General features: G+C 46.7%; 41 protein-coding genes and 2 pseudogenes (1 of these 43 running past the window's edge). 7 read left to right on the top strand and 36 right to left on the bottom strand.

Features of this window, described 5'->3' with window-relative positions:
* Nucleotides 1-2,866 carry the 5' portion of a DUF5717 family protein gene (locus tag BUB85_RS06560; protein ID WP_073107172.1) on the bottom strand. 422 nt of this gene lie to the left of the window's left edge, so only the first 2,866 of its 3,288 coding nucleotides appear in the window; its start codon is at nt 2,864-2,866; the stop codon falls past the left edge of the window.
* 126 nt (nt 2,867-2,992) lie between these two features.
* On the opposite strand from BUB85_RS06560, the gene BUB85_RS06555 reads away from it, so the two are divergent.
* The gene (locus tag BUB85_RS06555; protein WP_073107165.1) at nt 2,993-4,084 is read left to right on the top strand and encodes a pyridoxal phosphate-dependent aminotransferase; all 1,092 of its coding nucleotides are present in this window, start codon (nt 2,993-2,995) and stop codon (nt 4,082-4,084) included.
* Nucleotides 4,085-4,291: 207 nt separating this feature from the next.
* On the opposite strand, the gene carB is transcribed toward BUB85_RS06555, so the two are convergent.
* The 12 genes and pseudogenes from carB to BUB85_RS06495 form a co-directional block, all read right to left on the bottom strand.
* The gene (gene carB, locus BUB85_RS06550; protein ID WP_073107158.1) at nt 4,292-7,492 is read right to left on the bottom strand and encodes a carbamoyl-phosphate synthase large subunit; all 3,201 of its coding nucleotides are present in this window, start codon (nt 7,490-7,492) and stop codon (nt 4,292-4,294) included.
* Nucleotides 7,492-8,562, bottom strand: coding sequence for a carbamoyl phosphate synthase small subunit (locus tag BUB85_RS06545; protein WP_073107281.1), 1,071 nt, complete (start codon nt 8,560-8,562; stop codon nt 7,492-7,494). The genes carB and BUB85_RS06545 overlap by 1 nt, the downstream gene beginning before the upstream one ends.
* Nucleotides 8,563-8,755: 193 nt before the next feature.
* Nucleotides 8,756-9,952 carry a transglutaminase domain-containing protein gene (locus BUB85_RS06540; RefSeq protein ID WP_073107154.1) on the bottom strand — a complete coding sequence of 399 codons (1,197 nt, stop codon included), beginning with the start codon at nt 9,950-9,952 and terminating at the stop codon, nt 8,756-8,758.
* A gap of 42 nt (nt 9,953-9,994) precedes the next feature.
* A pseudogene (locus BUB85_RS06535) lies at nt 9,995-10,579 on the bottom strand (peptidoglycan-binding protein); the annotation flags it as partial.
* A 60-nt stretch (nt 10,580-10,639) separates the two neighbouring features.
* Nucleotides 10,640-12,976, bottom strand: a complete 2,337-nt coding sequence (locus BUB85_RS06530; RefSeq protein ID WP_073107148.1) for an EAL domain-containing protein — start codon at nt 12,974-12,976, stop codon at nt 10,640-10,642.
* 262 nt (nt 12,977-13,238) lie between these two features.
* The gene (locus tag BUB85_RS06525) at nt 13,239-14,408 is read right to left on the bottom strand and encodes a phosphopentomutase (RefSeq protein ID WP_073107144.1); all 1,170 of its coding nucleotides are present in this window, start codon (nt 14,406-14,408) and stop codon (nt 13,239-13,241) included.
* 2 nt (nt 14,409-14,410) lie between these two features.
* Nucleotides 14,411-15,214 (bottom strand): energy-coupling factor ABC transporter ATP-binding protein, encoded by an 804-nt coding sequence (locus tag BUB85_RS06520; RefSeq protein WP_073107141.1) that lies wholly within the window; start codon nt 15,212-15,214, stop codon nt 14,411-14,413.
* A complete protein-coding gene (locus tag BUB85_RS06515; protein WP_073107136.1) occupies nt 15,211-16,056 on the bottom strand; it encodes an energy-coupling factor ABC transporter ATP-binding protein in 846 nt (281 codons plus the stop codon). The genes BUB85_RS06520 and BUB85_RS06515 overlap by 4 nt, the downstream gene beginning before the upstream one ends.
* On the bottom strand, nt 16,044-16,820 hold the full coding sequence (locus BUB85_RS06510; RefSeq protein ID WP_073107133.1) for an energy-coupling factor transporter transmembrane component T family protein: 777 nt from the start codon (nt 16,818-16,820) through the stop codon (nt 16,044-16,046). Before BUB85_RS06510 ends, BUB85_RS06515 begins: the two co-directional genes overlap by 13 nt.
* Nucleotides 16,821-16,830: 10 nt before the next feature.
* Nucleotides 16,831-17,445, bottom strand: a complete 615-nt coding sequence (locus tag BUB85_RS06505; protein WP_073107130.1) for an ECF transporter S component — start codon at nt 17,443-17,445, stop codon at nt 16,831-16,833.
* Nucleotides 17,442-18,209 carry a nucleoside phosphorylase gene (locus BUB85_RS06500; RefSeq protein ID WP_073107127.1) on the bottom strand — a complete coding sequence of 256 codons (768 nt, stop codon included), beginning with the start codon at nt 18,207-18,209 and terminating at the stop codon, nt 17,442-17,444. Before BUB85_RS06500 ends, BUB85_RS06505 begins: the two co-directional genes overlap by 4 nt.
* Nucleotides 18,210-18,253: 44 nt before the next feature.
* Entirely contained in the window at nt 18,254-18,928 is a 675-nt protein-coding gene (locus tag BUB85_RS06495; RefSeq protein ID WP_073107123.1) for a Crp/Fnr family transcriptional regulator, read from the bottom strand.
* A gap of 401 nt (nt 18,929-19,329) precedes the next feature.
* Between BUB85_RS06495 and BUB85_RS06490 the strand changes: the two genes are divergently transcribed.
* Nucleotides 19,330-20,421 carry a coiled-coil domain-containing protein gene (locus tag BUB85_RS06490; RefSeq protein ID WP_073107119.1) on the top strand — a complete coding sequence of 364 codons (1,092 nt, stop codon included), beginning with the start codon at nt 19,330-19,332 and terminating at the stop codon, nt 20,419-20,421.
* Nucleotides 20,422-20,450: 29 nt separating this feature from the next.
* Here BUB85_RS06490 and BUB85_RS06485 read toward each other — a convergent pair whose 3' ends face one another.
* From BUB85_RS06485 to BUB85_RS06435, 12 genes and pseudogenes are all read right to left on the bottom strand, one after another.
* Nucleotides 20,451-22,118, bottom strand: coding sequence for a recombinase family protein (locus BUB85_RS06485; RefSeq protein ID WP_242945367.1), 1,668 nt, complete (start codon nt 22,116-22,118; stop codon nt 20,451-20,453).
* A gap of 23 nt (nt 22,119-22,141) precedes the next feature.
* Nucleotides 22,142-22,294 carry a hypothetical protein gene (locus tag BUB85_RS21425; protein ID WP_159434620.1) on the bottom strand — a complete coding sequence of 51 codons (153 nt, stop codon included), beginning with the start codon at nt 22,292-22,294 and terminating at the stop codon, nt 22,142-22,144.
* A gap of 94 nt (nt 22,295-22,388) precedes the next feature.
* Nucleotides 22,389-25,940: a hybrid sensor histidine kinase/response regulator gene (locus tag BUB85_RS06480; RefSeq protein ID WP_073107112.1), complete on the bottom strand. Its 3,552-nt coding sequence runs from the start codon at nt 25,938-25,940 to the stop codon at nt 22,389-22,391.
* A gap of 174 nt (nt 25,941-26,114) precedes the next feature.
* Nucleotides 26,115-26,804: pseudogene (locus tag BUB85_RS06475) on the bottom strand (carboxypeptidase-like regulatory domain-containing protein); the annotation flags it as partial.
* A 104-nt stretch (nt 26,805-26,908) separates the two neighbouring features.
* Nucleotides 26,909-28,072, bottom strand: a complete 1,164-nt coding sequence (locus tag BUB85_RS06470) for a phosphoglycerate dehydrogenase (RefSeq protein WP_073107104.1) — start codon at nt 28,070-28,072, stop codon at nt 26,909-26,911.
* Nucleotide 28,073: 1 nt separating this feature from the next.
* Entirely contained in the window at nt 28,074-29,156 is a 1,083-nt protein-coding gene (gene serC, locus BUB85_RS06465; protein ID WP_073107277.1) for a 3-phosphoserine/phosphohydroxythreonine transaminase, read from the bottom strand.
* Nucleotides 29,157-29,208: 52 nt separating this feature from the next.
* Nucleotides 29,209-30,885 carry a biosynthetic-type acetolactate synthase large subunit gene (gene ilvB, locus BUB85_RS06460; protein WP_073107101.1) on the bottom strand — a complete coding sequence of 559 codons (1,677 nt, stop codon included), beginning with the start codon at nt 30,883-30,885 and terminating at the stop codon, nt 29,209-29,211.
* Nucleotides 30,886-30,901: 16 nt separating this feature from the next.
* Nucleotides 30,902-32,575 (bottom strand): dihydroxy-acid dehydratase, encoded by a 1,674-nt coding sequence (ilvD, locus tag BUB85_RS06455; RefSeq protein ID WP_073107098.1) that lies wholly within the window; start codon nt 32,573-32,575, stop codon nt 30,902-30,904.
* A 139-nt stretch (nt 32,576-32,714) separates the two neighbouring features.
* Entirely contained in the window at nt 32,715-33,800 is a 1,086-nt protein-coding gene (gene leuB, locus BUB85_RS06450; protein ID WP_073107095.1) for a 3-isopropylmalate dehydrogenase, read from the bottom strand.
* 270 nt (nt 33,801-34,070) lie between these two features.
* Nucleotides 34,071-34,376, bottom strand: coding sequence for a preprotein translocase subunit YajC (gene yajC, locus BUB85_RS06445; protein WP_073107091.1), 306 nt, complete (start codon nt 34,374-34,376; stop codon nt 34,071-34,073).
* Nucleotides 34,377-34,508: 132 nt separating this feature from the next.
* Nucleotides 34,509-35,639: a tRNA guanosine(34) transglycosylase Tgt gene (gene tgt / locus BUB85_RS06440; RefSeq protein ID WP_073107087.1), complete on the bottom strand. Its 1,131-nt coding sequence runs from the start codon at nt 35,637-35,639 to the stop codon at nt 34,509-34,511.
* A 171-nt stretch (nt 35,640-35,810) separates the two neighbouring features.
* Nucleotides 35,811-37,772 (bottom strand): L,D-transpeptidase family protein, encoded by a 1,962-nt coding sequence (locus BUB85_RS06435; protein WP_242945366.1) that lies wholly within the window; start codon nt 37,770-37,772, stop codon nt 35,811-35,813.
* Nucleotides 37,773-38,003: 231 nt separating this feature from the next.
* On the opposite strand from BUB85_RS06435, the gene aroC reads away from it, so the two are divergent.
* From aroC to BUB85_RS06415, 4 genes are read left to right on the top strand one after another with little or no spacing between them, the layout of a single operon-like run.
* On the top strand, nt 38,004-39,113 hold the full coding sequence (gene aroC, locus BUB85_RS06430) for a chorismate synthase (RefSeq protein ID WP_073107083.1): 1,110 nt from the start codon (nt 38,004-38,006) through the stop codon (nt 39,111-39,113).
* On the top strand, nt 39,110-40,183 hold the full coding sequence (locus BUB85_RS06425) for an ABC transporter ATP-binding protein (RefSeq protein ID WP_073107078.1): 1,074 nt from the start codon (nt 39,110-39,112) through the stop codon (nt 40,181-40,183). The genes aroC and BUB85_RS06425 overlap by 4 nt, the downstream gene beginning before the upstream one ends.
* Nucleotides 40,173-40,988, top strand: a complete 816-nt coding sequence (locus BUB85_RS06420) for an ABC transporter permease (protein WP_073107073.1) — start codon at nt 40,173-40,175, stop codon at nt 40,986-40,988. The genes BUB85_RS06425 and BUB85_RS06420 overlap by 11 nt, the downstream gene beginning before the upstream one ends.
* Nucleotides 40,985-42,868 carry an extracellular solute-binding protein gene (locus BUB85_RS06415; protein ID WP_073107069.1) on the top strand — a complete coding sequence of 628 codons (1,884 nt, stop codon included), beginning with the start codon at nt 40,985-40,987 and terminating at the stop codon, nt 42,866-42,868. The genes BUB85_RS06420 and BUB85_RS06415 overlap by 4 nt, the downstream gene beginning before the upstream one ends.
* A gap of 246 nt (nt 42,869-43,114) precedes the next feature.
* On the opposite strand, the gene BUB85_RS06410 is transcribed toward BUB85_RS06415, so the two are convergent.
* The 9 genes from BUB85_RS06410 to BUB85_RS06370 all read right to left on the bottom strand — a co-directional run bounded on the left by BUB85_RS06410 (nt 43,115) and on the right by BUB85_RS06370 (nt 53,509).
* Nucleotides 43,115-44,785: a nucleoside kinase gene (locus BUB85_RS06410; RefSeq protein WP_073107064.1), complete on the bottom strand. Its 1,671-nt coding sequence runs from the start codon at nt 44,783-44,785 to the stop codon at nt 43,115-43,117.
* 14 nt (nt 44,786-44,799) lie between these two features.
* Nucleotides 44,800-45,600, bottom strand: a complete 801-nt coding sequence (locus BUB85_RS06405; protein ID WP_073107060.1) for a Nif3-like dinuclear metal center hexameric protein — start codon at nt 45,598-45,600, stop codon at nt 44,800-44,802.
* Between the two features lie 18 nt (nt 45,601-45,618).
* Complete coding sequence (locus BUB85_RS06400; protein ID WP_073107056.1) at nt 45,619-46,326, bottom strand: tRNA (adenine(22)-N(1))-methyltransferase; 708 nt, start codon at nt 46,324-46,326, stop codon at nt 45,619-45,621.
* Between the two features lie 9 nt (nt 46,327-46,335).
* On the bottom strand, nt 46,336-47,451 hold the full coding sequence (gene rpoD / locus BUB85_RS06395) for an RNA polymerase sigma factor RpoD (protein ID WP_084533932.1): 1,116 nt from the start codon (nt 47,449-47,451) through the stop codon (nt 46,336-46,338).
* Between the two features lie 49 nt (nt 47,452-47,500).
* A complete protein-coding gene (dnaG, locus tag BUB85_RS06390) occupies nt 47,501-49,276 on the bottom strand; it encodes a DNA primase (protein WP_073107049.1) in 1,776 nt (591 codons plus the stop codon).
* 67 nt (nt 49,277-49,343) lie between these two features.
* Nucleotides 49,344-50,345 carry a deoxyguanosinetriphosphate triphosphohydrolase gene (locus BUB85_RS06385; protein WP_073107045.1) on the bottom strand — a complete coding sequence of 334 codons (1,002 nt, stop codon included), beginning with the start codon at nt 50,343-50,345 and terminating at the stop codon, nt 49,344-49,346.
* A gap of 204 nt (nt 50,346-50,549) precedes the next feature.
* Complete coding sequence (locus BUB85_RS06380) at nt 50,550-51,485, bottom strand: MOSC domain-containing protein (protein ID WP_073107040.1); 936 nt, start codon at nt 51,483-51,485, stop codon at nt 50,550-50,552.
* Between the two features lie 2 nt (nt 51,486-51,487).
* Nucleotides 51,488-52,462, bottom strand: a complete 975-nt coding sequence (gene moaA, locus BUB85_RS06375; RefSeq protein ID WP_073107037.1) for a GTP 3',8-cyclase MoaA — start codon at nt 52,460-52,462, stop codon at nt 51,488-51,490.
* 156 nt (nt 52,463-52,618) lie between these two features.
* Nucleotides 52,619-53,509, bottom strand: a complete 891-nt coding sequence (locus BUB85_RS06370) for a LysR family transcriptional regulator (RefSeq protein WP_073107033.1) — start codon at nt 53,507-53,509, stop codon at nt 52,619-52,621.
* Nucleotides 53,510-53,630: 121 nt separating this feature from the next.
* On the opposite strand from BUB85_RS06370, the gene BUB85_RS06365 reads away from it, so the two are divergent.
* The gene (locus tag BUB85_RS06365; protein WP_073107029.1) at nt 53,631-54,224 is read left to right on the top strand and encodes a LysE family transporter; all 594 of its coding nucleotides are present in this window, start codon (nt 53,631-53,633) and stop codon (nt 54,222-54,224) included.
* 177 nt (nt 54,225-54,401) lie between these two features.
* On the opposite strand, the gene BUB85_RS21145 is transcribed toward BUB85_RS06365, so the two are convergent.
* Together BUB85_RS21145 and BUB85_RS06355 are read right to left on the bottom strand one after the other, a co-directional pair.
* On the bottom strand, nt 54,402-56,258 hold the full coding sequence (locus tag BUB85_RS21145) for a zinc ribbon domain-containing protein (RefSeq protein ID WP_073107025.1): 1,857 nt from the start codon (nt 56,256-56,258) through the stop codon (nt 54,402-54,404).
* Between the two features lie 23 nt (nt 56,259-56,281).
* The gene (locus BUB85_RS06355; RefSeq protein ID WP_073107023.1) at nt 56,282-57,499 is read right to left on the bottom strand and encodes a zinc ribbon domain-containing protein; all 1,218 of its coding nucleotides are present in this window, start codon (nt 57,497-57,499) and stop codon (nt 56,282-56,284) included.
* Nucleotides 57,500-57,671: the final 172 nt, after the last annotated feature.

The following is a 57,671-nucleotide window of genomic DNA, read 5'->3' as shown; positions in this document are numbered from 1 at the left end:
GGAAATAGATCTGCCTTGTACAAAGATCCTGCATAAAGGCTTTCAGCGTCTTGCGTAAGGAACCGCTAAATTCTCTCGTCGAGTAATATTTCAATACCGCAATCTTGCAGATGTCAAGAATCTGCTCACCCTTCTCAAATTCCTTGCAGATAATGTCAATCACATTGCGGTGAATCTTTCTGCTCTCTACCACATACTCCTTCGAGGCGTAGTTCAGATAAGCCTGCTGCAGGCGGAAATAAGCCCCCTCTGCATAGTATTCCTCAAAAATAGCCTCCTCGCCGAACATCTCCTCCGAGAAAAGCATCTGCGTGATGATTCTCTCAGACAGCGGATGCGTGTGGATCTCATATTCCTTCGCCTCCCCCCAGAGCTGCTTCATCTCCGAGGTCGTTCCACAGAAGAAATTCGTCAGATACGTCAGCGTGACCCGGTCATACTGCTTTTTCTTAAACAGTTCAAAACACACATACGTCAGGAAATCGTCACTCGAATAGTTGGTCTCCCTGATCACCTTGCTGCACAGCGCCAGAAGCTCATCCTCCCCGAAGTTCTCGATGTTCTGCTCCTTCACCGTCTCCAGCGTCAGTTCTTCCTTAATGTTCTCTCTTCCGCCCTGGGAATTCGTATTCATATAGCGCTTACACATATCCATGTAGCGCAGTTCGTAGAATAATCGTTTGCTTTCATACGGAACGGAGTCCGTGTAATGACGTCCTTCTTTTCCCTCCCATACGATCCGGTCCGTCTTAGAATACAGGAACACACGTGCCCCATTCTCCGTATACGGAACCTTCTGTGTAATGGTTCCATCGTCACTGATCACCTGCAGATATTGTATATTCGGTACCTTTGTCGTAATCTCATACGCATGGCAGATATCGTACAAAGCCTTGATCCGCTCTGGATCCATAAGATCCTCCACCAGAAAACGCTTGTAAATAATCCGAAGTCTCTCGTTCACACGGCGCTTCTCAAGCTGCTTCAACGCAAACTCTTCCATGGACTCCCTGTAATGTGCAAAAATCTCACTGCTGTCATCCACATAGGTGATCAGGTTCGAGAACAGGAGTGCACATTTCTCAAAATTCAGTGCATTGCCATGCATAAAATACAGATAGACCGATCTCGGGAGCGGCTTGGAAAAGTGCTCCACTTTGATGGATGCCATATAATACTCATAGAGCTGTGCAATCTTCAGTTCCGATTCCACCGCCTTCTCGTACCACATAAAATACACGTTGTCCGTACAACTGCCCTTGATCAACAGTGTACAGATTGCCGTCAGGATCATGGAATCCTCGTACATCTTATACGCTCCGACCAGTACGCCGTATAGATGCTTGTCGAACTGCTTCTGCTGGCTTGCCAGATTGGCCGTGTACAAAGCCAGTTCCTTCGTCAACAGTTTGTATTTCGTCGCAAACAAAAGCACATGGATCTCGAACGTCCCCAGACGCTTCAATGTCGTGCTCTTTTCGCGGTAGATCTTATACGCCTCCATATAGAACAGAATGCTGTGCGCCCCCTCGAAAAACTGTTGTTCCAGAACGCGGAGCCGCTCGCTGTAAATCTTATACTGCTGATCCACATTGACCAGCATACACAGAACCTTCCAGCTGTCCGGATTCTTCAGGTAAATCTTGGACAATTCCTCGGCAACCTTACGCTGCCCCACATTGTCGTTGCTGAGCAGCGTGGTCAGGTACAGATAATAGGAGCTGATCTCAATATTTTTTCCGATTGCAAACCGGTTGTAGTTGTAGGATTCCAGCACCCGCTTCGCCTCGTCCCTGCGGTTTCCAAGCAGGAAAATATGGGCCTGTACCAGCAAATACATCTCGTTTGTCTTGTCAAGTTCCCGGATTTTTCCAATCCTCTCCAACGCATCGTCCACCCAGGTGTTCAGATCCGTCGTTCCAGCCTCATATGAGATGTAACTCTTGAGGAGATGGGCATACTCAATATCCGCAAGCTGATATTCATCATCCTCGACCACGTCTTTCGCCACAACCACCTCGTAAGTCAAAGTCTCATACGGTGTCTCCAGAATGATCTGACCGAAATTGTTGCCCTTGTGAAGCGCCACATTCCGGATAAAGTATTCCAGTCTGTAGGAACTGCCGATAAATTCATCTGTCGTGATCTTGGTATGCTCCACCATGAGGAAATCGCCTTCCGTACGAACGTCAATCTCCAGATAGCCCCACGTGTTCTTTGTGATCGTCAGCATCTCTTTTCTGGTTTCCGTCACATCCGAAAAAGCCCTGCTGACTTCTTCCATCATCAGGAATATCTTTTCCTTCTGTTTGCAGCCCACCAGAAATTCCTCCAGCGCCTGCTGGTCAAGCTCCCATTTGCGCATGTTGTCGTAAAGCGCTTTGATCCTCTTATCCTCGTATTTTAAAATCTCATAAAAATCCCGGCTTCGGAACAGCTTCTCAGCCTCCGCAAAATCGCGGTAAGACAATTTTTTGAAATCATCCAGACTCTGCACCTTGCCGTAAGCGGTCATAACGAAAGGTTTCTCTATGATCGCGGTAAATGCGACCTCATACTCTCCGCCGTTACATACAATGGTAAATGTTCCGTGTTCCACATGTCCCGGCAGCAAACCGGTTCCGTCATATGTAAAATAGATATTTACCGGATTTCCTTCGAATCCCTGCTCCTCGCACTGCACACGATAAGAGGAAGGATACACCAGTCCCCTGATGTCCCCGTCCAGCTGATTCTGCAGCGAGAAGCTCCCTTTATACATTTCGCCTTCACCGACACGAAGGATCAGTCTCGTCTCCGGAAATATTACATCCGGTTTTTGAATTTGAAAATCTCCTTTTGAAAAACGTTTTATCTTATTCTTCAATATCCGTCACCTACTTAATTATTTGTCACATTGCATTTTTCCATAAACATACTATAATAGATTATAGCATCAATTCAGTGTGACATGCAATGCTGATATAAAAGAATTTCAAAGGAGATTGTATACATGAATACAAAACCAGCTTTTCATGGCAGCGACCTGGAGGCCGTCTCTGCCTATTACCATATTCCCCAGGCTTCTATCCGCAATTTCGGCTCCAACGTCAATCCACTGGGATTGTCTGACGCTGTCCGGACCGCACTTGCTGACAATCTCGATCTGATCAGCACTTACCCTGATCGCGAATACACTTCTCTTCGGAAGTGTATCGGCGACTATTGTTCCATCTCCCCATCCCATGTCATCGTGGGAAACGGCTCCACCGAGCTGATTGCTCTGCTCATAGAGCAGCGTGCGCCGAAGCACGCCCTGATCGTCGGTCCTACCTATTCTGAGTACTCCAGAGAGCTCGACTTTGTTGGTGGTGTTCAGGACTACTATCTGCTTCGCGCAGAACACGATTTCTCTCTGGATCTCGATGACCTGTGCAGTCATCTCACAGCCAACATCGACCTGCTCATTCTCTGCAACCCCAACAATCCGACATCATCGGCCGTCACCCAGGATCAGATCCGGGCCATCCTGGAACACTGCAGGCAGAAGAAGATCTTTGTAATGATCGACGAGACCTATGCCGAATTTGCCCCAGACGTCTCTGCCATCACAGCGATGTCGCTGGTGGCAGACTACGACAATCTGATGATTCTGCGCGGGATCTCCAAGTTTTTTGCGGCTCCGGGACTGCGGTTGGGCTACGGTGCGACAAGCAACCAGACCTTTTTATCCCGCCTGAAGGAGCACCAGAATCCATGGTCTCTAAACAGCCTTGGCGCCTTTGCCGGAGAACAGATGCTCAAAGATCAGGAATACATCGCCAGAACACGCCGGCTGATTTTGTCCGAGCGGGAGCGGCTCCTCCAGAAGCTTCGCAGCTTTCAGGGTGTCCGGGCATATGACGCAGCTGCCAATTTCATCCTGATTCAGATCACAAAAAAAGGACTCACAGCATCTGCGGTGTTCGAACACTGCATCAAAAAGGGGCTCATGATTCGGGACTGCTCTTCTTTCGAGGCATTAAACGGCGAATATGTCCGATTCTGTATTCTGAATCCGGAGGATAATGACCGGCTTCTTGCCGCCCTGCAGGAATTATTTTAACGCAGTCCGGCCGGATTCATTATTCTAGCACAGTCCAACAGCTTGCAGTCCTTATTCCATAGCATAATTGCACTTCTCACACTGACAAGCCGCCCGCCAATATGTTTTTTACATATTGGCGGGCGGCTTTCTTATCTGCATCTTTGATCAGACTTCTTTTTATTATTTTTTCAATATCAGAGCCCTAAAAACAGATTTCCTGCTCCATTACTGTACTTTTGCAATGTCGATCAGCGTCAGCTGGGTGATATCCGTATTCTCCAGGCTGGTTGCCAGTGCTCTCGCCGTGTCCATCGCCGTCAGAACATTGACACCGGTCTCGATGGCATTTCTGCGGATGACAAATCCGTCTTTCGCACGGTCTGCACCCTGCGGAGGCGTATCGATGACAAGATCGATTTCGTGTCCCAGAATCAGATCCAGAAGGTTTGGTGATTCCTGTTCAATCTTCTTCACCGGAATCGCTTTCACGCCTGCCCCGTTCAGAGCCTCGGCGGTTCCCCTTGTAGCAAAGATCCGGTAGCCGATCTTCTCAAAGCGACGTCCGATCTCGATGGCTTCCTCTTTGTCTTCATCGCGCACGGTCATGATCATGTTCTTGTACTTCGGAAGGTTGATTCCGGCTCCGAGGAAGGCTTTGTAGAGTGCCTCGTTAAATGTCTTCGCGATACCAAGGCATTCTCCTGTGGACTTCATCTCCGGTCCAAGGCTGATGTCAGCCCCGCGGATCTTCTCAAAGGAGAATACCGGCATCTTGATGGCGATGTAATCTGCCTCTTTCTGCAGTCCCGGTGTGTAGCCCAGCTCCTTTATCTTCGCGCCGATGATGACCTTGGTCGCCAGCGGTACGATCGGAATGCCGGTCACCTTGCTGATGTAAGGAACCGTACGGCTGGAGCGAGGATTTACCTCGATCACGTACACATCCTCACCGCAGACGATAAACTGAATGTTGATCAGTCCAATTACATGAAGAGACTGAGCCAGTTTCTTTGTATAATCTTCAATCTTAAGTTTTGTCGCCTCTGTCAGGCTCTGTGCCGGATATACGGAGATACTGTCTCCGGAGTGGATTCCCGCACGTTCAATATGCTCCATGATTCCCGGAATCAGAATGTCCTCGCCGTCGCAGACCGCATCCACCTCGATCTCTTTTCCCACAAGATACTTATCGACAAGAATCGGGTGATCCTGCGCGATCCGGTTGATGATTCCGATAAATTCATCGATGTCATGATCGTTGATCGCAATCTGCATGCCCTGTCCGCCAAGTACATAGGAAGGACGTACCAGAACCGGATATCCCAGTCTGGATGCCACCTCTTTTGCCTCCTCCGCTGTATAGACAGTTCCGCCGGATGGTCTTGGGATTCCACATTTCTCCAGAATCTCGTCGAACAGCTCACGGTCCTCCGCCGCATCCACATTCTCTGCGGAGGTTCCGAGGATCGGTACGCCCATCTTCATCAGGGCTTCTGTCAGCTTGATTGCAGTCTGACCGCCAAACTGTACCACAGCCCCGTCCGGTTTTTCCAGATCCACGATGCTCTCTACATCCTCCGGAGTAAGGGGTTCAAAATACAGTTTATCCGCGATATCAAAGTCAGTACTTACCGTCTCAGGGTTGTTGTTGACGATAATTGTCTCATACCCCTCTTTTGCAAATGCCCAGGTACAGTGAACAGAGCAGAAATCAAATTCGATTCCCTGTCCAATTCGGATCGGGCCGGAACCAAGTACAAGCACTTTCTTTTTGGCGTTGGTCTCCTCCACCTCGTTCTCACTGCCAAACACAGAATAGTAATAAGGCGTCGCAGCCGCGAACTCCGCAGCACACGTATCTACCATCTTGTAAGCCGCAACGATTCCGTTCTCATGGCGAAGGTCGTGAATCTCGCGCTCTGTCTTCCCGGACAGCTGTGCGATGACGTTGTCCGGAAATTCCATACGTTTTGCTTCTTTCAGAAGCTCCGGCGTGAGTTTCTGCTGCTTCAGTGCATTCTCCATCTCAACAATAATAGCGATTTTGTCCACAAACCACAGGTCGATCTTTGTGATCTCATGAATCTCTTCATAAGGCACTCCTTTTCGAACCGCCTCCGCGATCAGCCAGATTCGTCTGTCATCGACTACCTGCAGCTGTTCTCTGATCTGATCCGCATCCAAAGCCGTGAAATCATAAGACATCAGGCTGTCCACATGCTGCTCCAGAGAACGGATTGCCTTCATGAGTGCCCCCTCAAAGTTATCACAGATACTCATAACCTCTCCGGTTGCCTTCATCTGGGTTGTCAGCGTTCTCTTGGCGCTGATAAATTTGTCAAACGGAAGTCTCGGAATTTTGACCACACAGTAGTCCAGCATCGGCTCGAAGCTTGCATAGGTCTTGTGCGTGATTGCATTTTTGATCTCATCCAGAGTGTAGCCCAGGGCGATCTTTGCAGCCACCTTCGCGATCGGGTAACCTGTCGCCTTAGAAGCCAGTGCCGAAGAACGGCTCACACGCGGGTTTACCTCGATGACACAATATTCAAATGTAGTAGGGTGCAGCGCGTACTGTACGTTACATCCACCTGTGATATTCAGTTCGCTGATGATGTTCAGCGCGGAGGTACGAAGCATCTGATACTCCTTGTCGCCCAGAGTCTGGGACGGTGCCACCACGATACTGTCACCGGTGTGCACGCCAACCGGATCCAGATTTTCCATATTACATACCGTGATGCAGTTTCCGTTGCTGTCACGCATCACTTCGTACTCAATCTCTTTCCATCCTGCAATGCAGCGCTCCACGAGAACCTGGCCTACACGGGAAAGTCTGAGGCCGTTCTCCAGGATCTCCATCAGTTCTTCCACATTGTGTGCGATTCCACCGCCACTTCCGCCCAGTGTATAGGCCGGACGAAGCACGACCGGATAACCGATTTCCTTCGCAAAAGCAACACCAGCATCCACATCCTCCACGACGAGGGATGCAGCACACGGCTCTCCTATTTTTTCCATAGTCGTCTTAAATTCCAGACGATCCTCCGCCTTCTTGATGGTCTGTGAGGTTGTTCCGATGAGACGGACATCGTTATTTTTCAGGAATCCGTTCTCCTCCAACTCCATGGCAAGGTTCAATGCTGCCTGTCCGCCCAGTGTCGGCAGGACACTGTCCGGCTGTTCTTTTCTGATCAGCTGTTCCACCACTTCCACTGTCAGTGGCTCAATATATACGCGGTCCGCGATATCCTTATCCGTCATGATCGTCGCCGGATTGGAATTAAGCAGCACAACCTCGATCCCTTCTTCCTTCAGGGAACGGCACGCCTGGGTACCCGCATAGTCAAACTCAGCAGCCTGTCCGATCACGATCGGGCCGGAACCGATTACTAATACTTTTTTTATACTATTGTCTCTTGGCATTATTTATTTCCTCCCATCATTTCAATAAATCTGTCAAACAGGTAACCGGAATCCTGCGGACCCGGGCATGCCTCTGGATGGAACTGCACGGTGAAAATATTTTTTCCAACATAAGTCAGTCCCTCGTTCGTGCCATCATTTACATTGGTGAATGCTGGAGCTGCGATATTCTTGTCAATGCTGTCCGTGTCGACCACATATCCGTGGTTCTGTGAGGAAATATAGACTCTGTTGTTGCTCAGGTCCTTCACTGGATGATTGCCTCCGCGATGACCGTATTTCAGCTTGTGCGTGGTAGCCCCCGTCGCAAGTGCCATCAGCTGGTGTCCGAGGCAGATTGCGAAGATTGGGATCTCCGAGTCATATAATTTTTTGATCTCTCTGATAATGTCCTTGCAGTCTGCCGGATCTCCAGGTCCGTTGGACAGCATGATTCCGTCCGGCTTCGATGCGATGATTTCGTCCGCTGATGTGTGTGCCGGATAAATCGTCACCTCACATCCACGCTGATTCAGAGATTTGGCGATGTTATTTTTTGCACCAAAATCCATCAGCGCAACCTTTTTGCCTTCGCCTTCTATAGTATACTTCTCCTCGCAGGTCACTTTGGAAACTACATCCCCAACCGTGTAGGCTGCCAGCTTCGGAATAATCTCATCCAGATCATAATTCTCATTCGTTGTGATCATCCCGTTCATGGTTCCCTTCTCGCGGAGGATCTTCGTGAGTGCTCTGGTATCAATTCCGGCTATTCCCGGAATATCCTGGGCTTTTAAAAAGTCCTGAATGCTACCCTCACAACGGAAGTTGCTCGGCATTCGGGACAATTCTCTAACAATATAGCCATCCGGCCATGCTTTTTTAGATTCCATGTCCGGTGTAATTCCATAATTTCCAATCAGCGGATAAGTCATAACCACGGCCTGTCCTGCATAAGAAGGGTCTGTAAGCACCTCCAAATAACCTGTCATAGAGGTATTAAAGACGATTTCACTAATCATATCTCTTGTGGAGCCAATGCTCGTTCCCGTAAACACAGTTCTGTCTTCTAATATAAGAAACGCTTTCATTTTTTCACCTTTTCCCTTCACTTTGTTTATCGTATTGCATAATAAAGGCACTCTTGGAGTCTTTCTTCCAGAGCGCCCTCTTTCTCAAACTTTCATATGATTATACAACATCTTCTTTTCTTTTTCAACAATATTCTCCCATCTATTTATTATAAATAATTGTAACTATTTAGAACTGTTCCCGGAATCCCGGTTACTGATAGCTCCACATGATCACAATCTTATCCATCTGCGGATCGTCGATGTAAGAAGAATTTGTCTGCATCAGGCCATAATTCTGCAGGAGATTCTGCGCTGCACGCTGCAGAAGATCATTGATTATCATATCATGTGCCTGATGATACACCTCATCATTGGCAAACTTGAAGACCGTCTGCGGTCCGCCGCTGTAGATGGTGTCGTTCATAGCATTCAGACAGATATCGGCATCAAATGTATCGTAGTACATGCCGTTCAGGATATAATAGTTATACGCCATGGATGTGCAGGCCGGAAACACGACTTCTGTATCCACCGTATGGGTCTTGTATATCTCACTGTCCGTGCAGCACAGATAATCGTAATTGATGTTGGATTCCGGCTGAGCCGTATCTTCCTCCTGCTGCAGGAACACCGGATCTCCCCACGTCACATCCACCTGATAGTATCCGCCGTCACAGTTCACAATATTCCATGCATGTGCCTCCATCGTTTCATTGATGACTCCGGTCACATACATACCTTCGATTCCGCATTTTTGCAGCAGATACTGCATCGTCCTGGAATAGCCCGCACACACAGAAACTTTATTAACAAGAACACTGTAGATATTCTGACTGTACTCGGCATTGATATCATAATCCGTCGTATTTACGATGTATTCGTAAATATATTTCACCTTGTCATAGGTTCCCGCATTTGGATCCATTCCAGAAATGCACACATCTGCCGCCTGTTCGATCCCGGCCTTCATCTGCTCTCTCGTCTCACCCGTGCAGGCATAGAGCGGCTGCATCACTGAATAATCATTGTAGGAGGTGGTCGATGCCTCCCCGGTGCACCAGAATAATTCCGGAAAATCATAAATTACACTGGTATACACCGCCCCGACCCGATCCGCCGCTGTGGTGTGCAGATAGATTTCTCCCTGTTCTTCCTGCACACCCTGGAGGATTTCTTTGTACACGATCTTCTCGTCCTCGGACAGCTGCTGATAATAATACTGCGTTGCCACCGCACTTTCCTCGATCGTATTCTCTGTAAACGGAATACTGCTCTTCTCATTCACGATATTCCGTATCTTATCTGTCACTGGTTCCATTTTCCAGTAAATCACTCCCGTCGTCACACAGACAATAACGATAAAAAGAATGATTTTCAAGCCTGTGTTTCTTCTTCGACGTCTGGACATCTGTCTCTTCTCCTGTTACACTCTTTTACCTCTTTCGCGAGGTCATACTAATTCTGCAATCCGTGATACCCCGACATAGATCTCAGATATTTTGTACCATGTCTTATAATCCACCGTTCCGGTCTCGGGAAGGCCAAATACAGACTGAAACACGCGGACTGCATCTGCTGTTTCCTGACCGTACCTGCCGTCCACGGATATCTTCGGGATGGCGGGGTAAGCCCCTGCGATCACATTGAGCTGCTCCTGTATCTGTCTTACTTTTTCCCCCTCTGATCCCACCTCCAGCGTATACCCAGGCCAGGAGCTCGGAACTCCTGATATTTCCTGTGCTATATTGATATACATATCATCGCCGTAATAGTACCGGAGTATTTCAATCGGAGCATATCCCTGATCCCCCAGAGATTTACTCCCCCACTGGGTCATCCAGTCGGGACAACTCACCTGTCTTCCGTCACAATACTGTGTCAGAATCGGCTGTCTGACATTCGGTCTGGACAAATAGTTTGCAAACAGCTCATCGGTTATCGCCGATATTGTATCATAAACATTGCGGTTTGCAATCCATTTGTGATCAAATGCCGTGGACGATGTAATCGTAAAATCATACCCTTTGTTGCGGTACGCCGAGGCACACACAAATTCGTGGCTGCGCTGTCATCGCTGTGCTGCGGATCTTTTGCGTCAGGATGCATCGTTGATCAGCTCAAGCAGATGCCGGGAGGAGCGTTCGATCTTTTTGAGACATTCCTCCACCTGCGCATAATTCTGTGCATCCATTCCGTTCATCGCCAGTGTGGTTTCCTGAATAATCGCGTGCATCGGAGTCCGGATCTCATGATCCGCTCTCGTGAGCAATGCGTCTAAGGAATCCACAGTTCGCTCGTTCTCTTTCAAAGCCCCCGCATCGTATTTCCATTTCTGGAAATTCCGGTACCGCTCACTGATGTCCATGATGCGACCAACTCTCGCGTCCACAATCTCCCAGACCAGCGGTTTGGAGAGGACATCATACGCCCCGCACCGAAACGCTTTTGCCAGATTCTCCGGTCTGTCGTCCGCCGTGAGCATGATCTTCGGAATCAAATGCAGTTCCGGATCATTCTGACAGTAAACAAGGAAATCCAGACCGCTCATTCCCGGCAGCGTATCGTCCGTAAGAATCAGCCTCACCTGCTTCTTATGGTTCTGCAGATAGGTCAGCGCCTCCTCCGCACATTCACACTGGTGGATATGATAACGGCTCGCAAAATGTTCCTCCAGCAATGTCCGGTCAAGTTCAATGTCATCTACCACCAGCACCGTCACGTTGTGAAACGGTGCCTTTTTTTCCTCTGTCTCCACAGTCTTAAAAATATATTTGGATTCAAACTCATCCCGCGGAATGGGTCTTGAATAGTAATACCCCTGAATGTAGTTGCAGCCGACACCGGTCAGAAAGTCCTTCTGCTCCCTGGTCTCAACTCCCTCCACCACGACCTCCATTCCGAGCCAGTTGGCCATCTTAATGACGGATGCCAGAATAATTTCGCCCTTCTCGACTTCATTTCCAACCGGAAGGAACTTCATATCCACCTTCAGGATATCCGCCTCCACATCTTTCAATGTGTTGAGCGATGAATAGCCGCTTCCGAAATCATCCACAAGAATCATAAATCCTTTTTCGCGCAGAGTATGAATCGTCTGCAGCATCAGATCCGGATCCGTCATGTAAGCACTCTCCGTGATTTCCAGCTGAAGTGCCTTGTAGCCGATACCATATTTTTCGACCAGACCGACCAGAAGTTCAATCACCTGCGGATTGTACAGACTCACCCTGGAAATGTTGACCGAGACTGGAATCGTCTGATATCCCGAGTCCATCCAGTCGCGCAGCATCATGCAGGTATGCTCCCACATGTAATAATCCAGTGCTGCAATAAATCCATTCCGCTCAAAGACAGGAATGAACACTCCCGGAGAGACCAGTCCCTTCTGCGGGTGAACCCAACGCACCAGTGCCTCGGCACCACAGGTCTTCTCCGTCGTTATATTCACCTTCGGCTGTAAATAGACCACAAACTGCTCCGTGTCCAATGCATTCTGCATCTCATTGACAATCGTCAGTTCTTCCGTCGTCTTATTCACCGTTCCGATATCATAATAGCCGATATGCTTTCCGTACTGGCTCTTGCATTTCTGCGCACCCATGGACGCACGGAGATAGCACTCCTCCACGCTGAGGGAAGGGTCTTCTATCACATAGATTCCCGCTGAGATCTCCAACAGATAATCCTTCCGGTATTCAGACAACCGTTTCTGTATCTGAAACACCCAGTTTTCCAGCTGTTTTTTATCACCGTCGCAGCTCATGCATACGCCGAACACATCCGAAGTGATTCTTCCGTAGGTGATCAGTTCTTCCCCTTCGATGCTGTCACTCAGTGCGCCCGCAAGATAGCAGAGCAGTGCATCGCCCTCTTCCTCGCCAAAGGCAGAGTTATACAGTGCAAAATGATCAATATCAAGACGCACAAAAACAAACGGTATATCCGGGTGTTCTTTCAGCATCGCCCGGGTATCCGCAAACATTCGTCCCCGATTGTAAAGTCCGGTCAGCGAATCATGCGCCGCCAATTTCTGCAGTCTTTTATAAACAGATACCTGGCTCCGCGCAATCGCATTTTTCAGTCTGCTGAATAACACCTTGGAATTATAAGGCTTTGTGACAAAATCCCAGGCCCCGGCATCCAGCACTTGCTTTTCGGTCTGGACATCGTTGCTACCCGTCATGACAATAATCGGAATGTCTGTCATCTTCTTCTGTCTGATGATATCCAGAAATTCATACCCGTCCATCACCGGCATCATGATGTCCAGAAGCACTGCCGCAAACTTTTCCTGATGACCTTCCAGCAGTGTCAGTGCAGCTGCACCGTTTTCAGCTTCAACCACCTCATACTTGTCTGTCAGCATCTTCCGCAATATTCTTCTGTTGATCGGCTCATCTTCAACTACCAGTATACTTTGTTTTGCTCCCATCGCTCACCGTTTTTCTTCTATCTTGTTCGTTTCAACAATTGATCTTTCATTACATCTTTCATTACATTCTTATTATAATTTTATCACATACCCTCATATTATTCTACACCCAATCAAAGATTTACACTTTCCAGGCAGGTAGTTCAAGTTAACATTCTATATCCGAAATCACTTTGCTTTTATACTATTTATCCCCGGGCCGTGGACTTCTTTTGCACAACCCGGGGACAACAATTTTACGATCTATTTTTCTATCTCTTTTTTATTTTTCTATCTCCGCAAAAAAACTATCTCCGTCTCCCTCATAAGCCACTCCAAGATACTCCATCACTGTCTGTGCAATGTCTGCATAGCTGCTGCGCATACCCAGATTCACATTTTTTTTCAGGCTCTCGCCGTAACAAAGAACCGGGATATACTCTCTGCTGTGATCCGTCCCTTTAAAGCCCGGGTCACATCCGTGGTCTGCAGTGATGATCAGAAGATCCTCCGGAGCCATTTTCTCCATGAACTGACCGAGCTGTACATCCACCTCATTCAGTGCGTTTACATAGCCCGGGATATCATTACGGTGACCATAAAGCATATCAAAATCTACCAGATTCACGAAGCAGAGTCCGTGGAAATCCTTTTCCAGAAGGGAAAGTGTCCGCTCCATATTGATCTTATTTCCCTCATTGGCATAGGTCTCCTGTACGCCCTTTCCGGCAAAGATATCATAGATTTTTCCCACACCGATGGTGTCCAACCCCGCCGCCTTTAGTGTATCTAACATTGTGTCCTTTGGCGGCTCCAGTGAAAAATCATGGCGGTTCACCGTACGGGTATAGTCAGGGTAGGTTCCCACAAACGGTCTTGCTATCACGCGTCCCACTCCATGTTCCCCCTGCAGCATAGCTCTTGTTTTTCTGCAGATATCATACAGTTCTTCCAGTGGAACAACCTCCTCATGTGCCGCGATCTGGAACACACTGTCTGCCGAAGTGTAGACGATCAGACCTCCGGTCTCTACCTGCTCTTTTCCATAATCCCGGATGACATCTGTCCCTGAGTATACCTGATTGCAGAGTGCCTTCCGCCCGGTCATTGCCTCAAACTCTTCGATGACCTCCTTGGGAAATCCATTCGGATAGGTCGGCATTGCCTGGTGGGAAATCATCCCGGCAATCTCCCAGTGTCCGACTGTGGTATCTTTCCCGGCTGACTGCTCCTGCAGCTTTCCGTAACACCCGCTGACATCCTCTTGTTCCTTTCTAAAAGATGTTCCATCAATATTATAAAGTCCCAGTCTGCTCATGTTCGGAACATGAAGCTTTCCGCTTCTTACGCAGGTTCCAAATGTATCACAGCCCACATCACCAAATTGATCCGCATCCGGTGCTTCACCCACTCCGGCACTGTCCAACACAATCAAGAATACTCTTTTTTTCATAATTACTGCCCTTTCTTATATTCCACAAAATCGTCTGTCGTCAAAAATGTTTCTTCGTATCCAAGTGCATGACAGAGCCTGGTCACATTTGGCTGCTCCAGAAACGCTTTTTCCAGAATTTCGGCTCTCGAAAATACCTGTTTCGGATCGCCGTCCAGAAGCACGCCACCCTTCGCAAATACAACGGCGCGGTCAAAATGCTCTGCCACAAAATCCATGTCATGGATAATGGTAAGCACCAGCTTCCCCTGGTTTCTCAGATGCTCCACAATTTCGCCGATACATTTCTTTCCGGCATAATCCTGGGCGATGGTTGGCTCATCAAAGATGATGACTTCCGGATCCATTGCCAGAATAGCTGCAATGGAGATCAGTTTGCGTTCTGATAGTCCAAGATCATACGGATTCACCTTGCATTTTTTCTCCATCCCAACCATCTCAAGTGCATCCATCGCGTGGACTTTCGCCTCTTCCTTCGACATGCCGACCTGCATCGGTCCGAACATAACTTCGTCGATGACTGAATTTTTGAAAATCTGATCATTCGGATTCTGGAATACCATTCCGATATGCTTTGCGATCTGTGCCACTGTCATACTGCTCAAATCAGTTCCATTATACACTATTTTACCGGAAGTGGGTTGTAATAAACCTTTTAACAACTTAACAAATGTAGTTTTTCCTGCACCGTTCTGTCCGATAATCGCTGTAGACTGCTGATCAAGCACCAGATCGATTCCCTTTAATATCTCTTCATTCTCTGTATAAGAGAAATGAAGATCCTTGATTTCTAATCTTCCCATCATACGGCCATTCCCTCCAGCGCTTCTTTTGCTTCATTTAATGTTACCGGATACTCACCTGTTGCCGCATTTTTCCGGCCAAGTCCACGTCCGATTCTCGTAAATGCAGGCGGCAGAACTCCATGCTCCAGCAAATCATCTCTGGAGAAGATTTTCTGTGGTGTATCAAAGTCTATCATTTTTCCTTCATCCAGCAGCATGACTCTGTCACTGTAAGCAGCTATTTTTTCCATTTTATGCTCTACCATGATAATGGTGATTCCTTTTTGACTTAATCTCTGCACTGCTTTGAATACTTCTTCACTTCCCTGTGGGTCGAGCTGTGAGGTCGGCTCGTCCAGAATGATGATTTCCGGGTTCATGGCGATGATACTTGCGATTGCCATTCTCTGCATCTGCCCGCCGGACAGGTCGAACGGATTGCGGTCACGGAACTTTGTAATATCAAGCTGCTCCAGAGCATCATCAATTCTGCGAATCATTTCTTTTCTTGTAAGGCCCAGATTTTCCAGACCAAATGCAATCTCATCGTACACAGTCAGCTTCGATCCCGTGACCTGGTTGAATGGATTCTGAAATACGATGCCGACCTTCTGGCACAGCTCATCCACTTCTACGTCCCGCACATTGATTTCTCCAATCTTCACATTTCCGCCGTAGGCTCCTCTGTAAAAGTTTGGAATCAGCCCTGTAAATGCCTGGCAGAGTGTACTTTTTCCAGATCCGTTTTTCCCGATGATTCCAATAAATTCTCCCGGTTCAATCTGAAAACTGACTCCGTTCAGTGCCAGGTTCTCTGTATGAGGATACCGGTATTTCAGATGATTCACTTCTATCCTAGCCATAATTTTACCCTCCATGCAACAGATGCGAGCACCGCTGCGATCAGCAGCAGATTGATGATTTTATCTGTCGTCGTTACTTTTCTTTCATTTAAGAATGTCTTTTTTGTCTTTGCGTTAAATCCACGCACTTCCAATGCAATTGCACGTTCTTTTGTATCCACCAGCGAGCTCATAACAACAGGTGAAATCAGTGGCAGAAAGGCCTTGATACGGACCAGCAGGCTTCCTTCCGTCTCCATTCCACGGCTTCTCTGTGCATCTGTAATGGTGTTCATCGTCTCCATCATCTGTGGAATGATCTGGAAAATGGAGATAAACACGTAACCAAGTCTTGGAGAAAATCCTTTTTCAATAAAATTCTCCACCATATCCGATGGCTTTGTCGTAAAAATCAGCACACAGATTGCAAGCAGGATATTAAATACGTTCAGGGCAATTCCAAGACTGTAGAGCAGTCCTTCCTTATAGAATGCTGCGGGGCCGAGCTGCAATACCACAGTGGTATTCCCGGCACGGAACATTCCCTGAATGATTACAATAGTCAAAATAACAATTCCTGAAACACTCAGAACCGGAATGGTCTTTCTCAGGACTTTGGAAATGGTCAGCAGGAAAATACTAAGTACAATTACCGCCACATTTGCCCATTTATTTCCAATCAGAGCCGGAACCAGGATTGCTGCCACCATATAGAGCATCTTGCAGCCGGAATCCAGATGATTCAAAGTAGAATTTTTTTCTTCATATAAACTGATACTTTTCATGGTTCTCCTCCTAATCCAGACTCTCGATTTTTCCGTTGCTTTGATACAGTGACTGCAGGCTCTTTGGCATTCCGCGGTACATTCCCATGACAATGATCACCGTCACGATTTTATCTGGAAGGTCCACCACGATCTCATCCAGCAAGGAAGCCAGCCACACCGGAAGGTCCTTTGCCAGCGACAGTGCATACACCGCATCTCCCCAAAGATTTCCGGTTGTTCCGCCCCAGAAAGCAATGTTTAACGGTGTGGAGATGGATACGGCTGCCAGTCCTGCCAGGATACCGGTAGCAACTGCTCCGCCGATCTTATTCATTCGTCCGTAATATGCCATCAGGCCGACCACAATTCCTATTCCCGCCTGCGAAAATGCATAGACCATGGAAATCGGTGACATGGTAAGTCCGTAGATAATGTTGTTAATCGCTCCGCAGATTGCTCCCACGACCGGACCTGCAAGACAGGCCGCAAGACACGTTCCAATGGAATCCATCCATAGTGGCAGCTTTAATACTCCCGCAAATAATTTGCCCAGGTAGTTGATTCCCACCGCTGCCGGAATCAGTACTAAGGCCGCAGTATTGAATTGCAGGGACCAGGGACTGTTATAAGATTTCTTTTTCACGATTTGTCTCCTCCGTTTTCTGACGAATGCTCCATTGCCACAAACGCTTCCAATGCAGTCAGGATTTCTTTTTTCTCGCCATCGCTGACTGCATTTTCCCCGTCAACATATTGATTGATTTCATCCTCAAGGTTTCCTTCATATTCCACAACTGTATTCAGGATTGATGCCGTCTTCACACCGCGCAGTCCTCCGATGACGAACAGTGCGGCGGTCTCCATGTCCGCACCGAGTACGCCGCGTTTTGCCCAGTATGCGTCAATATCATCTTCCCGGTCAGTGTAGAAGCTGTCGTGGCTTCTTCCGATTCCTACATGGTAAGGGAATTTTTGTTCCTTTGCTGCGTCGATTACTTTATTCAGCAGATCTGTGTTCGGAACAGCCGGATAAATATCATCAATATAAGCTTTGGAAGCGCCTTCGTCCCGGACTGCTCCATTTACTATAATCAGGTCTCCCAAGCGGATTCCTGTCTGCAGGGCTCCGCAGCTTCCGATTCGGATCATTGCTTTTACACCAATGTTATGTAGCTCTTCTACGGCGATTCCCGTTGAAGCACCGCCCATACCGGTGGAAACTGCCATGATACGGACTCCCTTGTAATATCCCACAACACTTTTGTGCTCTCTGTTGAATGCGATTTCTCTTGCGTCTGTCAAAAATTCTTTGATTCGTTCCACGCGCTGTGGATCCCCCGGAAGGATTGCGTAGTTTGCCATATCTTCCTCGCTGCATCGAATATGTGGTTGTAAATGATTGCTCATGGTTTTTATCTCCTTACTGTGTTTGCTTTTTTTGTCCCTTATTTTTATCGTTCTTCTAACAGCTGATCGTAGTTCTTTATGGTCACCATTGTCTTATTTATCTCTATCACGTCATCATCTCTTAGCTGTTTCAAAATCCGGTTCACGCTTCTGGGCGTAACTGCCATTCGCTCACTGAGCGTCTCTGTATGAAGCGGTACATGAAAATGTCCTTCATCATCCGTATTGTCGATCAGAAACTGGCAGATTCTCTGTTTCAGTGTGTAGAGAGAATTGTCTCCCATATTCTGGTAGGTCCGATAGGTTCCACGGCACAATGTATGCAAAATGTATTCGCTGAAATTCTGATCGCTCCGAATCCATTTCAGACAATTTTCTCTGCCCACTTCCAGAACAACTACCTCCCCCTTCGACTCAATCCGGCTCATATACGGAACCCGGTCAAAGATTTCCAGTTCTCCGATATACTGACCTTTCTCGTATGTATTGAGATAGTATTTCTTTCCATGCTCGGATTCGACATAGATATCAGCACAGCCCTCTACAATAATGTAAAAAGTGTCATGCACTACTCCCTGTTCCAGGACAAATTTTCCTGCCTTATACCGCTTAAGCTGTATGGTGCGTAAAATCTCATAAGGACAATTTTTAAAAATATCGTAAATCTTCTTATCTCTCTCCAAAGCCTCCAACACATCCATTATATTTGTCTGAATCATAGAGATTCTCCTTTCTATGCCTCATCTTTCATGACATATTAACTATAGTTATCTTTTTTGCGCGCGAGAAATGTGCGTTTTGTATATTTTCTCTTTTGTTCAGCTCCATTTCTTGTATATTATTATATGTTTTTTATCTGCTTCCGTATAGGATTTTTGTCTTTCATATGTCATTATTTTACATATTTTTTACAAATCGTTTTCTTTCTTCGGGACATTTGTCCAAAATATCTAATTAGGAAAGTGGAAAAGGTGGTTTGGGAGAGCATGGAAATTTGACTCAACGCCTGTTGTGAAAAGGTATACAACAGGTGAAAAGCAGCGTCATAAAAAGTTTATTTGTAATTTTCATCAAAATATTGTACAATAACAAGACAGTCTAAAAAGGAGTGATAAAGATTATGAATATAAGATCCAAACGAAGACTACAGATAAATATCGGAATATTTTGTTCCCTTGCTCTTTTGTCCACCTCCGTTCCGGTACTGGCAACAGATACCGGCAACCTGGAGAATCAGTCATCTTCTCTGCAGCAGCAGCTTCAGGGCATCAATGGCGAAATACTGGATATGAGCACCGAAATTGCCAACATTGAGATTCAGGTGGAAGACACCAACAATGCCATCATCAGCACACAGGAGCAGCTCTCCATTATCCAGAACGATGAAGCAAGACAATACCAGGAGATGAAAAGCCGTATCCAGTACATGTACGAGAACGGCAATACCTCTCTTCTGGAAATGCTGTTCTCCTCCAAAAACATTTCTGAATTTCTAAACAGTGCTGATTTCATCGAGAGCATCAGCAGCTATGACAGAGAAAAACTTGTGGAGCTTCAGACAACCTGCTCCACCATCGAGAAACAGCAGGACAACCTGAGCGAGCAGAAAGCTTCCCTTGAAGCCATGCAGAGTGAACTGCAGACCAAACAGGATTCACTGAATCAAAAGGCTGCGGCTACCTCTACAGACATCAATGCAGTGAATGCACAGATCGCACAGATCAAAACTGCACAGCTGCAGGAAAATCAGGCAAAAGAGGCGCAGGCCAGAGCTGCCGCGCAGAGCAATAAGACAGCGCAGGAGACCGCTTCTACTCAGGGTGCTCCGGCACAGGAAACCGTCTCCCAGCAGACACCGGAAGAACCGGCCGCACCGGCTCCGGAGGTGCCTTCTGAGGAAGCTCCATCCGATTCTTCCGGCAACTCCGATTATACAGGCTCTGATGATCCGTTGACCCCCGGAAAGGGCGTTGTTTACTTCAATGGTCACAGGGAGACCTACTATTCAGAGAACGTCCTTCCCGGCACCGGACTTAATATCCCGGGACGCCATGTTGCAGCAGACGGAACCATTCGTGATGCAGACAATTATATCTGCGTAGCCAGCAGCGATTACGAGAAGGGTACGATTGTTGAGACCTCCCTCGGCATGGGAAAGGTATATGATTCCGGCTGTGCGAGCGGAACAATTGATATTTATACCAACTGGTAGGACAAAAACAGATTTCAGATGCAAAACGATCATCCGTCAGGATGGTCGTTTTTTAGATAGTTGAACTCGATATGGATTTCCTGTCTTTTTATGTAGATTCGTTTGACAAGTTTGTTGATCACTACCCGCTGTGTGTCATGATCCGCATTTTCAAAAACATCTTTCCAGGTCAGCCTCGTTCCATACTCTTTTTTCTCGCACGCCTTTTCTCTGCACGCCTTTTCTCTGCACGCCTCTTCCCCGCACGCCTCTTCCCCACATGCTTTTTTCAATGCAGCAATTTCCCGCTTTTTTTCTGCGCACAGTTCCCTCTGCATTCGGATGGCTCCCCCCAGATCCGCTGCTGAAATCGGATACTCCCCCGCCACTGCATCCGGAATATGCGTTTCCATCACTCTAATCTTCTCCTGCATTTTTTCCAGTTCCATTTCCACCCGAAGGGTTCGTTGGATCTGCTCCCTGTCTTTTTCACGGATACACGCCTGTATCTCCTCCATGATTTCGACATCCCGGTTCAGGAATTCCAGGTATGTACCGACGGACTCAAAGACTGCCGCTTCTACCTGGTCCGCTCGAAATACAGAACTGTTTTCGTGCGGACCCCCCTCCCAGGCTCCGGGACATTTGTATGCACCGGATCTGCTTGCCCGCCGCTCCCCCGTCTCTTTGATTGTCCAGTAATTGTACTTCGTTCCATTTGTGAGTTTCCGCCCGCAGCAGCCGCAGTAAGCCACATCAATCAATGCAAGCATTCCGTCATTTTTCCCGATCACATTTGCTGCTGCATTCTCCGGGGTCTTCGCATATTGTTGACTTCGAAGTTTCCGTTTCGTCTGAACCTGCTCCCACTGTTCTTTCGGAATAATCACGAGCTCCAGGATCTGTTTCTCCGAAAAAAAGCGGTCACAGCTGCCTGTGGTGCGATATCTCCCGTCCTTTTTTTCCCGGCGGTTGTAAGACATGTAGCCGCAGTAGACCGGATTGGTCAGAATCCCGGTTACCGTTCCGCTTCTCCAGTCGCTATTCGGCGCCATTGCGTGATAATAAGGATCCAGATTCAGCTCTTTTGCTATTTTGGAGGAACCATACTCTTTCACCATGGATAATCGATAAATGTATCGGACCACTTCAGCCTGCGCCCATATGATCTGTAATTTTTTCAGGGCCCGCCCGTGTCTGCTGATTTCACCAGAGTAAACCAGTTCGTAACCAAACGGTGCTCTCCCCCCCACAAACCGGCCTTCCTGCACAAGCTTTTTTGCCGTATCCTTTACACGCATTCCCGTATCCGAGCTGCTCTTCTGTGCATTTCCATAACGAAGGGCAAGAACCATCTGCCCCATAATATCGTCTGTCTGCGGGGAAATGCAGCCGTCTTTCACTGTGTAAATGTCGACTCCGATTTTCTTCAGCTCCATGACGTATGCGCCGACTTCCCACATGCGTCTTCCCACGCGATCATCTTTGTAACAGACCAGAATATCAAATTCTCCCCCCTCTGCATCTTTTTTTATTTCCTGAAGAATCGCCCTGTCTGTAACAGCATTGTTGTAGCCGCTGTTGCTGCCTTCAAAATATTCTTTTTCGTCCAGAATCCAGTTCCTTTGTTTTTTGATGTATTCCGCCACCAGCTGACGCTGAATTGTGAGGTCCCCGTCTGCATCCAGCTGCTGATTTGAACTCACTCTTAATAGCATGCGTACTCTGAACACAGTGCCGTCTACCCCAGATGAAGCTGTCTTTTCAATTCAAATATCAGGAGCGCACGGATCTCCGACAGAGTTTCCCCATCCGCCCACTCATTGCACGGGTCCTCCTCAAACGATACGGTCACTCTGTATCCGCCCGCTGTATCATCATTATGCATACTCATTGCATCACATCAGAAAATATGTTGTTATAACTACTTTATGCAGCTGCCGGTGTTTTATTGCCTGTTTAACCACAGATTCCGAATGTCCGCTTTATCATCCACCACCCTGCTCCGACATAAACCGAACAATCGTCTCATACATCTTCTGCGGTTTGACCGGCTTTGCCAAATGTGCATTCATCCCAGCCTCCAGTGATTTTCGGACATCCTCGTCGTAAGCGTTGGCCGTCATCGCTATAATAGGTACAGATCCTGCATCCTCTCTGTCAAGTCCCCGGATTGTTTTCGCTGCAGCAATGCCGTCCATTTCAGGCATACGGATATCCATAAGAATCACATCGTATTCGTTCAGATTCGATTTTTTGAAAGCGGCTACACCTTTTGCCCCGTTATTTTCCCACTTTACAACACAGCCTACTCTTTCAAGCAGTTTTCCTGCAATCTGCGCATTCAACGGATGGTCCTCCACAAGCAGAACTTTCCTGCCAACCAGCTTTTCTTCCAATTCAAACTGCGTACTTTGTCTGGCATCCAATTCCTTCTGCGCACTCCCGGCATCCACTCTCCGAAAGTCCAGATAGACAGAGAAAGTCGTTCCGATTTCCAGACTGCTCTCCACCTCTATTCGACCACCCATCAGTTCAACAAGTCTTTTCGCAATCGAAAGCCCCAATCCAGAGCCTGCATAGAATCCAGATACGTCATTGGATTCCTGTGCAAACGGCTCAAACAAATGATTTTCCAAAAATTCTTTGCTCATGCCAATCCCTGTGTCAATGACTTTAATGCAATTTTGAGATATCATCCCATTCCGGCTTAGATTTGTAACCTCCAAAATCACACTCCCGCCTGTTGGAGTAAATTTAATTGCATTGGAAAGAAGATTTATAAAAATTTGTCGAATGCGAACCGGATCGAGATATACATACCAGCCCATATGTGCGTTGTGATTGACCACTTGAAAATCAATTCCTTTCTCCACCACAGCCGGATGTATCATATCCAGAATGTTCATAAACACGGTGTTCGTATACACAATCTGGTTGTTAAGCTTCAGACTGCCGCTCTCAATCCTTTGAAAATCAAGGGTATCGTTGATCAGACTCAGAAGGTACCCCCCCGATTCCCTGATTTTTGCCATATTTTCTTTGATCATCTCTATATCGTTCTCCTGCTCAGACAATTCTGTAAGACCGAGAATCCCATTCATCGGAGTCCGCATGTCGTGGCTCATACGGGAGAAGAACTCTGTTTTGGCATGATTTGCCTGTTCCGCAGCCGAAAGTGCTGCAGATAATTCCTGTTTTTTCTGTTCTTCCTGCTCGTATGCTTCGGTTACATCCTGCGTCGCACACAAAATCGTATCCTTCGTCTCATCCAGATAAGCATATACGACACGATTATGAATGATCTGGTTCCCGGTTTTTACGGAGAACAGACTTTCGTACATAAGTGCCTGTTCCAGCTGCTCTTTCACATAATCCAGCGAATTTTCTGTCACTGCCCTGTCGCGATCTTCTTCCATAGCATATTTCCGGATAAACGAAACCATCCCCTCTTCCATTTTTTCATGGACCTTCTGCAGATTCACCAATTCCCGAATACTTTCCGGAGCATCTTTCTCTCTAAACGGTCTGGCTACGCCAGTTTCTGTATCAATTGTCGAAATGGCCGCATAATCGATCTTCAGGAGCCTGCTCACCACCAGTTCCGCTCGAACAGCCTCTGAAATATCCCAAAGCACTCCTATCGCTTCTACATCACCCGTATACGGATTCGCCATCATATCAAAGCTGGTCAGCATCCAGTGTGTATTTTCACGAAGATGATGTCTGATTTCAACATGTGTTGTTCCGTTCTCAAACTGCTTCAGCAGGGCATTACAGTCTTTCACCGCCTCGAAGCTTTGGTATTCCTCACCTTCCCAGACATTCGAGCGTATCCCCTCCAGCACCTCATCTGCCGTGGCGCAGTCCATGATCCGTGTATAATAGGGATGCCTGCTCTCCGCCTCAAAGATGCGGTTTTTTGTCAGATTATAGCTTGCGATGGCCAGCGCATCCTGTGCCATTCTTTTATTCAGCCTCAGCTGCTCTTCATATGCCTGCTCCTTCTCCTTTTGCTCCGTAATATCCACTGCGGTTCCAATGGCTTCTACGCAGACTCCCTGCTTATCAAATATCGGCGTATAAATCACTCTCTGCCATACATATTTTGATCCATCCGGTATCTTACAGCGAACATCCTTCTCAATCCGTTTTCCGTCACAGCTGTGTTTGAACAGCCAGTCCATCGCCTCTATGCTGTCCTCATGAATCAGCCTCTTCCCCCAGGTATGCAGGAAAGCTTCCGTAATATTCCTGATTACTTTCGGCATATGATACATGATTCCGAAGGTGCCCGAATCTGTTATTGTGCGAAGCGACGCATTATATCTCCAGGCCATGACTTTTGCACTGGAGAGTGCGACATCCAGCATAACCCGGCTGCTCTGCAGTTCCACCTGATGCTCATACTCGGCAGTCTCATCCGTCAGATACAAGATATAAGAATCTATCCCATTCCAGTTCAATGCCATTGCATTGATGAGCAGATGCTTCTTCCCATCGTATACCACGTGAAATTCGCTAAACGCATCCGCTCTCAGGGAACGGATTTCCTCATCACTCAGCAGCTTATATTCTTCTGCTATTTTCTCCGCCTGTTCGATTTTTTTCTGCAGACGCTGATACGGCACGCCAAGTACATTCCCGACTGCCTCATTCACAAAGAGCAGTCTTTGTGTCCTCCGTTCCGCTACCAGAGCCCCGTTCGAAGAGTTCTCGACAATATTCCGGTATAATGCAGCCTCATCGGACGGTTTCATGAACACTGCATAATAGATCAATGCCCCTTCCTCTTCCCGTATCATACAGGCAGATATCTGCAGCCAGGAAAGGGAACCGTCCTTATGCTTTACACGATAAGTGAAATTAATCGGGCCCCGGGCCGAGACTGCCTCGTTAACCACCTGTTCAAATTCCAGGTAATCCTCCTCGAACACAAATGTCTGAAACACATTTCCTGAATTGATCAATGCACGGTATTCATCCACTCTGTGCCCTGTCAGGGCAGGAATCCCATCACTGAAATACTCGGTCTCAATGGTTTCTCCTATACGGTAAATGATAACGCCACCCGGAATTTCATTCAGCAGAGAAGACAGCATAACACTTTGCTGGTGCTCTTCGTTTATGTCAATAATAATTCCAACCGTTCTCGACGGCTCTCCCTCTGCATCTCTGTAGAACATTCCAATCAGGCGGCACCAGTGAAAACTGCCATCCATCATCTTCAGCCGGAGACTTACCTCCGCCTTCTTTTTTCCGGCCTTGCTCTTATCAAAAAACTCCTGCAAAATCAATATATCATCCGGGTGTACCACATCAACGGGACCACAGTTATTCAAAATATCATCGGCGCTGACTTTGCTGAGCGCATAATTCTGGTATGCCGCGGATGAATAGAAAGTTCTGCCTTTCTGATCCCACTCTATGATGGCTGCGTTCAGTTCGTCTACAACCATCTGAAATCTCTGCTGCTCTAATCCAGCCTCTGTTCCTGCCCCATCAGGCAGATTTTCAAATGTTCCTGTCTCATTCTTCATATAATTTATCCCTCTATTCCAAAGATAATTTTCCCGCAATTCAGAAATCAACGCGGATATTTACAGACTACTACACTTCCTGCCCATAATCTCTTAAGAATAGTATAGCAAATAATCAAATAAAATAAAACGGGGAATTCAGATGCCGTCTCCTTCAACCCCTAATTTGTTACTGTTCCGGTACCACTCCGTATAGACCCGATTCAGGGTAAAGGACATGATTGCCAGAATATTTGCACGAATCGTATCCTCCGGCCAGGTCGCATAGATCTCACTCGAGGCAACATTTTTGATGTAATCCTTGTATTTCACATAGTGATTCGTCGCTGTATTGTCTCTGGGAGAACCGTCATGAACCACAATATATTCCGGAACAACTACGCGACTCAAGACAATCTCTCCGCTCTCGTCAATCGGTTTGATTTCTTCCTCTGCGATCTTGGGCGGATAATTTCCAAAGAGCGTGTGTGCCGGGATCACAAACACCTCCTCCCCCTCCTCTGGATTTAAAATCGGGCGGAGACGGATATTCTGGATCGCCTTGACCTGCGCCAGCAGCTCCGCTCCGGCTATCAGCACAGGCTCGTATCCACTGGCCGTTATCCTCAGTGTATATTCCGAATAAGGCTGTGCTTCCACCGCCGGGTTCAGACTGTACTCCAACGGCGGGGTATTCAGTTCCACCGTTTCTGTCTGCCCGGATTCATTGGTGGAGAGTTCTTCCAGTGTACTCTCTGGCACACCGGTATAGGAAATTTCCACACCGGCATCTCTGACCGGGGCCGATGTAATATCCGACACTACATTAACCTGCAGCTGTCCTTTGTCTATATAGTCCTGCATCATCTTCAAATCGCTCATCATTTCTCACATATCACATTCTTTCATTAGTATTCATTATATGAAAAAGGCAGGTACATCTTGCCTGTGCAACATGTACCTGCCCGTTATTTATTATTTTACTGTATTTACGCGAGAACTCTCACCTTCAGAACTCCGTTGATCTTCGCGATTTTTTCCTGTACCTCGTCAGAAACGGCCGTTTCTACGTCAATCATGGTGTATGCATATTCTTTTTTGCTCTTGTTAGACAGCAGTGCGATATTCATATCTGCCTCCGCCAGAAGTGCGGTGAACTGTCCCAGCATGTTCGGAATATTCTTATGGAGAATCGTAATTCTTACATTTCCGGCACGATCACCCATTTCACACGCAGGATAGTTCACAGAATTGCGAATATTACCATTCTCAAGATAGTCCTTGAGCTCTGCAACAGCCATCACTGCACAGTTATCCTCAGATTCCTCCGTAGAAGCTCCCAGATGAGGGATGACAATTGCATTCTTCACGCCTGCGATCTCCGGGGTTGGGAAATCTGTTACATAACGTTTTACGGCGCCAGATACGAGTGCGTCTACCATATCTTCGCCATTCACCAGAACGTCTCTGGCAAAGTTCATAACAACTACGTCCTTCTTCATGATGCTGATTGCGTCTTTATCAATCAGGTTCTTCGTATCCTCTGTAGCAGGAACATGAATTGTAATGAAATCACACTCTTTGTATAATTCATCCACTGAGGTTGCGTGGTGGATGCTGCGGGAAAGTTTCCATGCAGAGTCAACAGAGACGTATGGATCATATCCGTAAACTTCCATTCCGAGATGTGTTGCAACATTGGCAACCAGAACACCGATTGCTCCCAGACCAATCACACCCAACTTCTTTCCTTCAATCTCGTGGCCGGCAAACTGTTTCTTCTGTTTTTCAGCCAATTTTGCAATATTTCCGTCCTCTTCGTACTCCTGTACCCAGTTGATTCCTCCGACAATATCACGGGATGCCAGCAGCATTCCTGCTATGACGAGTTCTTTTACACCGTTGGCATTTGCTCCCGGTGTGTTAAATACAACAATACCCTTTTCTGCACATTTCTCCAGCGGAATATTGTTGACTCCGGCTCCAGCACGGCCGATCGCCTTCAGGTTCTCTGAAAATTCCATATCGTGCATTGCAGCACTTCTCACTAAAATGGCATCTGCCTCTTCCACTTTGGCAGTCTGCGCGTAATCTGTTGTAAAACGGTCCAATCCTACTTCTGCGATTGGATTTAAGCAATGATATTTATACATCTTATAAGTTCTCCTCTTCAAATTTCTTCATGAATGCAACCAGTGCCTCCACGCCCTCTATCGGCATGGCATTGTAGATACTTGCGCGCATTCCGCCTACGGTACGATGTCCTTTCAGATTCTCAAGACCTGCTTCTTTTGCTTCTTTCACAAATTTTGCATCCATCTCTTCATCCCCTGTGACAAACGGAACATTCATAAGAGAACGATCCTTTGCTACAACAGTACCCTTAAACAATTTACTCTGATCAAGGAAATCATATAAAATTTTCGCTTTTTTCTCGTTGCGCTCTTTCATCACCTCAAGACCACCCATAGCTTTCAGCCACTTGAAGACCTTGCCACAGATATAGATTCCATATGCCGGTGGTGTATTGTAAAGTGATTTTGCATCTGCATGTGTCTTATATGTAAGCATCGTCGGTGTTCCCGGAAGTACATCCTCCGTGATCAGATCTTCGCGGATGATCACGATGACCATTCCTGCAGGTCCAACGTTTTTCTGAACGCCGCCATATACAATGCCGTATTTGCTCACGTCAATTGGCTCTGACAGGAAACAGGAAGAAATATCCGCAACCAGTGTCTTGCCCTTTGTGTTCGGAAGTTCTTTGAACTTTGTTCCGTAAATCGTGTTGTTCTCACAGATATAGACATAGTCCGCATCCTCTGAAATCGGGAGATCGGAGCAATCCGGAATATAAGTAAATGTCTTATCCTCTGAGGATGCAATCTTGTTGACCTTACCGTACTTTGACGCTTCCTGATATGCTTTCTTTGCCCACTGTCCTGTCACAATGTAATCTGCGACTTTATTCTTCATGAGATTCATAGGAATCATCGCGAACTGCTGTGAAGCACCGCCTTGTAAAAATAATACCTTATAATTATCCGGAATGTTCATCAGTTCACGGATATCAGCCTCAGCCTCTGTGATGATTTTCTCAAATGCCTTCGAGCGATGACTCATTTCCATAACCGACATTCCAGTCCCATTATAATCCAACATCTCATCCGCTGCCGATTGCAAAACCTCCTCCGGTAAAACTGCTGGTCCTGCTGAAAAATTGTACACTCTACTCATCTTACTTCCTCCATTCATCTGCCCTTTTCGGGTCTTTTCCATATTTATGCGGCTATCTTGCCACATCTCCTTCGTCAAATGCATCACTGATCGGTGCTCCCGGTGCTACCATCGGCCACACTTTTTCATCACTGTCGATCTGACAATCTATAACAACCGGTTTCCCGAGTGTTAACGCTTTTTCAAAAGCTACCCTGAATTCCTGCTGTGTATTTGCACGCAGGCCTGTTGCGCCCATCGCTTCCGCAAGCTTCACAAAATCCACTGCGTCGTTGAGCACGGTCTGGGAATATCGCTTTTCGTAGAACAGGGTCTGCCACTGACGAACCATACCAAGCACATGATTATTGATCACTACCTGAATAATCGGGATATTATGTCTCACCGCTGTTGCGATCTCATTCATGTTCATGCGAAAACATCCATCTCCGGCGATATTGACTACCGTCTTATCCGGGACACCCATCTTGGCTCCCAGGGACGCGCCAAGGCCATACCCCATAGTTCCGAGGCCCCCCGAAGTCAGGAATGTTCTGGGTCTGCTGTATTTATAAAACTGAGCTGCCCACATCTGATGCTGCCCTACCTCTGTTGTAATGATGGCATCTCCCTTTGTCTGTCTGTAAATTTCTTCCACAACAAACGGACCGGACAATACATCCGGATGATAGGACAGTGGATATTTTGCTTTGTATTCTTCAATCTGTTTCACCCACGGTTTGTGCGATTGCTGCGACAGCTTTTCATTCACCTTCTTCAGGACTGTTTTGATATCTCCTGTGACGCCCGCAGTGATCACAATATTCTTATCCATCTCCGCCGGATCTACGTCAAACTGGAGGATTTTTGCGTGATTGGCAAACTTCTTCGCGTTGCCGGTCACGCGATCGCTAAACCTCGCACCTACAACAATCAGAAGGTCGCACTCACTGACCCCGAAATTTGATGTTTTGGTTCCGTGCATCCCAAGCATGCCTGTATACAATTCGTCTGTTCCCGGAAATGCGCCTTTTCCCATCAGGGTATCGCAGACCGGCGCATCCACTCTTTTCACAAATTCGAATAATTCATCACTGGCATCAGAAAGCACTGCTCCTCCGCCCACAAAAATATACGGCTTTTCTGCCGCCTCGATCATCTCCACTGCGGTATTGATTTCTTCATCCGAGACAGAAACTTCATCCGGTCTTACCGGTTCAATCACTTTCTTTTCATATTCCGCGATGACACCAGTCACGTCCTTCGGAATATCAATCAGAACCGGCCCCGGTCTTCCGGTCTGGGCAATCTCAAATGCCCGGCGAATCGTGTCTGCCAGTGAATTAATATCCTTCACAATAAAATTGTGTTTGGTGATTGGAAGTGTGATTCCTGTGATATCCACCTCCTGAAAACTGTCTTTTCCCAGCAGCGGGAGATTTACGTTGCATGTAATTGCCACCACCGGAATGGAATCCATATAAGCGGTCGCGATTCCGGTCACAAGGTTGGTCGCTCCCGGTCCGCTTGTCGCCAGACACACTCCAACCCTGCCGGTTGCTCTGGCATACCCGTCGGCAGCATGCGATGCTCCCTGCTCGTGGGATGTCAGAATATGTGTGATTTCATCACTGTGTTTATATAATGCATCATAAACATTGAGAATTGCTCCGCCCGGATAACCGAAAACGGTATCAACACCCTGTTCTTTTAAACATTCTACAACAATCTCTGATCCTGTTAACTGCATAAAGTTTATCCCCTTTTTACTTTACTTTCGGAACCTCAAGAACAGCACCTCTGTTTCCAGATGTTACCATAGCCGCATATCTTGCAAGATATCCCGTGGTCACCCGCGGCTCTCTCGGCTGCCAGTTTTCTTTTCGTTTTGCCAGCTCTTCATCCGATACATCTACCTGCAATGACAACTCCGGAATGTTGATCTTGATGATGTCGCCTTCTTCGATCAAAGCAATCGGTCCACCCACAGCTGCTTCTGGAGAGACGTGGCCGATGGAGGCTCCTCTGCTCGCACCGCTGAATCGTCCGTCTGTGATCAGCGCGACACTGGATCCAAGTCCCATTCCCGCGATGGCTGATGTGGGATTGAGCATCTCTCTCATACCCGGGCCGCCCTTCGGTCCTTCATAGCGAATCACGACCACATCGCCCTTCACGATCTTTCCACTCTTGATTGCATCGATGGCATCTTCCTCACACTCAAACACTCTGGCCGGGCCTTCGTGTACCAGCATCTCCTCCACAACTGCAGATCGTTTAACTACACTCCCGTCCGGTGCAATATTTCCTTTTAACACAGCGATTCCGCCTGTTTCACTGTATGGATTTTCAATCGGTCTGATGACTTCCGGATTGCGGTTTACACATCCCTTGATATTCTCACCCACAGTCTTTCCTGTCACGGTCATACACTCTGTATGGAGCAGTCCCTTTTTATTCAGTTCGTTCATCACTGCGTAGACGCCGCCTGCCTCATTCAGATCCTCCATGTACGTCGGACCTGCCGGTGCAAGGTGACAGAGATTCGGGGTTTTTGCACTGATTCCGTTGGCGAAATCAATCTCAAAGTCCATGCCGATCTCATGTGCGATTGCCGGAAGATGCAGCATGCTGTTGGTGGAACATCCCAGCGCCATATCTACGGTCAGAGCATTCAGAATTGCTTCTTTTGTAATGATATCCCGTGGTCTGATGTTCTTTTTCAGCATCTCCATGACCTGCATTCCTGCGTGCTTCGCAAGCTTGATTCTCTCGGAATATACAGCCGGAATCGTTCCGTTCCCCTGAAGTCCCATACCAAGTACCTCAGTCAGACAGTTCATGCTGTTCGCTGTGTACATTCCCGAACAGGATCCGCATGTTGGGCAGACCTTGTTCTCAAATTCACAGACATCCTCTTCCGTCATCGTTCCCGCAGCATAGGATCCGACTGCTTCAAACATACTGGAGAGACTTCTCTTCTGTCCTCTCACATGCCCCGCAAGCATCGGTCCTCCGCTGACGAACACCGTCGGAATATTCACGCGGGCCGCTGCCATCAGCAATCCCGGAACATTCTTATCACAGTTTGGAATCATGACCAGCGCGTCAAACTGATGTGCCATTGCCAGCGCTTCTGTCGAATCTGCGATCAGATCTCTCGTAACCAGAGAATACTTCATTCCCACATGGCCCATGGCAATTCCGTCGCACACTGCGATCGCCGGAACCATAATCGGAGTTCCGCCCGCCATCGCAACGCCCATCTTTACTGCCTCTGTAATCTTATCCAGATTCATATGTCCCGGAACGATCTCGTTGTAGGAACTCACAACACCCACCAGTGGTCTTTCCAGTTCTTCTTTGGTATATCCAAGCGCATTGAACAGAGACCTGTGTGGTGCCTGCTGCATTCCTTTTGTTACTGTATCACTTCTCATCTGCTTTTCCGTCCTCTCCCGACATGATTGAACAAACTATTGTTTTGTTCCATTCTTTGTTGTTCTATGTTCTTAATAAACTATTGTATCAAAAAGAGGTGGCCTTTTGCAACCCCCTTTTCTTTCTGATATATGTAATCTATGCAATATTCACACAAATCAAATCACCGATCTGCGTCGTACCTACTTTTGTTTTTCCATCGGACATGATATCGCCGGTTCTGTAGCCTTCTTTCAGAACCTGATCCACCGCTGCCTCGATTGCATCCGCCTCTTTGTCGAGGTCGAAGCTGAAACGCAGCATCATAGATGCGGATAAAATGGTTGCGATCGGATTGGCAATGCCCTGTCCCGCGATATCCGGTGCAGAACCGCCGCTCGGCTCATAGAGACCAAATTTTGTCTCATTCAGGCTTGCAGATGCCAGCATGCCGATGGATCCGGTAACCATACTTGCTTCATCCGAGAGAATATCTCCAAACATATTTTCTGTCAAAATCACATCAAATTGTTTCGGATCACGCACCAGCTGCATCGCACAGTTGTCAACCAGCATATTTTCCAGTGTAACCTCCGGATAATCCGCCGCAACTTCCTCCACGACCTTTCTCCACAATCTTGAAGAATCCAATACGTTTGCCTTGTCCACACTGGTCACTTTTTTGCGACGCTTCATCGCGATATCGAAACCGCGCTTTGCGATGCGGCGAATTTCGTTCTCATTGTATGTCAGAGAATCATGGGCCGTCATCACTCCATTCTCCTCAACTGTCCTGCGCTCTCCAAAGTAAAGACCTCCTGTGAGTTCACGCATGATCATCATATCGAAACCACCTTCTGTAATCTCTTCTTTCAGTGGGCAGGCTCCCTTTAACTCGTCATAGAGCACCGCCGGTCTGAGATTGGCAAAAAGATTCAGTTCCTTTCGGATTCTCAAAAGTCCCGCCTCCGGTCTCTTCGACGGTTCCAGCTTATACCACGGAGAAACCTTTGCATCTCCACCTATAGATCCCATCAGCACTGCGTCACATTCCTTTGCCTTCGCAATGGTCTCATCTGTCAGCGGAACTCCATTCACATCAATCGATGCTCCGCCCATCAGAAGCTGGGTATACTCACAGGTATGGCCATAGACCTCCCCAACCCTATCCAATACTTTCATTGCCTCGGTCACGATCTCCGGACCGATTCCATCACCCTTGATAACTCCAATTTTCAACTGCATTTCTCTTCTTCCTTCCATAAATTATACTTATGAATACTGTTTAATATAATACCGCATTTTTCTACACATTTCAACCCTTTACTTCGCTAAATTGCCCCCAAGTCTCCGGCAGCTGAGAAGTGTACGTTTTTCCATGCCCTCCTCTGCACACCTCCAAAAATGTATCTGCCTCAAAAGAGCAGTACTCCGCCCCGAAAGCAAAAAGAGAGACAGATGAAACTCCGTCTCTCTTTTACATATTCTCTTATCATTCAGGCTAGCCGGCATATCCTACTCTGCAGATGGCTTCTCTACCTGCGCAATTGCCGCTTTCTGCATTGGGATACGACAGTTCTTGTTGCTGCCAAATTCCACAATAACATCTTCGTCCGTAATGTCAATGACCACACCATAAAAACCACAAGATGTCAGCACGGTATCTCCAACTTCCATTGTAGCGATCATTGCCTGAACTCTCTTCTGTTCTTTTTTCTGTGGACGCATCAGGAAAAACCACATTGCTCCGATAAGCACTGCATAAATCACAATAATTCCGCCACCGCTCAAAAGATTGCTCGTTGCTAATAAACCATTCATTCTAAAATTCCTCCTATTTTACATTGCACTAGGCATATCATACACAAAATAACACAATACTTCAAGTTCTTTTTACTTTTTCATACAACTTTAATAAATATATTGCTATTTGCATCATGCACAGTAACGTGATTATTCGCCCTGCTCCATACCTTCCAGCTTGTTCGCTTTATACTTTTGGAATGTCCCGGTCTCTATTGCTGCCCGGATTTCTTCCATCATATTGTTATAGAAATAAAGATTATGCAGCACACACAGTCTCATCCCCAGCATCTCTTTTGCTTTCAGCAGATGACGGATATATGCCCTGCTGTATTTCTGGCAGGCTGGACACTGGCATCCTTCCTCGATGGGGTTGTCATCCAGCTCAAATTTTGCATTAAAGAGATTCATTTTGCCATGATTTGTGTAGACATGACCGTGACGGCCATTCCTGCTCGGATACACACAATCAAAAAAATCCACGCCCCGCTCCACTCCTTCCAGAATGTTCGCAGGTGTCCCGACTCCCATGAGATACGTGGGCTTCTCAACCGGCAGATACGGCACCACCGCATCAAGAATCCGGTACATCTCCGCATGAGTTTCTCCCACTGCAAGACCGCCGACCGCATAGCCATCCAGATCCAGTTCCCGAATCTGTTTTGCATGCTCTACACGGATGTCCGCGTAGACGCCGCCCTGATTGATTCCAAACAGCATTTGCTGCCTGTTGATCGTATCCTCCTGATCGTTTAATCTGGCCATCTCTTTTTTACAGCGTTCCAGCCATCTGGTTGTTCTGGCAACAGAATTTCTCATGTAGGTCTCATCCGCCACACTGGACGGACATTCGTCGAAAGCCATTGCGATGGTCGATGCCAGATTCGACTGGATCTGCATGCTCTCCTCCGGTCCCATAAAAATCTTGCGTCCATCAATGTGAGAATGGAAATATACCCCTTCCTCCTTGATCCTGCGAAGCTCAGCGAGTGAAAAAACCTGAAATCCGCCAGAATCCGTCAGAATCGGTTTGTCCCACACCATGAACTTATGAAGTCCGCCCAGCTTTTTGATTACTTTATCGCCTGGCCGCACATGCAGATGGTAGGTATTCGACAACTCCACCTGCGTCTTGATCTGCTGTAAATCTTCTGTGGACACCGCTCCCTTTATCGCAGCCGCTGTACCCACATTCATAAATACAGGGGTCTCAATGACCCCATGTACTGTATGGAGCCTGCCTCTTTTGGCAGCTCCGTCCTTTGCAATTAACTGATACATATTTCCCTCATTTTCATTATATGATAAGGGTCAAAAGGTATTTTGACCCTTGATACCTACGGATTATTCCGCACTTCGTGCTTCCATAATCCTAAAAACATTCGAAATCCGATTTGACGTTTTCCTGTAGTGGCGTATCACTTTCTGTTGGCACACCAGGTTTAAACGTCCTTAATTATAAACAATAACAGGAAGTCCAATATTGATCATGCTGTATAATGTCTGTGCATCGTTGTAAGACATATTGAGACATCCGTGAGATCCGTTCACCGTGAAATTATCTCCGCCAAACCATGACTGCCATGTCGCATCATGGAATCCGATTCCTGACCAGGTGATTCTCATCCAGAACGTCACCTCTGTCTCGTATTCGCGCTCACCGTTCTGCTGTATCTCACCCTTAAGAATAGACGGTGATTCCTTTTCCAGAATCTGATATACTCCTGTAGGTGTCGCTTTTTCCGGAGTTGGAAGGCCTGAAACGATATCCGCCTCAAAATTCACCACACCATCCACAACATACCACATATGCTGAGAGCTCAGATTCACTTCTATATAAGTGTTTCCCCAATCGACCGCATCGTGGGATGCCGCTGTCTGCTCGTACGCCGGCTCTCTCGTAGCGACTTCACCGGCCTCGATGCTCGCGATCAGATTCTGTGTTTCCGTCGCTTCATCGATGGACCATCCATAGGTTCCTCCGGATACGCTGGCTGCCGCACCGCTAATCGATGTGAAATTACGTGTTGTCTTTACTGTATCATATTTCTGTCCCAGCTCTGCCATATAGCCTGCCACAGCATCATGGTTGAAGGTAACATTCATGTTCTCATCACAGGTTACCCATGCTGATATCAATGTGGCGTCCACCACTTCTGTATTTGGTGACATATTATATGTAATGCTTGCCTTGCAGTAACTGTTCATCTTATCACAGGCTGCCTGTACCTCCGGAGACTCCGATGTATATTTCGGCATCACATAGCATCCGTCTTCCTCCATGTTCAGTTCTGTCTTGAAGCTGGACACATACTTGTTTGCTTCTTCTGTAAAGCGATCCATATCTACCTTCGTACCAGGCACTTCCGGCTCAACAGCAAATGCTCCGTTCGCAAACTTGGGATACGCACTGACCGGATCAACCTGCTCCACCTCACTGATACATTTGAGCTGCTGCAGTGCGGCCGAAAGCTTTTCTTTATCGTAAGACACATCGATTGTAACCTTTGCACTGTTCTTTGAAAAAAATGCTTTTGGCCACAGGAATGAAACCTGCGCATCCAGTGCTTTCTTGATATCGTTGTTTTCCACATAAGAAAGGCCGATGTCCTCCCCGCTGATGGTCTCTTTTACGTTGTTTTTTTCATCGATGACCAGCTGATAGTCTTTCACCTGCTCTTTTACATATTTCTCGACGTCCGCCACTGTTTTTGTCGAAAAATCAATTCCGTTGATTTTTGTATTAAAATAGAAGTGACTCATAAAAAATACCGAGATTCCGATGTAAGCCACTGCCAATATCCCCACGATGCTGGCCAGCGTAATCATTGCTATCTTGAATCCCTTTCTATCTGGTTCAGGGTCGTCAGCACCAAATAGGTCATCAGCGTCATCATAAGACTCAGGATCCGAAACTGCTTCAGCAGCCTGAATATGCTGGTCCTCAATATTTTTTTTCTTTTTTCTGCGTTTTTTCTGAATTGCGTTATCCTCCTGCTGGTCTTCTGTTTCATACTGACCTTCTGCCGACTGTTTTTCCGGCTTGGATTGTTCTTTGTCAGACCGGTTTTCTGCGCCGGACGATTCTCCGACAAGCTTATTTTCTGCCGCGGACTGCTCTCTGACCTGTTGTTTTCCAGCCTTTGGCTGTTCGTCTGCCGACTGAGCTTTTGGCTTGGACTGTTCATCTGCAGGACGTCTCTTTTTTCTTGGTCTTCCATCATTGGAACGGTTTTTCGGCTGATCCTGCCCAGCTGCAGACCGATTTTTTTTCCTTGGTTTTCCTTCTGCTGACTGTTTTTCCTGCCCGGATTCTCCATCCGCTGGCTGGCTTTTCGGCTTAGATCCTCCATGTGATCCGCTCTCCATTCCTTCTTGACTTGTTCTATTTTCTTCCTTATTAAATTCACTCATTTAGTAAACTCCCTTTTATTTATCCATATACGATTTTCATTATAATACGAAACATTATAAAAGTACAGTGAAAAAACAGTGAAACGCCGCAAAATAAAGATTGATACTTGATTTATGTTCTTATATAATGATGTAGGGGTTAAAAGGATATCATACACCGTTTTCCCCCGATATCAAGGGCACAGGATACATTTTGCCCCCACATTACAATATGAAAGGAGTAACAACATCATGAGTGGATCAACACTTGGAAATTCATTTCGCATCATGACCTGGGGTGAATCCCACGGAGCCGGTGTCGGTGTCGTCATCGACGGCTGTCCGGCAGGTCTTGCCTTAAGCGAAGCTGATATACAACAATTTTTAAACAGGAGGAAGCCCGGACAGAGCCGGTTTGCCACTCCGAGAAAGGAATCCGACTGCGTGGAGATTCTATCCGGTGTTTTTGAGGGAATCACCACTGGAACACCAATTGCATTGATGGTCAGAAATGAAAACCAGATTTCAAAGCATTACGACGATCTGGCTTCACTTTACCGCCCGGGACATGCGGATTTTACTTTTGACCGGAAGTTCCTTCATCGCGATTACCGCGGCGGCGGACGTTCCTCCGGCCGCGAGACCATCGGACGGGTGGCGGCAGGCGCCATTGCCTCCAAACTCCTTGCGGAGCTCGGAATCGACATCCTGACTTTCACAAAATCCATCGGTCCGGTGGAGGTTCCTGCATCTGCTTACTGTTTTGATGAGATTACAGGCAATCCGCTTTACATGCCAAGTGCCGAGTATGCCCGGAAGGCGGAGGCCTATCTGGATGAACTCCGCATGCAGCAAAATTCGTCAGGCGGAAGCATCGAGTGTATTGTCCGGAACATGCCCATCGGAATCGGGGAACCTGTTTTTGATAAGCTGGACGCCTGCCTCGCAAAAGCACTGATGTCCATCGGTGCCGTTAAGGCGGTAGAAGTCGGGGACGGTGCTGCCGTTTCCACGACAACCGGGATTGAAAATAACGATGCATTTACCACTGCGGACGGGAAAATCGTCAAGAACACCAACCACTCCGGCGGGATTCTCGGTGGAATGAGTGACGGATCAGATCTTCTGCTGAAGGTTGCAGTTAAGCCTACCCCCTCAATCTCCCAGGTTCAGCAGACCGTCACGAAGGACGGGATGCCTGCTGAGCTTTCCATCCACGGAAGACACGATCCGGTCATCGTCCCTCGCGCTGTTGTAGTGGTAGAATCTATGGTGGCGCTCACCCTGATTGACCTGCTCTTCGAGAACATGAGCAGCCGGTTCGATAAAATCAAACAATTCTATTCGGAGGAAACATCATGACTAATAAATTAATCGACATCGTTAAAGTTTCCAAATCCTTTGGTGAAAATCTGGTTCTGGACGAACTGGATCTGTACATCCGTGAGAATGAATTTCTTACCCTCCTCGGGCCAAGTGGATGCGGAAAAACTACTCTTCTGCGTATACTCGGTGGTTTCGAGACTCCTGACAAGGGAGATATTATCTTTGGCGGAAAGAACATCAACGCACTGCCACCAAACAAGCGTCAGTTAAACACCGTGTTTCAAAAGTACGCGCTGTTCTCCCACATGACCATCGCAGAGAATATCGCTTTCGGTCTGAAGATCAAAGGCAAATCCAAAAGCTACATCGATGACAAAATCCGGTATGCGCTGAAGCTGGTGAATCTGGACGGTTTCGAGCAGCGGACTCCTGACTCTCTCAGCGGTGGCCAGCAGCAGCGTATCGCCATCGCCCGTGCCATCGTGAATGAACCCCAGGTATTGCTTCTGGATGAACCACTGGGAGCACTGGATCTCAAGCTGCGTCAGGATATGCAGTATGAATTGATTCGCCTGAAAAATGAGCTGGGAATCACGTTCATCTATGTCACCCACGATCAGGAGGAGGCCCTCACCATGTCTGACACCATCGTCGTCATGAACCAGGGGTATATCCAGCAGATCGGAACTCCGGAGGATATCTACAACGAGCCGCAGAACGCGTTCGTCGCCGATTTCATTGGTGAGAGCAATATTTTTGCCGCTACGATGGTAAAAGATAAAGTCGTGAAAATGCTCGGCGCCATCTGGGAATGCGTCGACGTCGGCTTCGGTGAGAACAAGCCGGTTGATGCCGTTCTGCGCCCGGAGGACATCGACCTTGTCAAGCCAGGCGAAGGCGTCATCAACGGTGTAGTCACCAACTTAATTTTCAAGGGCGTGCACTATGAAATGGAAGTCCTGGCCAACAACTATGAACTGCTGGTACACAGCACTGATATGTTCCCGGTCGGAACCGAAGTGGGAGTTAAAGTGGATCCCTTCGATATCCAGATTATGAAAAAACCGGAGTCCGAGGACGAGGAGGTTTCTAACATTGAAGAATAAGAAGCTTTTGGCCGGTCCCTACCTGTTCTGGGCTGTCTCCTTTATCATCATCCCACTTTTGATGATTGTGTACTACGGAATGACCGATTCCAAGGGGCACTTCACCTGGAGCAATCTGGCACAGATCACGACACCGGAAAACCTGAAAGCGCTGGGATTATCCATCCTTCTGTCGCTGGTCAGCACGCTGTTCTGTCTGCTTCTTGCGTATCCTCTGGCAATGATTCTATCTGAGCTGAGCATGAATCAGACCAGCTTTATTGTGCTGATTTTTATTCTTCCCATGTGGATGAACTTTTTGCTGCGCACAATGGCATGGCAGAATCTTCTGGAGAAAAACGGAGTCATCAACATCGTTCTCTCGTTCTTTCATCTCCCGGAGCTCACAATCATCAACACACCTTACGCCATCGTGCTCGGTATGGTTTACAATTTCCTGCCCTTTATGGTGCTCCCGATTTACAATGTCCTTGTCAAAATTGACAAAGACGTCATTTCCGCCGCCGCGGATCTGGGGGCAAACTACTGGCAGACTTTCTTTTATATCACACTCCCGCTGACGGTTCCAGGAATCATCAGTGGAATCACGATGGTTTTTGTACCTTCGCTGACCACATTCGTCATCTCTGATCTGCTGGGCGGCAGCAAGATTCTGCTGATTGGCAATGTGATCGAACAGGAATTTAAACAGGGCAGCAACTGGAACGTCGGTTCCGGTCTCTCGCTGATTCTGATGATCTTTATCATCGCCAGCATGGCTCTGATCAACAAATACGATAAAGATGGGGAGGGAACTGCATTTTGATAAAAGAATCGCTTAAAAAAATATACTTGTTTCTGATCATGGTGCTGCTCTACGCTCCCATCCTCACGCTGGTTGTCCTTTCCTTTAACAGTTCGAAGTCCCGCTCCAAGTGGGGGCACTTCACGCTTGACTGGTATCGCGCGCTGTTTCAGAATCAGGACATCATGAACGCCCTGTATACGACCCTGATCATCGCACTGGTGTCCGCACTGATCGCAACGCTGCTCGGAACGGCTGCAGCACTCGGGATTCAGGGCATGCGCCGCAGATTCCGCACCCTGATGATGGGCATCACGAACATTCCGATGCTGAATGCTGATATCGTAACCGGTATCTCCCTGATGCTTCTGTTCATCGCTTTCCGGTTTTCATTGGGATTTTCAACGATCCTGCTGGCGCATATTACATTTAACATTCCATATGTTATTCTCAGCGTCATGCCAAAGCTGAAGCAGACGAACCGCTCGACCTATGAGGCGGCCCTCGATCTGGGTGCATCACCTGTCTACGCTTTTTTCAAGGTGGTCTTCCCGGACATCATCCCCGGTGTTTTTTCCGGATTTCTGCTTGCATTTACCATGTCACTGGATGATTTTGTAATCACTCATTTTACCAAAGGACCTGGAATTGACACCTTGTCCACCAAGATCTACAGTGAAGTCCGCAAAGGCATCAAGCCGGAAATGTACGCGCTATCGACCCTGCTGTTTTTAACGGTTCTGGTTCTTCTGATGCTGATTAATATGGCACCGGAGAAAAATGCTGCCACCAGCGCAAAGCGCATCTCTGTTTCCAGAGGTCACAAAATCAGGCGTTTCTGTCTGCGCAAGCTGACTCCGGCCGCTATTATTATCGCCATCGTCATCGGCGGCTGCTACTACGGTTCGAAAGAATCCGGTCATTCCAGCAATCAGGTGATTGTCTACAACTGGGGGGAGTATATGGATCCTGATGTTCTTGATATGTTCGAAGAAGAAACCGGAATTGATGTGGTATATGAGGAGTACGAGACGAACGAGATCATGTACCCCAAGGTACAGTCCGGTGCGATTGCATACGATGTGGTCTGCCCGTCAGATTATATGGTCCAGCGAATGATTGAAAGTAATCTGCTGGCTGAGATTGATTTTGACAACATTCCAAATCTCAAAAATATCGGCACGACCTATATGGAGCAGTCACGCCAGTTCGACCCGGATAATCTTTATTCGGTTCCATATACATGGGGAACTGTCGGTATCCTTTACAACAAGACGATGGTCGATGAGCCCATCGACAGTTGGAGTGTTCTGTGGGATGAAAAATACAAGGACAGCATCCTGATGCAGGACAGTGTGCGTGATGCCTTCGGTGTCACCTTGAAATATCTTGGATATTCTCTCAACTCCACCGATCTGGATGAGTTGGAAGAAGCTAAAAATCTGCTAATTGAACAGAAACCACTCGTGCAGGCCTATGTTGTGGATCAGGTTCGGGACAAAATGATCGGAAACGAGGCTGCCATTGGCGTCATCTACTCCGGCGAGGCCATCTACACACAGAAGGAAAATCCAAATCTGGAATATGTTATTCCGAAGGAAGGCTCCAATGTCTGGATCGACTCCTGGGTCATTCCAAAGAATGCAAAGCACAAGGAAAATGCGGAGGCATTTATCAACTTCCTGTGCCGCGGAGATATTGCCAAGATGAATTTCGACTATATTACGTATTCCACACCGAACACTGCCGGTCGTGAACTGATCGAGGACCCAGACATTCGAAACAGCAGGATTGCCTTCCCGGATGCTTCTGAGTTGGCCAACTGTGAGACGTTTAAGTTTCTCGGGGATGAGAACGATGCCCTATACAACCGGCTGTGGAGGGAAGTAAAATCCAAATAATCTGGCTGTGGAGAGATGTGAAATCTAAATAATCTGACTGTGAAGAGATGCGAAATCCAAGTAATCTGGCTGTGGAGAGATGCGAAATCTAAATAATCTGGCTGCTGTCAGAAGAGAAAAAAGACAAGAATAATGGGAGGTGGCTGAAAACCAGCTCCCATTATTCTTGTCTTTTCCTTCTTGTTCTTTTCCCGCACTCCCGCGTTCTCTCTCGTTCTCCTTATCGCTCTCCGCTGTCGATCCATTCTACACGTCGAAGCACCCACCGCCCGTAAACTCTCTGAGCAATGAATTGATCGGGATGTTCTCGCTCCCGGCGCCAACAAAATAATCTAGAAATTTCAAGAGACGTTTTGCCTCAGGATATTCATCGCTTTCTTTTTCCACGCCGAATAAAAGAGGCTCCACATACTGCTTCAGGACAGCAAGCTCATAGAGCAGCGCCGAGTTGAACATCACGTCTGCCTCCTCCTGGAACGGGAAAATATTCTCTTCCTCTCCCCTTCTCACCGAGGGCCACATCGAGATGGTTTTCTGCGCGGAAGTTCCGCGTGCTCTTGCGTCCCGCACAATCCGTCTGATCAGCCGCCCGTCCGTTGTGGGAATCCGGTTATGTTCATCGATATTGAGCTGTGTCAGTGCACTGATATAAATCTTGAATTTATTCTCATCTGCCAGCATCTCCGTCAGCTTTGGATTCAGACAGTGAATCCCCTCTATGACAAGTACATCCTGTGCCCCCAGTCTCCGTGGCTTATTCACATAGCTTCTGCGTCCGATTTCAAAATCAAACGTGGGAATCACTACTTCTTTTCCATCCAGAAGATCGCTCATATCTTTGTTAAACGCTTTGACATCGATTGCCTCCAGACATTCGAAATTATAGTTTCCGTCCTTATCTCTGGGCGTTTTTTCCCTGTCCACAAAGTAATTGTCCACCGAGATTGGATGAGGAATCATTCCATTTACCCGAAGCTGGATTGAGAGCCTGTGCGAGAACGTAGTCTTCCCCGAGGAGGACGGTCCTGCAATCAGGATAAACTTCACAGATTTTCTTGAAGCAATCTGTTCCGCAATCTCGGCAATCCTCCGCTCCTGAAATGCCTCCTGTACCAGAATCACTTCCCGCATATTCTGATGTGCGGACATGTCGTTCAGCGCCCCCACCGTCTCGATATTCTGAAGATCGCCCCATCTGGTGGACTCCTTCAGCACCTGAAACAGCTTTTCCTGTGGTTGGAACGGCGGAACAACCGTCGGCGCTTCCATCACCGGCATCTGCAGAACAAAGCCCTCATCATACAGATGCAGCTTAAAATAGCGCAGATATCCCGCATCCGGAACCATGTACCCATAGTAGTAGTCCTCAAACTCATTCATGGTGTAAATGTTCACTCTCGAGACACGGCGGTACTGAAACAACCGTTCTTTATCATGCATTCCATACTTTTTAAAGAGCCGGATTGCCTCGGTCGTATTGACTGAGCGTTTCTTAATCGGCATCCGTTCTTCAACCATCTGCCACATGCGCTCCTCGACCCGATCCAAAAACTCTCTTGTGAGCTTCTGCTTTCCCTCTATCGTACAGTAAAGCCCTTTGCTGAGTGAGTAATGGATACGCACCTTTTCTATCTGTTCTTTGCCGCCCACATCGTGAACCGCTTTGACCATCATGAGACACATGCTCCTCTTGTACGTCTTATGCCCGATGTTGTCGCCGATCGTGACAAACTCAATCTCATGGTTTCCATCCAGACCTTTGTACAATTCCTGCAGACGATATTTATCAATAAAAACCAGCACGATCTGATACGGATACTGATTTTGAAAATCCTCTGCAATCACTTTGTATGCGGTTCCTCTCGGATATTCGCGTTTTATCTGTCCGACCTGGACCGTACACATTTTTTCTCCCATCTCACACCTCACTGTTATATAATCTGAAACGGCAGACAAAATTCTGCTGTCTCAATCTCCACTCCGTCTATACTATCTTTCAGATAGGACTTCACATCTTCCATAAAAATGTATTCCGTCCCGTAATGTCCCGCATCGATGATCGCAATCCCTTTTGCCACCGCATCGATTCCCGCATGGTGGTCGATATCACCGGTCACCAGAACATCCGCACCTTTTTCCAGTGCCGCATCAATCATACTTTTTCCGGAACCGGGAGAAACTGCCATCACCGAAACCTCCTGTTTCATATCGCCGAAGACCTTCACCTGCTCCAGGTGCAGTTTTTCCTTCACCCAGTCCGTCGTCTCTTTTAACGACATAGGATGAGTCAGCCGGCCAACCCTGCCGATCCCGTCCCGGGCGTATGTATTCATGCCCTCACGGCGGTCCCAGTAAGTCTCCTCCAGAACCACCGGCTCCTGCAGTTCGAACAGCCGTCCGGCAAGTCCGGCCATCCCCATAACATCATAATTGGTATGCATGGCATAATAAGAGATATCATACTTGATGAGATCTATGATTCTTCTGCCCGTAAAATGTTCGGAGGTCACGGATTTCAGCGGATCAAAGATCATCGGATGATGCGTAATGAGCATGTCAACATTTTTCCCAATGGCGTCTTCAATGACATCCTCTGTGGCATCCAGAGCAATGTAGATTTTTTTGACCTCTTTATCGCTTCTGCCGACCAGCAGACCCACATTGTCAAAATCAAGTGCCGCGTCCGTTGGATACATCTCCTCGAGTTGTTTCATAATGTCTCTGCACAACATAGTATCTCCCCTTTTCTTTTATTTATAGTATGCGATCCCCTCCTGAATGCATCGTATTTCTTCATTCAGCTGGGATATCCTCTCCACAATTTTTTCTCCGCGCCTGTCTGCCAGACCGGACAGTACGCGTTGTTTGATTTCCAGCTCTTTTTCCATGAACTGATACAGCACCGGATTCTGTTCCGACAAAAGCAGTTTCCCGAACCGTAGTTCTGTCTCGGACCACTTTCGGTTTCTGGATACGTATTCTCCCTCGAAGCGCACCTTCATCATCGGATAGTACTTTCCGTCTTCACAGATCATATTTTCTGAAATAACCAAAAAGCCCTTCTCTAAAAGAAAGGCTCTCACTTTATAGATTTCAGACTGTGGCTGCAAGATACATTCTTTTAATTCTCTCACGACTTCCATGCTGTCCTCTAATATCTTCATCACAAGTCCGCCGCCCATTCCTGCCACAATGACGGATTCGACCTCGCCGGGTCTGAGAGCCCTCAGGCCGTCCGACAAAATCAGCTCGATTGGGAGTTCCCCCTGCTGGCGGCAGATATTCTCTCTCGCACGCTCCAGCGGGCCCTCATTGATATCCATGGCAGTCACATGCGGACTGATTCCGTTCTGGACGAGATAAATAGGGATGTAACCATGGTCGCATCCCACATCAGCAACTGGAAGTCCAGGCGTCACCATGTCGGCGACCGCCTGTAATCTGTTTGATAATTCCATAATACCCTCTTAATCCAGATAATCTCTGAGTTTACGGCTTCTGCTCGGATGACGCAGCTTTCTGAGCGCCTTTGCCTCGATCTGGCGAATACGTTCTCTCGTTACATCAAATTCTTTGCCGACTTCCTCCAGTGTTCTCGCACGTCCATCGTTCATTCCGAAACGGAGGCGAAGCACCTTCTGCTCCCGCTCTGTCAGTGTATCAAGAACTTCGTCCAGCTGCTCCTTCAGCAATGTAGCTGCAGCTGCCTCGGCCGGAACCGGAACATTGTCGTCCTGAATAAAATCTCCCAGATGGCTGTCTTCCTCCTCACCGATCGGTGTTTCCAGAGATACCGGTTCCTGAGAGATTTTCAGAATCTCACGCACACGCTCCACAGGCATGTCCAGCTCTTTGGCAATCTCCTCCGGCGTGGGTTCGCGTCCCAGCTCCTGAAGCAGCTGTCTGGAAACACGGATCAGTTTGTTGATTGTCTCCACCATATGCACCGGAATACGGATGGTTCTCGCCTGGTCTGCAATCGCTCTTGTGATTGCCTGTCGGATCCACCATGTCGCATAAGTACTGAACTTAAAGCCTTTATTGTAGTCAAATTTCTCCACCGCCTTAATCAGACCCAGATTTCCCTCCTGGATCAGATCCAGAAAGAGCATTCCACGGCCGACATATCTCTTGGCAATGCTGACAACCAGACGCAGATTGGCTTCGGCAAGACGCTTCTTCGCCTCCTCGTCACCCTCCTCCATTCTCTTGGCCAGACTGATTTCCTCCTCCGCGCTCAGAAGAGGAACCTTGCCGATTTCCTTCAGATACATTCTCACCGGATCTTCTATACTGATTCCATCCGGAACAGAAAGATCAATCTTTTCCACATCGACCTCATCTTCCTCCGAGATAACGATCTCGATATCGTCGTCATCGTCCTCCGTATCGCCGGTGATTCGAAGCACATCGATATTATTGGTCTCCAGATACTCAAAAACCCGCTCCATCTGGTCTGCATCCAGCTCCAGGTCTTTGAAGAAATCGTTGATCTCCTGCAGCTCCAGAATGCTTTTTTTCTTTTTTCCGATAGTGACCAGTTCTTTCAACCGCTCCATGAATTTCTGCATGTTATCATCCATTTGTTTGTCCATGTGTTCTTTCCCTTCCCTATCTTGTTTTATTCTATCCTTAATCAATGGAAATATGCAGGTTTCGCAGGTCATCCAGTGCTCTTTTGTCTTTCATGAGACGCTGCAGACCTTCCATATCCGTCGGCTCCAGTGCCTTGGTGGCAGCCTCGATGCTCTGGCTCTTCACCCGGATGATGGTTTCCTTTAATGCTTTCTCCTGCTCTTCCTTTGTTGTAAGTTCCTGTATCTTTGTATGAAACAGACTCGCCACTTCATGATGCTGCTCTTCTTCGGTAAAATGACTCATGATCTTTGCCGGATTCACGCTGCCCTGCTCATACTGACCGTAGAGGATCTCCGCCACCTCCCTGTACAGACTGGTCGTAAAATCCTGCGGTCTGATGTACTTGCTGATCACTGAAAACAGACTCTCATCATCCACCAGCCAGGTCAGCAGAATCTTCTGGGATTTCAGACTTCCGTCCTCTTTTTGTTTTTCCCTGTTCATCGTAGATTTCGGCCTCGTAACCGGCTTTGCCAGTCCGATGTTCACCGCGGTTTTGCTGACCAGATTCTGAAGACTCTCGAAACTGATATGATACTGTCTCGCCGCCGCTTCTATGTAATTATTGCGCTCCAGTTCTTCCTCAAATCCCACCAGACGTCTAGCCACCTCGTGAAGAAATGCGGTCTTGCCCTCCGGAGAATCCATATCATATTCCCGTTCCAGCATTTCCAGACTGAAAAGAAAACCATTTCTTGCCTTCCCGATCCGTTCCTCAAATGCCTCCGCACCCAGCGCCTTGATAAACTCGTCCGGATCCTTATAGGGATCCATCCGGATTACCTTCGCCGCGATTCCCGCCTCTTTCATAATTGGAATCGCCCGGAGCGCAGCCTTGGTTCCCGCCTCGTCACTGTCATAAGTCAGGTACACCTCCCTGACATAACGCTTGATCAGAGATGCATGTCCCACGGTAAGTGCAGTTCCCAGCGATGCCACCGCATTCGTAAATCCCGCCTGGTGCAGGGAGATCACATCCATATAGCCCTCGCAGACCAGAAAATACGGTTTTCTGGATGTCCGCGCACGATTCAGCCCATATAAATTCCGGCTCTTGTCAAACACGATCGTCTCGGGAGAGTTCAGATATTTCGGCTTTCCATCTCCCATCACACGCCCTCCAAACCCGATGACCCGGTTGTTCACGTCCATGATGGGGAACATCACCCTGTTCCAGAACTTGTCATAAACTCCCTGTCTCTCATCCACATTGACCAGTCCGGCCTGCCGAATGACCTCCTCCGAATACCCCTTTGTCCTGAGATATTTGTATAAGTCGTCACTGTACTTGTTGGAATACCCAAGTCCAAAGGCTGTGATCGTCTCCTCCGTAAGCTCCCGGTCTGTCAGATAGGTGTGTGCCAGTTTGCCACGCTCACTCTTGAGCTGTGCGTAGAAATACTTGGCTGCCAGCTTATTCAGTTCCAGAACTGTTCCCCGGAGATTCTCTCTCTCCTTCTGTTCTCTGGAATACTCCAGCTCGGGCAGTTCCACTCCGGCGCGGTCCGCCAGAAGCTTTAGCGCCTCCACAAAGGAGTAATTCTCATATTCCATAATAAATGTAAATACGTTGCCTCCCTTTCCACAGCCGAAACAGTAATACATCTGTTTGTCTCTGCTCACCGAAAAGGAGGGTGATTTTTCGTTGTGAAACGGACAAAGCCCAAAGTAGGAACTGCCCTTTTTCTGGAGTCTGACATATCCGGAAATCACATCTACAATATCATTTTTCAATCTTACTTCTTCTAACAGTTCCTCTGAATAGTACATGTCTCCCTCCATCTATGCGTTCTATACCCCATATTATATATATTCGACACAACTTCTTGATTTCCTTTTAAATTTTCCAGGATTCCGGAATAAAATATTCCTCGAACTTTTTTACCGCGTAATTATCGGTCATTCCCGCGATATAATCACACACCACCTGTTCTTTCGTATTCTCCGGCTGATCGACAGCCAGTATGTATTGTTCCGGGAGCAGCTCCATGTGCCTGATATAATACTCATACAGCTGCACGATCATCTGAACCGCCTTGTCTTCCTCGCCCTTCGCTTTTGGATTCTTGTATACATTCTCGAACATGAACTGGCGAAGACCGATCATCGCCCGCTCCACCTTCTCAGACATCCGAATCTCCGGCTGATCCATACTGTTGGTGATCACATCATGGACCATGGTGTTCAGTCGGATTTTCAGTGAACCTCCCAAAATGTCCCGGAACTCCTTCGGAATATCGTCCTCCACAAGGATTTCGCCGCGGATTGCATCGTCAATATCGTGATTGATATAAGCGATCTTGTCTGACAGGCGCAGCACCTGTCCTTCCAGCGTATGAGGCGTTCCCGCCGTGGGATGGTTCAGGATGCCGTCCCGCACCTCCCAAGTCAGATTCAATCCTTTTCCCTGCTTCTCGACGCATTCCACCACCCGCACGCTCTGCTCGTTGTGGCGGAAATGATAGACCTGATTCAGAGCGCGCTCTCCTGCATGACCGAACGGGGTATGCCCCAGATCGTGTCCCAGTGCGATTGCCTCCACAAGATCCTCATTCAGACGCAGTGCCTTGGCAATGGTTCTCGCGTTCTGTGACACCTCCAGTGTATGTGTCAGTCTGGTCCGGTAATGGTCTCCTTTGGGGAGCAGAAACACCTGGGTCTTCTGTTTCAGCCTGCGGAAAGACTTACAGTGAAGGATCCGGTCCCGGTCTCTCTGGAACACCGGCCGGATATCGCACTCATCTTCCTCTACATCCCTTCCTCTGGAATCTTTACTCAATGCTGCATAGGGACTTAAATACTCCAATTCACGTTCTTCCAACTGCTCTCGTATAGTCATCCGCAACTCCTCCCGCAAAACACTCTGTCAGGTTAAACTTACTCTACTATAGTTTACCACCATACGCGCAGAAGTACAATCGTTGTTATGATCTGCTTCTATAAGTAGATTATCTGCATGCAAAAAGGATTGTTGCAGAAAGATGTATCCTGCAGCAATCCTTTTGAAAATCGCCTCGCGCCCAATTCACGGTATTTTCACTTTCTATGATCTTGCGCATTCTGCATCCGCACCGGTCAGAATATCCAGACCGTGCTTCAGCGATGGTAAGACAAATCCCAGGCTCTCCGACACTGCCTTCGGACTTCCGGGAAGATTTACAATCAATGTCTGATTCCGTATCACGGACACCTCGCGGCTGAGCATCGCCCGGTCTGTGATCGTCATAGAAAATGCACGGATTGCCTCCGCGATTCCCGGTGCATTTCTAGTTGCTACCGCCATGGTTGCCTCCGGTGTACAGTCTCTCGGAGAAAATCCGGTTCCGCCCGTAGTGATAATCAGATTCGCCTGTCTTCCATCAGCCAGGCGCATCAGTTCGATTTTGATGCGTTCCAGTTCATCCGGAATCAAGACCTTCTCGATCACACGGTAACCGGCATCCTCCAGCATCTGTTTGATCAGCGGACCGCTCTTGTCCTCACGTTCTCCCTTCGCACCCTTGTCACTCAGGGTCACGACGGCGGCAGTCATCCGTGGATCCTTCATCTCCGGCACGATCACCATCTCGTCACCTACACGGATGCTTCCCCCGTGGCGCACCTCGGCAAATACGCCCTGTGTCGGCATGATGCATTCTCCCATCTTCTGATAGATCTGACAGTGCGTGTGACATTCCTTTCCGATCTGTGTCATCTCCAGAACCACGTCATTACACCGGAATACGGTGCCCACCGGAAGGTTTCGGAAATCAAATCCCTCCACCACAAGATTCTCTCCAAATGCACCGGCTCCTACATCTGCACCCTTTTCATTAAACGCTTCTACCTTCTCATAGGAAAGAAGACTGACCTGTCTATGCCAGTTTCCACCATGTGCGTCTCCCACGATTCCAAACCCCACCTGAAACTGTGCACTCGTCACATCCGTCTTCTGTATTCCCCGCCTGTCGCTTGTACAGACAGCCTTTACCACTCCCATAATCATCCTCCAATTCCTGCCATCCTGCGGTCCTCCCGCTCCTCGTTATCCTGCTCCTCAAATCCGTGTCTGCGCGGTTTATGATAGACTGCCTCCCGCAAAAATTCTTCCAACTGCCCATCCGTAACCCCGCTCCGGATAAAATCCCTCACATTTAGATGACTGTGATAATTCAGACACAATTTAAGGTATCCATCTGCTGTAAGCCGAATCCGGTTGCAGTCCTGACAAAATTCATGACTCATGGCGCTGATAAAGCCGATGCGCCCCTGAAAATCCTGTGCACTGTAGTACCTGGCCGGTCCATTTCCAAGCTTCTCCTCGACCGGCATCAGCGGACCGATCTTTTCCTCCAGTTTTTTCATGATCTCCTTCTGTTCAATCCTGCCAAATTCTTTTCCGATTCCGACGGGCATCATCTCAATAAAGCGCACGTGTACCGGCTCATCCTTCGCAAGCATTGCCACCTCTGCGAAATCATCACTGTTGACTCCCATCGGAACACAATTGACTTTTACAGAGGAAATTCCGATCCGAACTGCTTCATGTATTCCTTTCAGTACTGCCTCAAGCCCTTCATGCCTTGTAATCTTCTGAAACCGTTCTTCATCCAGTGTATCAAGGCTAATATTAATCCCGGTCACTCCTGCTTCCTTTAGCTCTGGGAGAAATTCCTGCAGCCGATATCCATTTGTAGTCAATGTAATGGAATCAATTCCCTGAATTCTGTTGATTTCACGAATCAAATCACATACACCACGCCGGATCAACGGCTCTCCCCCTGTTATTTTTATCTTATGAATCCCCAGTTTCACTGCGCATCGACATATGCGGATTACTTCCTCAAAGCGCAGGATGTCTTTATGGTCAATATAGTCTACACCTTCCTCTGGCATGCAGTACATACAGCGGAAATTGCACTTGTCTGTCACTGAAATACGCAGATAGTCAATTTTTCGATTGTATTGATCCTGCATAGTACCCTCCTGTTTTGTGATTTTTTCTATCGTTTTAAGCATATTATAGCATTTTTTGTGCAATATGTTAATTTCTTTCTCACTTAATTCACTCTTGACCCAAAACAGAGACTTCTCTGCAGCCCGTTTTAGTACTCAAATCTTTCGTTCATATTATCAAAGATTCTCTTGCAAATGTTCTCTGATCAGTTGCAAAAACAGTTCCATGGCAGGAGTTGTCCAGCGATTTTTATGCTTGATACATAAAACCGGATTTCTAATTCCGGAGACAGGCGCAGAAAGCTCTACCAGTCTGCCATCGGCAAGTTCTTCTTCTACCGCAAATCTTGGCAGAAATGTAATTCCCAGATTGCTCATCACGCAACGTTTAATCGCCTCCGTGCTCCACAGTTCAATCGTCTCTTCCAACTGAATATCCTGTTCTTGCAGATAGGATTCAAATTGTCTGCGAAAAAGGCTGTCCGGTTCGTCACTGATGAGTGGAATCGATTTGACCTGATGCGGTGTCACAAAATCCGTATCTGTCAGTTCACTGGATGCCACAAGAATACATTCCGCCTGCTGTTTCAACGATTCCGTCTGAAGTACATCCCGATTCCAATCCATGCGATAAGAGATTCCCAGATCACAGCTTCCTTCTTTCAGGTTTTCTGAGATTTTCAGACAGTTACGATTCCGCAGTATAAGCTTCACAAGCGGCGCTCTGGCGCGAAACTCTCGAATAACCTCCTGCATCTGAAAACACAGCAGCGTCTCTACAATATCCACCCGCAGCGTTCCGGTAAGCGGTTGTGATGTATCTGCAATACCGCCGATCTGATCTGCGATCTCTACTAAGTCTCTGGCTTGTTCGACCACCTTCTCACCGGCCTGACTCAGAGACATCCTTCGTCCGATCCGCTGAAATAATGGTACTCGAAGTTCTGCTTCCAATTGCTGCATCTGAATTGTAATCGTAGACTGGGTATATCCAAGTGCTTCTGCCGCTTTCTGATAACTGCCATGATCAACGATTGCAATCAGTGTTCTGAGATGTTTGATTTCCATGCTGTGGCTCCCCTCCTCAATTCATTTGTATTATAAATATTATATCTAAAAAAATTTCATTATTCAAATGTTTTTATTTCTGATACACTATTGATATCAAAATAAAAGGGAGAGATCTATTATGCCACCTACCATCGTTCCATCCTTTCTGCTCTATTGCTATATTACCGGCGTTACGCCCGGACCTGCCAACCTGTGTTCGCTTTCCACGGCTCTGCGCTATGGAAAAAAGACAGCACTGCGCCAATGGCGAGGAATCTTCTTTGGATATTTCATCGTTTCCATGGGCGCGGTCCTGATTACGCACCTGATTGGGACCGTTTTAAATCAGTATGTAAAATACCTTTCATGGGTCGGGGCTGTTTACATACTCTGGCTTGCATGGCACACCTTTCATTCATCCGCATATGAAGAAAAAGAAAACATCCACGCACCGAATTTTTTCACAGGAATGTTCCTGCAGTTTACCAATGTCAAGATCATGGTATCCTGCACGACAGCACTCTCCTGCTATGTACTTCCTTACACAGATTCCTTCTGGATATTATTGTGCGTCGGACTGTTCCTTCCACTTACCGGTCCGATCGCGAACCTTCTTTGGGTGTATGCCGGGGTATCGCTTCAGAAACTGTTTCAGAATCACCGGAAGCAGGTCGATGTGGTCATGGCAATATCACTTGTGTTATGTGCTGTTACATTGGTGGTGGGGCATTGATTCGTTCCTGTTACAAGACAGGAATGTTCGGCGTAATTCGTATTGGCACCAACATAAGGATTTCGCTCCGTAAAAAAAGTCAGCCATATCTTCATAGACAGTTCCCTTCTTCTAAAGATTGCCTATTATCAAGATATGGCTGACTAGGTCAAAATATAATTTCACAAATTACAACATTTAATTTCCTAAAGCATCTACAACTCCATTCTCTCCATCCTTCCATTCACCACTATATTCAATTCCTCCATTTTCATTATAGAGTGTACCTTCTCCATTATATTCCCCATTCATCCATTCGCCACTATACTTCACTTGATTTGTCGAACGATAATAGCTTTTCCCTTTTCCTGAATACTTACTGTTTTTGTAATCACCATCATAGCGCAACCATCCATTTTCATAGTATTTGCCTCTGCCATTCTTTTCTCCTTTTTTAAACTCTCCTGTATAAACGCTAAAATCTCTAATTGTAGATGCATCTACCAAATATACTGAAAGAAAACCATATCCATACTGGTTGCCTTTTCCAGAATATTCACCGTTTTCAAATTCACCTTCATAAATACATGGATTTAACGAATTAAGTAGTGAAGAAGCCATATCATTATTTTGATTTTGAAAAAAAGCTTCCCAATGAATATCCTGACTCGTAAATTCTTCATCTACTGGTGTGGCAAAACTCATCCCTGTTCCTTCATAATGTCCTTCACTAAATTTCCCTATATATTTCAAAAGCAAATAGCTATTTTCTTCTTTTGAAAAAAATCCATCATACTCACTAATAATAAGCTCTCCGTTATTTATTTGAGCATCTACCATTTTTGTTATTATTCCCATTCCATCTGGTTTGTCATCTTTCGTCTGCCCGATATATACTAAATCCGTTTCTTCAAAAGATTTTTCATAATATTTTTTGCTAGATAAGAATCCGTCTTTTTCTTCTAGATATATCATATCCTCTTTATGTGCGTCGCAATAATCCTGAATCATACTAATTTCGCTGAACGTTTTTACCGGAATATTGTTATCTTCTAAATAAGCTTTTTGATACTCAAGTGATAAATATGGTAGTGTCGCAAGTGTCTCTTTCCTTGCCGCTTCTTCCTCTGCTTTTTTCTTTTCTTCTGCCACCTTCTTTTCCTCCGCGGCTTTTGCTTCTGCCGCCTTCTTTTCCTCCGCAGCTTTTGCTTCCGCCGCCCTTTTTTCCTCCACAGCTTTTGCTTCCGCCGCCCTCTTTTCCTCCACAGCTTTTACTTCCGCTGCTTTCTTTTCTTCTGCGGCTTTCTCTTTCGCAGCTTTTTCTTCTGCCGCCTTTTCTTTAGCTGCTTTTTCTTTGGCAGCTTTTTCTTCTGCAGCTTTTTCTTTTTCTACTTTTTCTTGTTCTTCAGCTTTTTGCTTCTCCGCTTCCTTATCTGCCAATTCCTGTTCCTTTTGTGCATTTTGTGCTTTTATTTCATTACTGTATGTCTGTGTATGCATTGCATCTGTAACTAAAAATCCTAGCGATAAACCTATACTAATGCAGACATAAGTTATAATTGTTGCTAACAGTGTGGTTCCTATTTTATGATTTTTATACAATGGTAATCTATCTCTAATGCCTTTGAAATTTGTAATAAGCATAATTGGAAGAATAAACAAAATACCAATTGCAATATAATACTGAACCACTTCAATAACTACATCCTTAGTTGTCCCTGCTCCTGTTGCCGTGAAAGGTCCAATCAACAACAATAATCCTATAATAATATATATTGGAATCATAATAATTTTCTTCCATCTATTTCCATTTGAAACTATTGGTATCTCATATTCCGGCTGAACAGGTATAATCGCATCTGAAATTTTCTCTATCTTCGCATTCTTCTCTTCAGATATATCATGCTTAAAACTCATGACCTTATCATTTACTAACTCATTGATATCATTTTCATCGATATTGCTTTTGTCACTATCTTGTACAATATTCTTTCCACAATATGGACACTTAACCCAACCTTCTTTGACTTCCTTACCGCAATATTTGCAAAACATGTATTAACCCCCTCACATTTTAACTATCGTAATATTTCATAACCACAACAAGGACATACCAACCACGTTTCTTCAATTTCTTGTCCACACTTTGTACAATAAATTCTATTGGTTTTTGTTAGTGCAATATCTCCAATGCAAATATTAGTTCCTCGAAGTAGCAGTTTTCCATTTTTTTCTTCAATAAGTCTTCTAGCCATAATAATATCATTTCGCGTATCATTATCTATTTCTTTATCTAAAATATAATCTTCTATACAATCTTTCACTTTTACATAAATATTGTAATAAATAATTATAATTACTATTTTCATAAACCATCCTGAATACAACAATCTTGGAAGTCCAATTAATAGTGCAATCAGACAAAGAAGCGCCCATAGTATCAGTTTTAATATAAATTTTGATGTAAGTCCTTTCTCTTGAGTTCCACTAACCATTTGATAATATTCTTCTTTTATTTGCTCTGCGTACTCTTGTATTTCTTTTCTGCTTTTTTCATGCGTCCATTTTTTATTTACTATTTCTTTATATGCTTGTATTTTTGCATCTAAATCAGGTAATTTTCTATTTAAGATTTCCACTAGTTGCTCATGTTCTCCTCGATATATTGCAGCCTCTTCCACAGAATCAAATGTATTTTTTTCAACTGTACGTTTTCTAACTTCATCAGCTTCTTCCACTGTTTCATATCGGACACCATTTACCATGAACTTAGAAGCATCTAAATCTGCAATCATTTTTTCTAATGTAACAAGCATGTCGTTCCCCAGTTGAAATTTTGAATTTAGTTCTTGTAATTGTACATACAGTCTTTTTAAATTGTCTGAATTTTTACGATTATTCGCAACAACCTCGGCCAATTGAACCATTTCTGCTCTTACTTTTCGAGCTTCTACAGCTAATTCTCTGCTTTCGCAAATTATCCTTTTTCCATCTACTGTCGAATATGTATTTATATCATCTATTTTTATAGTACATACGCTTTTCTCTGTTTTATCAATAAATTCTAGTTTTTCTTCTATATCTCTTCGGAGTTTAGGATTCGGGAATCCCAACCTTTTCTCTGTTTTATCTACTTGTAACAGTCCATTTTTTAGTGATTGCTCATCATCAAAATCAATTTTGTCTCGTTCTGATTCCATTAAACTTTCTTTTTGTTTATATAATTCATGATTCAATCCAAGAAAAGTTGTCAACCTATCCAGTTCATAATCTTGATCCCCTAATTGACGTAACACTATTTTATATGTTTCTTTATCTAAGGGATAATCTTTTATGCACTTTATTGCCGCACTTCTTTTATCATTGAATGATTTTTGGGGTCAATCATTTTTTTCGTGGGATTGACACCACGTAATGTATTGATTTGTTACGCCACCCTTGACCGGATGGAAAAGCAATGCTGTTCGT

Source organism: Hespellia stercorisuis DSM 15480, assembly GCF_900142165.1.
GTDB classification, from domain to species: Bacteria; Bacillota; Clostridia; order Lachnospirales; family Lachnospiraceae; genus Hespellia; species Hespellia stercorisuis.
Note: the sequence above shows the minus strand (reverse complement) of the source record. Positions and strands in the feature narration are given on the sequence as shown.

What these genes read in the sequence shown, in the direction of transcription:
- BUB85_RS06555 (WP_073107165.1), top strand. Translation starts at nt 2,993, where the DNA reads ATGAATACAAAACCAGCTTTTCATGGCAGCGACCTGGAGGCCGTCTCT.
- carB (WP_073107158.1), bottom strand. Translation starts at nt 7,492, where the DNA reads ATGCCAAGAGACAATAGTATAAAAAAAGTATTAGTAATCGGTTCCGGC.
- BUB85_RS06545 (WP_073107281.1), bottom strand. Translation starts at nt 8,562, where the DNA reads ATGAAAGCGTTTCTTATATTAGAAGACAGAACTGTGTTTACGGGAACG.
- BUB85_RS06540 (WP_073107154.1), bottom strand. Translation starts at nt 9,952, where the DNA reads ATGTCCAGACGTCGAAGAAGAAACACAGGCTTGAAAATCATTCTTTTT.
- BUB85_RS06530 (WP_073107148.1), bottom strand. Translation starts at nt 12,976, where the DNA reads ATGGGAGCAAAACAAAGTATACTGGTAGTTGAAGATGAGCCGATCAAC.
- BUB85_RS06525 (WP_073107144.1), bottom strand. Translation starts at nt 14,408, where the DNA reads ATGAAAAAAAGAGTATTCTTGATTGTGTTGGACAGTGCCGGAGTGGGT.
- BUB85_RS06520 (WP_073107141.1), bottom strand. Translation starts at nt 15,214, where the DNA reads ATGATGGGAAGATTAGAAATCAAGGATCTTCATTTCTCTTATACAGAG.
- BUB85_RS06515 (WP_073107136.1), bottom strand. Translation starts at nt 16,056, where the DNA reads ATGGCTAGGATAGAAGTGAATCATCTGAAATACCGGTATCCTCATACA.
- BUB85_RS06510 (WP_073107133.1), bottom strand. Translation starts at nt 16,820, where the DNA reads ATGAAAAGTATCAGTTTATATGAAGAAAAAAATTCTACTTTGAATCAT.
- BUB85_RS06500 (WP_073107127.1), bottom strand. Translation starts at nt 18,209, where the DNA reads ATGAGCAATCATTTACAACCACATATTCGATGCAGCGAGGAAGATATG.
- BUB85_RS06495 (WP_073107123.1), bottom strand. Translation starts at nt 18,928, where the DNA reads ATGATTCAGACAAATATAATGGATGTGTTGGAGGCTTTGGAGAGAGAT.
- BUB85_RS06490 (WP_073107119.1), top strand. Translation starts at nt 19,330, where the DNA reads ATGAATATAAGATCCAAACGAAGACTACAGATAAATATCGGAATATTT.
- BUB85_RS06485 (WP_242945367.1), bottom strand. Translation starts at nt 22,118, where the DNA reads ATGCTATTAAGAGTGAGTTCAAATCAGCAGCTGGATGCAGACGGGGAC.
- BUB85_RS21425 (WP_159434620.1), bottom strand. Translation starts at nt 22,294, where the DNA reads ATGAGTATGCATAATGATGATACAGCGGGCGGATACAGAGTGACCGTA.
- BUB85_RS06480 (WP_073107112.1), bottom strand. Translation starts at nt 25,940, where the DNA reads ATGAAGAATGAGACAGGAACATTTGAAAATCTGCCTGATGGGGCAGGA.
- BUB85_RS06470 (WP_073107104.1), bottom strand. Translation starts at nt 28,072, where the DNA reads ATGTATAAATATCATTGCTTAAATCCAATCGCAGAAGTAGGATTGGAC.
- serC (WP_073107277.1), bottom strand. Translation starts at nt 29,156, where the DNA reads ATGAGTAGAGTGTACAATTTTTCAGCAGGACCAGCAGTTTTACCGGAG.
- ilvB (WP_073107101.1), bottom strand. Translation starts at nt 30,885, where the DNA reads ATGCAGTTAACAGGATCAGAGATTGTTGTAGAATGTTTAAAAGAACAG.
- ilvD (WP_073107098.1), bottom strand. Translation starts at nt 32,575, where the DNA reads ATGAGAAGTGATACAGTAACAAAAGGAATGCAGCAGGCACCACACAGG.
- leuB (WP_073107095.1), bottom strand. Translation starts at nt 33,800, where the DNA reads ATGCAGTTGAAAATTGGAGTTATCAAGGGTGATGGAATCGGTCCGGAG.
- yajC (WP_073107091.1), bottom strand. Translation starts at nt 34,376, where the DNA reads ATGAATGGTTTATTAGCAACGAGCAATCTTTTGAGCGGTGGCGGAATT.
- tgt (WP_073107087.1), bottom strand. Translation starts at nt 35,639, where the DNA reads ATGTATCAGTTAATTGCAAAGGACGGAGCTGCCAAAAGAGGCAGGCTC.
- BUB85_RS06435 (WP_242945366.1), bottom strand. Translation starts at nt 37,772, where the DNA reads ATGAGTGAATTTAATAAGGAAGAAAATAGAACAAGTCAAGAAGGAATG.
- aroC (WP_073107083.1), top strand. Translation starts at nt 38,004, where the DNA reads ATGAGTGGATCAACACTTGGAAATTCATTTCGCATCATGACCTGGGGT.
- BUB85_RS06425 (WP_073107078.1), top strand. Translation starts at nt 39,110, where the DNA reads ATGACTAATAAATTAATCGACATCGTTAAAGTTTCCAAATCCTTTGGT.
- BUB85_RS06410 (WP_073107064.1), bottom strand. Translation starts at nt 44,785, where the DNA reads ATGGGAGAAAAAATGTGTACGGTCCAGGTCGGACAGATAAAACGCGAA.
- BUB85_RS06405 (WP_073107060.1), bottom strand. Translation starts at nt 45,600, where the DNA reads ATGTTGTGCAGAGACATTATGAAACAACTCGAGGAGATGTATCCAACG.
- BUB85_RS06400 (WP_073107056.1), bottom strand. Translation starts at nt 46,326, where the DNA reads ATGGAATTATCAAACAGATTACAGGCGGTCGCCGACATGGTGACGCCT.
- rpoD (WP_084533932.1), bottom strand. Translation starts at nt 47,451, where the DNA reads ATGGATGATAACATGCAGAAATTCATGGAGCGGTTGAAAGAACTGGTC.
- dnaG (WP_073107049.1), bottom strand. Translation starts at nt 49,276, where the DNA reads ATGTACTATTCAGAGGAACTGTTAGAAGAAGTAAGATTGAAAAATGAT.
- BUB85_RS06385 (WP_073107045.1), bottom strand. Translation starts at nt 50,345, where the DNA reads ATGACTATACGAGAGCAGTTGGAAGAACGTGAATTGGAGTATTTAAGT.
- BUB85_RS06380 (WP_073107040.1), bottom strand. Translation starts at nt 51,485, where the DNA reads ATGGGAGTGGTAAAGGCTGTCTGTACAAGCGACAGGCGGGGAATACAG.
- moaA (WP_073107037.1), bottom strand. Translation starts at nt 52,462, where the DNA reads ATGCAGGATCAATACAATCGAAAAATTGACTATCTGCGTATTTCAGTG.
- BUB85_RS06370 (WP_073107033.1), bottom strand. Translation starts at nt 53,509, where the DNA reads ATGGAAATCAAACATCTCAGAACACTGATTGCAATCGTTGATCATGGC.
- BUB85_RS06365 (WP_073107029.1), top strand. Translation starts at nt 53,631, where the DNA reads ATGCCACCTACCATCGTTCCATCCTTTCTGCTCTATTGCTATATTACC.
- BUB85_RS21145 (WP_073107025.1), bottom strand. Translation starts at nt 56,258, where the DNA reads ATGTTTTGCAAATATTGCGGTAAGGAAGTCAAAGAAGGTTGGGTTAAG.